The sequence below is a fragment of the Streptomyces sp. NPDC001348 genome, assembly GCF_053597535.1.
On sequence record NZ_JBSFIK010000002.1, the window covers coordinates 1 to 56818 of the forward strand.

General features: G+C 72.3%; 53 protein-coding genes and 2 pseudogenes (1 of these 55 cut by a window edge). 30 read left to right on the plus strand and 25 right to left on the minus strand.

Going from position 1 to position 56818, the window contains the following annotated elements; genetic code table 11:
* On the plus strand, window positions 1-735 hold a 735-nt coding region (locus tag ACWC21_RS01775), incomplete at its 5' end, for a glycoside hydrolase family 15 protein (protein WP_450877034.1).
* A 13-nt stretch (window positions 736-748) separates the two neighbouring features.
* On the opposite strand, the gene ACWC21_RS01780 is transcribed toward ACWC21_RS01775, so the two are convergent.
* From ACWC21_RS01780 to ACWC21_RS01820, 9 genes are all read right to left on the minus strand, one after another.
* The gene (locus ACWC21_RS01780) at window positions 749-2524 is read right to left on the minus strand and encodes a cation:proton antiporter (protein WP_450877036.1); all 1776 of its coding nucleotides are present in this window, start codon (window positions 2522-2524) and stop codon (window positions 749-751) included.
* Entirely contained in the window at window positions 2521-3567 is a 1047-nt protein-coding gene (locus ACWC21_RS01785; protein WP_450877038.1) for a cytochrome d ubiquinol oxidase subunit II, read from the minus strand. Before ACWC21_RS01785 ends, ACWC21_RS01780 begins: the two co-directional genes overlap by 4 nt.
* Complete coding sequence (locus ACWC21_RS01790; RefSeq protein WP_450877040.1) at window positions 3564-4991, minus strand: cytochrome ubiquinol oxidase subunit I; 1428 nt, start codon at window positions 4989-4991, stop codon at window positions 3564-3566. The genes ACWC21_RS01785 and ACWC21_RS01790 overlap by 4 nt, the downstream gene beginning before the upstream one ends.
* Before the next feature lie 33 nt (window positions 4992-5024).
* Entirely contained in the window at window positions 5025-5864 is an 840-nt protein-coding gene (locus ACWC21_RS01795) for an SDR family oxidoreductase (RefSeq protein WP_450877042.1), read from the minus strand.
* Window positions 5865-6030: 166 nt separating this feature from the next.
* The gene (locus tag ACWC21_RS01800) at window positions 6031-7611 is read right to left on the minus strand and encodes a GMC oxidoreductase (protein WP_450877044.1); all 1581 of its coding nucleotides are present in this window, start codon (window positions 7609-7611) and stop codon (window positions 6031-6033) included.
* A gap of 126 nt (window positions 7612-7737) precedes the next feature.
* A complete protein-coding gene (locus ACWC21_RS01805; RefSeq protein WP_450877046.1) occupies window positions 7738-8652 on the minus strand; it encodes a cyclase family protein in 915 nt (304 codons plus the stop codon).
* A gap of 243 nt (window positions 8653-8895) precedes the next feature.
* Window positions 8896-9300, minus strand: coding sequence for a DUF3618 domain-containing protein (locus tag ACWC21_RS01810; RefSeq protein ID WP_450877048.1), 405 nt, complete (start codon window positions 9298-9300; stop codon window positions 8896-8898).
* On the minus strand, window positions 9297-9716 hold the full coding sequence (locus tag ACWC21_RS01815) for a phage holin family protein (protein WP_450877050.1): 420 nt from the start codon (window positions 9714-9716) through the stop codon (window positions 9297-9299). The genes ACWC21_RS01810 and ACWC21_RS01815 overlap by 4 nt, the downstream gene beginning before the upstream one ends.
* A 191-nt stretch (window positions 9717-9907) precedes the next feature.
* Entirely contained in the window at window positions 9908-11602 is a 1695-nt protein-coding gene (locus ACWC21_RS01820) for a multicopper oxidase family protein (protein WP_450877052.1), read from the minus strand.
* Window positions 11603-11701: 99 nt separating this feature from the next.
* Here ACWC21_RS01820 and ACWC21_RS01825 point away from each other — a divergent pair, with 99 nt between their 5' ends.
* The 3 genes from ACWC21_RS01825 (at window position 11702) to ACWC21_RS01835 (ending at window position 16028) form a co-directional block, all read left to right on the plus strand.
* Window positions 11702-13231 (plus strand): M1 family metallopeptidase, encoded by a 1530-nt coding sequence (locus ACWC21_RS01825; RefSeq protein WP_450877054.1) that lies wholly within the window; start codon window positions 11702-11704, stop codon window positions 13229-13231.
* A gap of 182 nt (window positions 13232-13413) precedes the next feature.
* Window positions 13414-15366: an N-acetylmuramoyl-L-alanine amidase gene (locus tag ACWC21_RS01830; RefSeq protein ID WP_450877056.1), complete on the plus strand. Its 1953-nt coding sequence runs from the start codon at window positions 13414-13416 to the stop codon at window positions 15364-15366.
* Between the two features lie 17 nt (window positions 15367-15383).
* Complete coding sequence (locus tag ACWC21_RS01835) at window positions 15384-16028, plus strand: hypothetical protein (RefSeq protein WP_450877058.1); 645 nt, start codon at window positions 15384-15386, stop codon at window positions 16026-16028.
* A gap of 21 nt (window positions 16029-16049) precedes the next feature.
* On the opposite strand, the gene ACWC21_RS01840 is transcribed toward ACWC21_RS01835, so the two are convergent.
* From ACWC21_RS01840 to ACWC21_RS01850, 3 genes are all read right to left on the minus strand, one after another.
* Window positions 16050-18188, minus strand: a complete 2139-nt coding sequence (locus ACWC21_RS01840) for an FUSC family protein (protein ID WP_450877060.1) — start codon at window positions 18186-18188, stop codon at window positions 16050-16052.
* Window positions 18185-19783 carry an alpha/beta hydrolase gene (locus ACWC21_RS01845; protein ID WP_450877062.1) on the minus strand — a complete coding sequence of 533 codons (1599 nt, stop codon included), beginning with the start codon at window positions 19781-19783 and terminating at the stop codon, window positions 18185-18187. The genes ACWC21_RS01840 and ACWC21_RS01845 overlap by 4 nt, the downstream gene beginning before the upstream one ends.
* 154 nt (window positions 19784-19937) lie before the next feature.
* Entirely contained in the window at window positions 19938-20183 is a 246-nt protein-coding gene (locus ACWC21_RS01850; RefSeq protein WP_450877064.1) for a WhiB family transcriptional regulator, read from the minus strand.
* A 232-nt stretch (window positions 20184-20415) separates the two neighbouring features.
* Between ACWC21_RS01850 and ACWC21_RS01855 the strand changes: the two genes are divergently transcribed.
* Window positions 20416-21651, plus strand: coding sequence for an acyltransferase family protein (locus ACWC21_RS01855; RefSeq protein WP_450877066.1), 1236 nt, complete (start codon window positions 20416-20418; stop codon window positions 21649-21651).
* Entirely contained in the window at window positions 21575-21991 is a 417-nt protein-coding gene (locus tag ACWC21_RS01860; protein ID WP_450877068.1) for an ATP-binding protein, read from the plus strand. The genes ACWC21_RS01855 and ACWC21_RS01860 overlap by 77 nt, the downstream gene beginning before the upstream one ends.
* A gap of 99 nt (window positions 21992-22090) precedes the next feature.
* On the opposite strand, the gene ACWC21_RS01865 is transcribed toward ACWC21_RS01860, so the two are convergent.
* The 3 genes from ACWC21_RS01865 to ACWC21_RS01875 all read right to left on the minus strand — a co-directional run bounded on the left by ACWC21_RS01865 (window position 22091) and on the right by ACWC21_RS01875 (window position 23946).
* Window positions 22091-22663, minus strand: a complete 573-nt coding sequence (locus ACWC21_RS01865; RefSeq protein WP_450877070.1) for an AMIN-like domain-containing (lipo)protein — start codon at window positions 22661-22663, stop codon at window positions 22091-22093.
* A gap of 77 nt (window positions 22664-22740) precedes the next feature.
* Window positions 22741-22917 carry a hypothetical protein gene (locus ACWC21_RS01870; RefSeq protein ID WP_450877072.1) on the minus strand — a complete coding sequence of 59 codons (177 nt, stop codon included), beginning with the start codon at window positions 22915-22917 and terminating at the stop codon, window positions 22741-22743.
* A 141-nt stretch (window positions 22918-23058) separates the two neighbouring features.
* Window positions 23059-23946 carry a LysR family transcriptional regulator gene (locus ACWC21_RS01875; protein ID WP_450877074.1) on the minus strand — a complete coding sequence of 296 codons (888 nt, stop codon included), beginning with the start codon at window positions 23944-23946 and terminating at the stop codon, window positions 23059-23061.
* A gap of 83 nt (window positions 23947-24029) precedes the next feature.
* Here ACWC21_RS01875 and ACWC21_RS01880 point away from each other — a divergent pair, with 83 nt between their 5' ends.
* The gene (locus ACWC21_RS01880; protein WP_450877076.1) at window positions 24030-24938 is read left to right on the plus strand and encodes a PhzF family phenazine biosynthesis isomerase; all 909 of its coding nucleotides are present in this window, start codon (window positions 24030-24032) and stop codon (window positions 24936-24938) included.
* Here ACWC21_RS01880 and ACWC21_RS01885 read toward each other — a convergent pair.
* From ACWC21_RS01885 to ACWC21_RS01895, 3 genes are read right to left on the minus strand one after another with little or no spacing between them, the layout of a single operon-like run.
* Window positions 24919-25134, minus strand: coding sequence for a hypothetical protein (locus tag ACWC21_RS01885; RefSeq protein ID WP_450877078.1), 216 nt, complete (start codon window positions 25132-25134; stop codon window positions 24919-24921). The genes ACWC21_RS01880 and ACWC21_RS01885 overlap by 20 nt on opposite strands.
* Before the next feature lie 48 nt (window positions 25135-25182).
* Window positions 25183-26265 carry a sugar ABC transporter substrate-binding protein gene (locus ACWC21_RS01890; RefSeq protein WP_450877080.1) on the minus strand — a complete coding sequence of 361 codons (1083 nt, stop codon included), beginning with the start codon at window positions 26263-26265 and terminating at the stop codon, window positions 25183-25185.
* Window positions 26262-28784: a SpoIIE family protein phosphatase gene (locus ACWC21_RS01895; RefSeq protein ID WP_450877082.1), complete on the minus strand. Its 2523-nt coding sequence runs from the start codon at window positions 28782-28784 to the stop codon at window positions 26262-26264. The genes ACWC21_RS01890 and ACWC21_RS01895 overlap by 4 nt, the downstream gene beginning before the upstream one ends.
* 263 nt (window positions 28785-29047) lie before the next feature.
* On the opposite strand from ACWC21_RS01895, the gene ACWC21_RS01900 reads away from it, so the two are divergent.
* The 3 genes from ACWC21_RS01900 to ACWC21_RS01910 are packed head-to-tail and all read left to right on the plus strand — an operon-like array spanning window position 29048 to window position 32199.
* Window positions 29048-30103, plus strand: a complete 1056-nt coding sequence (locus ACWC21_RS01900) for a substrate-binding domain-containing protein (RefSeq protein WP_450877682.1) — start codon at window positions 29048-29050, stop codon at window positions 30101-30103.
* A 48-nt stretch (window positions 30104-30151) separates the two neighbouring features.
* On the plus strand, window positions 30152-30925 hold the full coding sequence (locus ACWC21_RS01905; RefSeq protein WP_450877084.1) for an ATP-binding cassette domain-containing protein: 774 nt from the start codon (window positions 30152-30154) through the stop codon (window positions 30923-30925).
* A gap of 14 nt (window positions 30926-30939) precedes the next feature.
* Window positions 30940-32199: a sugar ABC transporter permease gene (locus tag ACWC21_RS01910; protein WP_450877086.1), complete on the plus strand. Its 1260-nt coding sequence runs from the start codon at window positions 30940-30942 to the stop codon at window positions 32197-32199.
* A gap of 48 nt (window positions 32200-32247) precedes the next feature.
* On the opposite strand, the gene ACWC21_RS01915 is transcribed toward ACWC21_RS01910, so the two are convergent.
* Window positions 32248-32700: an ATP-binding protein gene (locus tag ACWC21_RS01915; protein ID WP_450877091.1), complete on the minus strand. Its 453-nt coding sequence runs from the start codon at window positions 32698-32700 to the stop codon at window positions 32248-32250.
* Window positions 32701-32866: 166 nt separating this feature from the next.
* Here ACWC21_RS01915 and ACWC21_RS01920 point away from each other — a divergent pair, with 166 nt between their 5' ends.
* The 8 genes from ACWC21_RS01920 to grpE all read left to right on the plus strand — a co-directional run bounded on the left by ACWC21_RS01920 (window position 32867) and on the right by grpE (window position 38724).
* Window positions 32867-33232: an STAS domain-containing protein gene (locus ACWC21_RS01920; protein WP_450877092.1), complete on the plus strand. Its 366-nt coding sequence runs from the start codon at window positions 32867-32869 to the stop codon at window positions 33230-33232.
* A 75-nt stretch (window positions 33233-33307) separates the two neighbouring features.
* On the plus strand, window positions 33308-33598 hold the full coding sequence (locus ACWC21_RS01925; RefSeq protein WP_450877094.1) for a zinc-ribbon domain-containing protein: 291 nt from the start codon (window positions 33308-33310) through the stop codon (window positions 33596-33598).
* A 115-nt stretch (window positions 33599-33713) separates the two neighbouring features.
* The gene (locus tag ACWC21_RS01930; protein WP_450877096.1) at window positions 33714-34631 is read left to right on the plus strand and encodes a UTP--glucose-1-phosphate uridylyltransferase; all 918 of its coding nucleotides are present in this window, start codon (window positions 33714-33716) and stop codon (window positions 34629-34631) included.
* Between the two features lie 48 nt (window positions 34632-34679).
* Window positions 34680-35315: a DUF2071 domain-containing protein gene (locus ACWC21_RS01935; RefSeq protein WP_450877098.1), complete on the plus strand. Its 636-nt coding sequence runs from the start codon at window positions 34680-34682 to the stop codon at window positions 35313-35315.
* Complete coding sequence (locus tag ACWC21_RS01940) at window positions 35248-35391, plus strand: hypothetical protein (protein WP_450877100.1); 144 nt, start codon at window positions 35248-35250, stop codon at window positions 35389-35391. The genes ACWC21_RS01935 and ACWC21_RS01940 overlap by 68 nt, the downstream gene beginning before the upstream one ends.
* Complete coding sequence (locus ACWC21_RS01945; RefSeq protein ID WP_450877102.1) at window positions 35354-36043, plus strand: hypothetical protein; 690 nt, start codon at window positions 35354-35356, stop codon at window positions 36041-36043. The genes ACWC21_RS01940 and ACWC21_RS01945 overlap by 38 nt, the downstream gene beginning before the upstream one ends.
* Window positions 36044-36278: 235 nt before the next feature.
* Window positions 36279-38183 carry a molecular chaperone DnaK gene (gene dnaK, locus ACWC21_RS01950; protein WP_450877104.1) on the plus strand — a complete coding sequence of 635 codons (1905 nt, stop codon included), beginning with the start codon at window positions 36279-36281 and terminating at the stop codon, window positions 38181-38183.
* A 1-nt stretch (window position 38184) separates the two neighbouring features.
* Window positions 38185-38724, plus strand: coding sequence for a nucleotide exchange factor GrpE (grpE, locus tag ACWC21_RS01955; RefSeq protein ID WP_450877106.1), 540 nt, complete (start codon window positions 38185-38187; stop codon window positions 38722-38724).
* Between the two features lie 12 nt (window positions 38725-38736).
* On the opposite strand, the gene ACWC21_RS01960 is transcribed toward grpE, so the two are convergent.
* Together ACWC21_RS01960 and ACWC21_RS01965 are read right to left on the minus strand one after the other, a co-directional pair.
* On the minus strand, window positions 38737-39441 hold the full coding sequence (locus ACWC21_RS01960; RefSeq protein ID WP_450877108.1) for a TIGR03943 family putative permease subunit: 705 nt from the start codon (window positions 39439-39441) through the stop codon (window positions 38737-38739).
* Window positions 39438-40472 (minus strand): permease, encoded by a 1035-nt coding sequence (locus tag ACWC21_RS01965; protein ID WP_450877110.1) that lies wholly within the window; start codon window positions 40470-40472, stop codon window positions 39438-39440. The genes ACWC21_RS01960 and ACWC21_RS01965 overlap by 4 nt, the downstream gene beginning before the upstream one ends.
* A gap of 120 nt (window positions 40473-40592) precedes the next feature.
* Between ACWC21_RS01965 and ACWC21_RS01970 the strand changes: the two genes are divergently transcribed.
* Window positions 40593-42959: a helix-turn-helix domain-containing protein gene (locus ACWC21_RS01970; RefSeq protein ID WP_450877112.1), complete on the plus strand. Its 2367-nt coding sequence runs from the start codon at window positions 40593-40595 to the stop codon at window positions 42957-42959.
* Here ACWC21_RS01970 and ACWC21_RS01975 read toward each other — a convergent pair.
* Entirely contained in the window at window positions 42847-43845 is a 999-nt protein-coding gene (locus ACWC21_RS01975; RefSeq protein WP_450877114.1) for an AraC-like ligand-binding domain-containing protein, read from the minus strand. The genes ACWC21_RS01970 and ACWC21_RS01975 overlap by 113 nt on opposite strands.
* A 219-nt stretch (window positions 43846-44064) precedes the next feature.
* Window positions 44065-44378: pseudogene (locus ACWC21_RS01980) on the minus strand (hypothetical protein); the annotation flags it as partial.
* Between the two features lie 142 nt (window positions 44379-44520).
* On the opposite strand from ACWC21_RS01980, the gene ACWC21_RS01985 reads away from it, so the two are divergent.
* From ACWC21_RS01985 to katG, 4 genes are all read left to right on the plus strand, one after another.
* A complete protein-coding gene (locus tag ACWC21_RS01985) occupies window positions 44521-44874 on the plus strand; it encodes a DUF1330 domain-containing protein (protein WP_450877116.1) in 354 nt (117 codons plus the stop codon).
* Window positions 44871-46511, plus strand: coding sequence for a N,N-dimethylformamidase beta subunit family domain-containing protein (locus tag ACWC21_RS01990; protein WP_450877118.1), 1641 nt, complete (start codon window positions 44871-44873; stop codon window positions 46509-46511). Before ACWC21_RS01985 ends, ACWC21_RS01990 begins: the two co-directional genes overlap by 4 nt.
* Window positions 46512-46625: 114 nt before the next feature.
* Window positions 46626-47063: a Fur family transcriptional regulator gene (locus ACWC21_RS01995; RefSeq protein WP_450877120.1), complete on the plus strand. Its 438-nt coding sequence runs from the start codon at window positions 46626-46628 to the stop codon at window positions 47061-47063.
* 54 nt (window positions 47064-47117) lie between these two features.
* Window positions 47118-49337 carry a catalase/peroxidase HPI gene (katG, locus tag ACWC21_RS02000; RefSeq protein ID WP_450877122.1) on the plus strand — a complete coding sequence of 740 codons (2220 nt, stop codon included), beginning with the start codon at window positions 47118-47120 and terminating at the stop codon, window positions 49335-49337.
* A 110-nt stretch (window positions 49338-49447) separates the two neighbouring features.
* Here katG and ACWC21_RS02005 read toward each other — a convergent pair whose 3' ends face one another.
* Entirely contained in the window at window positions 49448-50305 is an 858-nt protein-coding gene (locus ACWC21_RS02005; protein WP_450877124.1) for a DMT family transporter, read from the minus strand.
* Between the two features lie 168 nt (window positions 50306-50473).
* Here ACWC21_RS02005 and ACWC21_RS02010 point away from each other — a divergent pair, with 168 nt between their 5' ends.
* The 4 genes and pseudogenes from ACWC21_RS02010 to ACWC21_RS02025 all read left to right on the plus strand — a co-directional run bounded on the left by ACWC21_RS02010 (window position 50474) and on the right by ACWC21_RS02025 (window position 53755).
* Entirely contained in the window at window positions 50474-51196 is a 723-nt protein-coding gene (locus ACWC21_RS02010; protein ID WP_450877126.1) for an FAD binding domain-containing protein, read from the plus strand.
* Window positions 51197-51256: 60 nt separating this feature from the next.
* Window positions 51257-52057 (plus strand): MerR family transcriptional regulator, encoded by an 801-nt coding sequence (locus ACWC21_RS02015; protein ID WP_450877128.1) that lies wholly within the window; start codon window positions 51257-51259, stop codon window positions 52055-52057.
* Window positions 52054-53299: pseudogene (locus ACWC21_RS02020) on the plus strand (glycosyltransferase). Before ACWC21_RS02015 ends, ACWC21_RS02020 begins: the two are co-directional and overlap by 4 nt.
* 33 nt (window positions 53300-53332) lie before the next feature.
* The gene (locus ACWC21_RS02025) at window positions 53333-53755 is read left to right on the plus strand and encodes a DUF6003 family protein (protein WP_450877130.1); all 423 of its coding nucleotides are present in this window, start codon (window positions 53333-53335) and stop codon (window positions 53753-53755) included.
* Between the two features lie 193 nt (window positions 53756-53948).
* Here the strand turns inward: ACWC21_RS02025 and ACWC21_RS02030 are convergent, their stop codons facing one another.
* On the minus strand, window positions 53949-54308 hold the full coding sequence (locus ACWC21_RS02030) for an ANTAR domain-containing protein (protein ID WP_450877132.1): 360 nt from the start codon (window positions 54306-54308) through the stop codon (window positions 53949-53951).
* A 151-nt stretch (window positions 54309-54459) separates the two neighbouring features.
* On the opposite strand from ACWC21_RS02030, the gene ACWC21_RS02035 reads away from it, so the two are divergent.
* The 3 genes from ACWC21_RS02035 to ACWC21_RS02045 all read left to right on the plus strand — a co-directional run.
* A complete protein-coding gene (locus ACWC21_RS02035) occupies window positions 54460-55422 on the plus strand; it encodes a helix-turn-helix transcriptional regulator (protein WP_450877134.1) in 963 nt (320 codons plus the stop codon).
* Between the two features lie 72 nt (window positions 55423-55494).
* Window positions 55495-55680 (plus strand): hypothetical protein, encoded by a 186-nt coding sequence (locus ACWC21_RS02040; RefSeq protein ID WP_450877136.1) that lies wholly within the window; start codon window positions 55495-55497, stop codon window positions 55678-55680.
* A gap of 107 nt (window positions 55681-55787) precedes the next feature.
* On the plus strand, window positions 55788-56818 hold the 5' portion of the coding sequence (locus tag ACWC21_RS02045) for a purine-cytosine permease family protein (protein WP_450877138.1). It continues 664 nt past the right edge of the window; only the first 1031 of its 1695 coding nucleotides appear in the window; it begins with the start codon at window positions 55788-55790; the stop codon falls past the right edge of the window.

A 56818-nucleotide genomic window follows, 5' to 3' on the forward strand; every position in this document is an offset into this window, starting at 1 on the left:
GAGGCGATGGACAGCATCTACTTCGCGCAGCAGCACGGCTTCCACGTCGGGCACCGGGGGTGGACCTCGCTGCTGACGGACCTGGAGTGGCTGGCCGACCACTGGGACCAGGCGGAGGAGGGGCTGTGGGAGACCCGCGGCGGGCGCCAGGACTTCACCTACGGCCGGGTGATGTCGTGGGTGGCGTTCGACCGCGCGGTGCGACTCGCCGAGTCGAACGGCTGGCCGTCCGGGGCCGCCCGCTGGCAGACCGAGCGGGACGCCGCCTACGAGCAGGTGATGGCCCGGGGATGGAACGAGAAGCGCGAGGCCTTCGTCCAGCACTACGGAAGTGAGGTGCTGGACTCCTCCCTGCTGCGCATGGCGACGGTCGGGTTCCTCACCCCCGGCGATCCGATGTGGGCGTCGACCCTCGACGCCATGGAACAGGAACTGGTCAGCGACAGCCTGGTCTACCGCTACAACCCCGAGGCCTCGCCCGACGGCCTGCGCGGCTCGGAGGGCACCTTCTCGCTGTGCACGTTCATGTACGTCGACGCCCTGGCGCGGGCGGGACGGACCGAGCAGGCACGGCTGGTGTTCGAGAAGATGATGGGGTACGCCAACCATCTGGGCCTGTACTCGGAGGAGATCGACCCGACGGGCCGTCAACTGGGCAATTTCCCGCAGGCCTTCACACATCTCGCCCTCATCGACTCGGCCATCACCCTGGACGCCGCTCTCGACGGGCGGTAGTAGCCGGCGTCGGTCAGCCGTCCGGACCCCGGTCCGCCGCCGGCGGGCCGAGGAGCACGAGCGTGTCACCCTCCGCCGGGGTGGCCACCAGGGAGCCGGTGACCGGTTCCAGCCGGCCGCCGGCCCGCACCAGGAACACGGGTTCGTGCCCCGGCGGGCGTGGCGCCGACGCGGGCCGCACATGGAAGCGGGCCCCCCGCTGGTGGCGGGACGCCAGGGTGTGCCGGACCAGCCCGGGGCCGAAGAGGGTGGTCCCGGCGGTGTAGGGGGCGACGACACCCCGGCTGTCGGGCGGCGGGCCGACGCGGTGGACCGGGCCGTCGACACTGTCCTTCAGCAGGGCCGAGGCGAGCGCGTTGAAGTCGTCGTCGTCCGTGAACAGGAAGACCGAGGTGACCCCTTCCAACCGGGCCGACGGATCGGTGGCGACGGCCATGAGCTCGCCGGCGGCGAGCTCGATCCCGGCCTCGTCGATCCGGTGGCGCTCCTGCGCGGAGCCGGCCCACATCAGAACGTCCACCCCGGCGGTGCGCAAGGACAGGGCGAGGTCCACGACCCAGGGTGCGCCGCCCACCAGGAGCGGGCGGGAGCGGGCGGGCCGCGTGACACCGAGGCGGGTGGCGACCGGCTTCGCCGTCAGCCCGTAGAGCACGACCGTCGCGACGATCACCAGGAAGGTGATGGGAAGGATCTTGTCGGCGCCGCGCAGTCCCGCGGCGGTGAGTGAGCCGGCGAAGGTGGTGGCGGTGGACGCCGCGACGATGCCGCGCGGGGCCATCCAGCCGGTGAAGGCGCGTTCGGCGGCGCGGAGGTCCGTCCCGAGGCCCGCCAGCAGCGCGGCCAGGGGCCGGGTCACCAGGACGAGCACGACGACGAGCAGCAGGGCCGGCAGGAGTACCGGGGTGACGGACTTCGGCGTCACCGTGGCCGAGATCGAGACGAAGAGCAGGCCGATGATCAGTTGGACCAGTGTCTCGAAGAACGGCCGCCTGGCAGGCATGTCGAAGCCGGGCAGGTTCGCGACGGTCAGCCCGGTGACGATCGCGGCGATGAGTCCGGTGTCGTCGTACACCATGTCGCAGCCCGCCGCCACCACGACCACGGTGGCCAGTTGGGCGAGCGTGCCGAGCGTCTCGCCGAGGCGGAGCCGGCGGAGCGTGAACCACAGCAGTGCGACGCCTGCCACGCCGCCCAGGAGCCCGACGGCGAGGCCCCCGAAGAAGGCGCCGAAGCGGAAATGACCGGTCTGGAGCCCGCCGGAGACGATGGAGTGGAAGACCACTGCGCCGAGGATGCCGCCGACCGGATCGACCAGCGACCCTTCCCACACCAGGACACGTCGCACTCGGTCGGTCGGCCCCACGTGTTCGAGCAGGGGACCGACGACGGTCGGCCCGGACACCACCAGGATCGCGCCGATCATGCTGGCCGTGGCCGCCGGCACGCCGAACAGCGCCGGGCCGAGGACCATGACGGTGCCCCAGGAGAGCAGCACGCCGAGCACGATGAGCCGCAGTACGACGGTGCGCGTGGCGCCCTTGAGGCGGCGCATGTCCAGGCCCAGTCCGGCGTCGTACAGGATCAGGGCGACCGACAGCGACACCAGGGCGGAGAAGTCCGGCCCCACCAGCTGCCCGGGGTGGACGACTTCGGTGAGGGCCCCGGCGGCGAATCCGGCGGGCAGCAGCACGATCAGGGAGGGGATCCGCAGCCGGCCGGCGAGGATCTGTGAACCGACGGCGAGGGCGACGGTCAGGCCGAGACCCAGCAGGATCTCGTCCTCGGTCACCGCCGGCCTTCGTCGCCGATGCCGCCGGCGCGCAGGTCGCTGTCGGTGAGACCCTCCAGCTCGCCGTGGGTGTCCAGCCAGTAGAGCAGGGCGACCGCGGGGACCACCAGCACCACGGCGACGAGGATGACCAGCCCGAGCCAGCGCAGTGTGGTGTGGGCGCCCGCTCCGTCGGCGACGGTCAGTGTGGTGGGGACGAGGTACGGGCGCTGTGCCGTGCCCCAGGCGATGACCGCCGACGCGACCACACCGACGGCGGTGACCCTGGACCAGTCGCCGGAGGGCCTGTTCAGCAGCCACGCGGTGGCGAGCGTGCACAGGGCCGCCAGGACGACGAAGACGAGTCCCACGCCGTGCGTGAGGCCGTGCCACACGTAGGGCGCGTCCCCGTGGGTGACCACGAGCGTGATCACGGCGAGGGCGGCGACCGCCGCCAGCGCGCCCAGAGCCCGCCGCCGGAAGTAGGTGTCCAGGTCCGGCGCCCCGAAGCGCCGGGCGTCCGCGGCGAGGAAGACGGCGCCGAGCAGAGCCGTGGTCGCCACGGCGAGCAGACCGAACAGGACGGAGGTGGGGTTGGACCAGGCATCGGCCGACGCCTGGGTGCCCGCCGTGACCCTTCCGGAGGCCACTCCCCCGGCCGCGGCGCCGAGGAAGAACGGCGTCAGGAGCGAGGAGACGGCGAACACGGCGCCGTACAGGCGCCGGCCGGCCAACCGCCGGGTGGGCTTGCGCAGGGCGAAGCCGGCGCCGCGCAGCACGATGCCGACGGCGGCCAGGGCCAGCGGCAGCCACATCGCGGTGAACACCCGCTGGAAGAGGACGGGGAAGCCCGTCCACATGATGACCAGCACGAAGATCAGCCAGACGTTGTTGACCTCCCAGACCGGGGCCATGGCGTGGTCGATCAGCCATCGGGGGCGTTTGCCGCGTTCCGCGCCGCCCGCGGTCAGGTCCCAGAAGCCGGCTCCGTAGTCGGTGCCGCCGGCGCAGGCGTACGCGGCGACCGCGAGCAGCAGCACGACGGCGATGACCGCGGCGATCACGGCCGGCTCCCGGTGGAGCGCGGCCCGTACGGGGTGTCCGCCTCCGGGGTCCGGCCGGGTGTCTCCCGGTCGTCCTCGCCGTCGGCGAGCCGCCAGCGGGCGCGCATCCTCAGCAGCACCAGCAGGAAGGACGCGAAGACGACGGCGTACACCACGACGATCAGACCGAACATGGTCCACAGGGCGGCGGAACGCGTCGACGTGACCGCTTCGGCGACCCGCATGTTCTGGTAGACGATCCACGGCTGGCGGCCCACTTCGGTGGTGATCCAGCCGCATTCGACGGCGACGACGGAGGCGACGCCGGCCAGTGCGGCGCCGCGGTAGAACCACGGTGAGCGGGGCAGCCTGCGGCGGCGCAGCCAGACCAGGGCGTACCACAGGGCGAGCAGCACCAGCAGGGAGCCGATACCGACCATGGTGTCGAAGGTCCAGTGCACGATGGTGGCCTGGGCGGGCGTCGGCCGGTCGCTCGCCGGGACGGTGGTCAGCCCGGTGACCTGGGTGTCCGGGCGGAAGCCGGCCAGGATGGAGTCGAGCTGCGGGATCTTGATGCCGCCGGAGACCGTGCCGTTCGGGTGCAGCCTGCCGTAGAGGTACTCCGGTACGTGGGTGTCGGTCTTCCAGACGATCTCCATGGCGGCGAACTTCACCGGCTGTTTGTGGAAGACCTGCCGGGCGATGGAGTCGCCCAGCACGAACTGCACCGGTGTGCACACGGCGGCGAGCGTGAAGGGGATCGTGAAGCCGAGCCGGTGGTAACGGTCGCGGCGGCCGCGCAGCCACCCCACGGCATAGACGCCGGCCGTGACGTAGCCGGCCGTCACGAACATGGCGAAGACGAAGTGCCAGTACTCCGGTCCGAACATGGGCGTGAAGATCGCCTTGCGGATGTCCACGTTCACGGGGTTGCCCGCGGAGTCGAGGGTGAAGCCGCGCGGGGTGTTCATCCACGAGTTGGCGGCCAGGATCCCGAAGGCGCCGAGCAGGGCGGCGAACGGCAGCGGGAGCCCGAGCAGGAAATGGGCGCGGGACGGCAGCCTGCGCCAGCCGTACAGGTAGACGGCGATCAGGACGGCCTCCAGGAAGAAGGCCCAGGCCTCGACCCCGAACCCGATGCCGAAGACATCGCCCCACCTGCCCATCATGCCCGGCCACAACAGCCCGAACTCGAAGGACAGCACGGTGCCGGTGACGACACCGATGGCGAACTGGACGGCCATGACCGCCGACCACCGCCGTGCCAGCAGCAGGGCGGTGGCATCGCCGCGGCGCAGACCGTAGCCGTGCATGACGAGTGTGATCAGCGGCAGCGCGACGCCGAGGGGCACCAGGACGATGTGGGAGGCGAGGGTGAAGGCCATCATCGATCTGGCCGGGAGCGTTTGCGCCGGCACGCCCGCCAGCTGCAGGACCGTATGCATATGAGCCTCTCCTGGGCCGGCGGACGAGGTGGATCAGCCGCCGGTGGCGAAGCCAGGGAAGAGGGTCATCCCGCCGTCCACGTAGAGGGTGGTGCCCACGACGTAGTCCATCAGGTCGGAGGCGAGGCCCACGGCCGCGTTGGCGATGTCGTCGGGGTCGCCGACGCGGTCGTAGGGGATCAGCCGCAGAAGGTCCTTCTCGGCCGCGGCCGTCTCCCAGGCGCTGCGGTTGATGGGCGTCTTGATGGCCCCGGGGGCGATCGCGTTGACACGGATCTTCTTCGGGGCGAGCTCCTGGGCCAGGGTCTCCATCATCATCTGCACGCCGCCCTTGGAAGCGGCGTAGTTGACGTGCCCCGTCCACGGGATGATCTGGTGCACCGAGCTCATACAGATGATCTTCCCGGCGGCACGGGACACCTCGGGTACCACTCCGCGCCGCAGGAACTCCTTGGTCGCCTCACGGGCACAGAGGAACTGCCCGGTGAGGTTGACGTCCAGGACCTTCTGCCACTGGGCGAGGGTCATGTCGACGAACGAGGCGTCGCGCTGCATCCCGGCGTTCGCGACCAGGATGTCGATCGTGCCGAACTCCTGGACCATCCGGTCGATCATGGCGACGACCTGGTCCTCCTTGGACACGTCCGCCTCGTGGGCCACGGCCCGCACTCCGAAGGAGGTGATCTCGTCGACGACCTTCTCCGCCTCCTCGGCGCCGGCCACATAGTTGACGACCACGTCGGCCCCGGCCCGGCCGAGGGCGATGGCCGTCGCCCTGCCGATTCCGGAGTTCGCGCCGGTCACCAGCGCCTTCTGTCCCCTGAGCAGATGTGCGGGGATCACGCCCTGGGGTGCGCCCTCGATGGAACTCACGATGACCTGCTCCTGACGTCGCGTGGCCCGGGTCCGCCGGGCCACGGCCCGGGGTCTCGAGTGCCACCCCATCACCATGGCCGGGCGGCGGCACTCCGGGAGGTCCCGCGTTGCGCCGACAGGCTGAGCGGCTTCGCCCGGTCGGTGGTTCCGGCCGCCGGCCGCGTCAGCTCAGCCGTTCCAGGAGGTGGTCCCCCACGCGCAGGGCGTTCGCGATGGCCGTCAGGGAGGGGTTGACCGCCCCGATGCTCGGGAAGAAGCTCGTGTCGACGACGTACAGGTTGTCCAGGTCGTGGGCCTTGCAGTTGACGTCCAGCGCGGAGGAGGCCGGATCGGTGCCGAACCGGACCGTGCCCGCCTGGTGCGCGGTGGCACCGATCGGCATTCCCTTGTGCAGGTAGATGCTGTGGGACAGCAGGTGGTGCTCGTGCATCCCCAAGTGCCCGAGCATGTGCTGGAGTTTGTGCCTGAGGCGGCCCAGCCCCGCGATGTTGTTGTCCTCGTCGAGGGTCAGCCGGACACGTCCGTCGCCGTCCAGGGTGACCCGGTTGCCGGGCAACGGCAGGTCCTCGCCGCACAGCCAGAAGTCGACGGCGTGATGGGCGAGCACCTCGAAGGGCATGTCGGGGGTGACCGCGCCGGCCCAGCGCGGGGCCTCTCCGTGGATCTGCTCGGCGTCCGACTTGCCGAGCATCTGGATGCCTCCGAGGGGATAGTCCCAGTCGTCGGCGCCCAGGTACCAGTCGTGCAGGGCGAGGGTCTTCTGGAACTGGGTGTCGTTGGGCTGCTTCGAAACGGCCATCAGGGCGAGGTTGTTGTGCCGCATGTAGTGCCGGCCGACCACGTCCGAGCTGTTCGCCAGCCCGTGGGGGTGCCGGTCGTTCGCCGAGGCGAGCAGCAGCGCGGCGGAGTTCACCGCCCCGCAGGCCACCACCACGATGTCAGCGGTGAACCGGGCCTCCTGCTCTCCCTGGAGCCGGGCGACGACCGTGCTGACACTGCGTCCTGACGGGTCGGTCTCCAGCCGCGTCACATGGGCGCCGGTGACCATGTCGACGCCTTTGTGCCGCAGCGCCGGTTCGACGCAGACGACCTGGGCGTCGGACTTGGCGCGGACCAGGCAGGGGAAGCCGTCGACCCGGTTGCAGCGGATGCAGGCGCTGGAGTGGGTGGCCTGCCCGTTCTCGTCCTGGACGAGGTTGACCCCGATGGGCAGGTGGAAGGGGTGCAGTCCCTGTTTCTCCAGGTCGTCGCTCAACTGCTGGATACGGGGCTCGTGTTCGACCGGCGGGTAGGCGTACTGCGCGCTGCACGGCCCCTCCCAGGGGTCCTCGCCGTGCCGGCCGTGCACCAGGTAGAGGTGTTCGGCCTCGGTGTAGTACGGCTCCAGGTCCTCGTAGCGGATCGGCCAGGCGGGAGAGACACCGTCATGATGGCGCAGTGCCCCGAAGTCCTCCGGGCGCAACCGGAACAGCGCCGCGCCGTAGAACTTCGTGTTGCCGCCGACGTAGTAGTTGACCTCGGGCGGGAACTCGTTGCCGTGCTTGTCCAGCCAGAACTCCGGGGCACGGTACTTGCCCTTGACGAACACGGCCGTCGAGTCCCAGTTGTCGCGTTCGCGCCGCAGGTAGTCGCCGCGCTCGAGGAGGAGCACCCGTCTGCCCGAGGGGGCGAGCCGGTGGGCGAGCGTCCCGCCGCCGGCGCCGGTGCCGATGATGATGATGTCGTAATGGGGGGAGTCGCCCATGGCGACCACCGTCCTTGTCTCAGCGGCCCCGGCCGCGGCCGGGTTCTGACACAGCTTCCTCCCCACTTCGAACGTATCGGTCCCCGGGTGATGCGGCACCTGGAGGGGTCGGCGTCCGGGGCGCGGTCACAGGACGGCGATCGGGTTCACCGGGCTGCCGGTGGCCGCCGGGAGCCGCAGCGGGGCGACCACGCACAGGAAGTGCCAGCGGCCCAGTTGTTCGCACGCGGGCGCCAGTTGCTCGAGGTCCAGCCAGTCCATGAGGTGCAACCCCATGGCGTTGACGGCGAGTACGTGTACGGGGAACGGGACCTCGGTCACCGCGCTGGGGGCCGTGTCGCTGTTGCCGTCCGAACCGAGGACCGCCACCCGCCGCTGGGCCGGGAAGCGCATCGCCGTCGGGTGCAGGCCCGCCCGTGCCCGGGTCGAGTCCCAGGCGCCGCGGCTCAGCCGGCGACGGCGGTGCCCGACCCGTACGAACAGCAGATCACCCGGGCCGACCGTGACGTCCTGAGCCGCCTCGGCAGCCATCAGGTCCTCGGCGGTCACCTGGTCGCCGGGTTCGAGCCAGGGCACGCCCCGCAGACGCGGGATGTCCAGGAGGACCCCCCGGCCGACGATGCCGTCCTGCACCAGGTCCAGCGTGAGTGCGCGGGCGCCGTCCGGCGTGACGCTGCTCGCCGGGACGCCGCCGTAGAGTTCGCCGTCGAACATGACGTGGCACAGCGCGTCGAGGTGGCTGTCGGCGTCCGAGTGCACGTTCATGGCGAACCGGTCGCGGGCGAAGTGCAGTCCGGGGGCATCGGCCTCCCCGGACGCCGACGCGGTCATCCGGTGGGACGCGGGCTGCGGGTTGTCGGGGCCCGGCTCGGTCTCGATGGGGGCGGCCAGCGACAGGGAGCGTCCGCGCCGGACCTCCGCGGCGGCGGCCACCACGCGTTCGGGGGTGAGGTGGCCCAGCGCCCCACGCGGCTGGTCGGCGCCGGACCGTGCCTGGTCGCGCAGCCGGCGGTACAGGGAACGGAAGTCCGCCTCGGACATGCGCTGCGACGTCGCGGGGCGTGGTTGCGCACTCATACGAGCCGCCGCCGGTGTCCCGCGGTCCGGTCGCGGCCGTCGAGCCGTCGGCGTCCCTCGAGGTTCTCGGTCATGGCCACTCCTCGGCGGCGGACGATCCCTCCAGCCATTGCAGCACCCGGTCCGGGGGGCCGCACGTCAAGCGCCGGGGACGGGGCCGCCGTCCGGCTCGCCCCGTCCCCGGCGGACCGCCGCCTCCTCCCGCGGCTACTTCCTCCTGCGGCGCAGCAGCAGACAGGCGACCAGCAGCCCCGCTCCGGCGGCGATCAGCACGGTGCGGTTGTTCCGCACCGGCTCCGGTGCCTTGTCCTGCCACATCCGGTCGGCCTGCTCGGCCCTGGCCCTGACCTGTTCCGCGGCTTGGGCTGTCTTGTCCTGCAGCGCATGGGCGGCCTCGGCGGCCTTCGCCTTCGCCTGGCCGGTGAGCTCCGCGGCCGTCGCGGCCGTCTGTTCCTTCACGGCCGCGGCCTTCTGCCGGGCCTGGTCCTTGAGGTCCGTCTTCCCGGCCAGTGCCTCGACCGTTGTCCCCAGTTCATGACGGGTCTGCTCGACCTGCGCGCGCAGTTCCTCGGGGCCGGAGGCGGTGGGTTCGTCGTGGGGCGGCTGGGTCATCGCCTGGCACTCTCCTTGATCTCGGCCACGTCGGCCTTCACGTTGTCGACGGTCTGCTCGGGTGCCGGCGGGGCGGCCCGGCCGACCTCCTTCTTCCCGGTCAGGGCCAGTACCGCGGTGATCGCGCCGAGGACGGCGGTGACGATCAGCGCGGCGGCCCACACCGGCAGCGGCACCGCCAGTGCGGCGATCGCCGTCACGACCAGCGCTTCGAGGGTCAGGAAGCCGGTCAGGCCGGCGCCGCCGAAGAGGCCCGTGCCCTTCCCGTAGCGCCTGCCCTTCTCCTTCATCTCCGCCTGCGCCAGTCGCATCTCGCCCCGCACCAGCTCCGTCAGCTGCTGCGAGGCCCGCTGGACCAGTTCGCTCACCGGCTCCGAGGAGGCAGTGCTCGGGCCTCGGCTGTCCGGGGTCGTCATGACGGATCACCTCCCTGAATCGGCTGCCACTCGCCGTGCCGGGTGCCCGGACGCGGGCATGCCATCCCACCTCACCTGTGGTGTCGGGCGGTGGCCGGTACCTCAGGCCCGCGCGCGTCCCTTCGCCGGGGGCCGACGGCCCACCCGGCCCTCTGCCTGGCGCCCTGGGCCTGACAGCTCGTCAGTCACGGTCATTTGCGGTAGCCGAGGATGGTCATCATGCCGGACTCGGAGTGGTACTGGTTGTGGCAGTGCAGCATCCACAGGCCCGGGTTGTCGGCGTTGAAGTCGAGGACGAGTTTGCGGTGCGGCAGCACGATGGTCGTGTCCTTGCGGGCCCCGACCCCGTCGAGTCCCCTGACGGCGAACGTGTGGCCGTGCAGGTGCACGGGATGCCACATGTCGGTGGCGTTGACGACGGTCAGCCGGACCCGCTCACCCTGCCGGACCGGGTGGCGCTCCTCGACGGAGTACGGCCGGTGGTCGAAGCCCCAGTTGAAGGCCCGCATGTTGCCGGTCAGGCGGAGCCGCATCTCGCGGTCCGGCTCACGGTGGCACAGGGCGACGGACTCGTCCGGCACGAGCCGTCTGGCCGGCACGACCTTCCCCTCGAGTTCCTGTGGACGCACGGTGGACCGGGGCGAGCCTCCGCCGCCGGTCCGCAGCAGCGCCATCGCCCGGCCCTCCTTGCCTTCCGCCAGCGCGACCAGCGGGAACACGCCGTCCTGGGCGGTGATCAGCACGTCGTAGCGTTCGGCCATCCCGAGCAGCAGCGCGTCCGTCCGTTTGTGCTCGACCGGGTAGCCGTCCGTGTGCGTCACCGTCATCTCGTGGCCGCCCAGCGCGACCCGGAAGGCCGTCTCGGCAGCGGCGTTGATGATGCGCAGCCGGATGCGGTCCCCCGGGCGGGCCCGGAAGACCGAAGGCTCGTGCGCGAGGCGCCCGTTGACCAGGTAGAGCGGGTAGTCGACGCTACCGCCCTCGCTGTGCAGCATGCGGCTGTGGGAACCGTGGAGCAGGCGGGAGGGGCTCTTGGACCTTCCGGGGCTCCAGGCACGTGCCTCGTCCCACGTGTCGTGACCGGAACCGTCGTGCTCCCCGTCCTCGCCCATGTCCATGCCCATCGGAGCACGCTTGCCGTGGTGCAGCTCCGCGAGCACCCCGTCCGGGGTGGAGCCCTGCACGCCGTCCAGCCAGTCGTCCAGGACCACCACCCACTCCTTGTCGTACGACAGGGGCTCCCTGGGGTCCTCCACGATGAGCGGCGCGTACAGGCCGCGGTCGAGTTGCATCCCCGAGTGGGAGTGCAGCCAGTAGGTGCCCGGGTGGGTCACGGCGAAGCGGTAGTTGAAGTCCGCGCCGGGCTCGATGGAGTACTGGGTCAGGCCCGGCACTCCGTCCATGTCGTTGCGCATGCGCACGCCGTGCGAGTGCAGCGTGGTCGACTGCGGCAGGCGGTTGGCGAGGGTGAGATCGAGGATGTCGCCCGCGTGGATCCGTACCTCCCGGCCGGGCAGTCTCTCCCCGTACGCCCATGACCTCACCATCAGCCCGCCCAGGTCGAGGTACGTCTCGTGGGCGGTGAACCGGAACCTGCGCACCGGCCCCGACCCGCGTTCCCGTTCGGCCTCGAGGACCTCCGGGTCGGACGGGTTCACATACCCCTCGGGCCCTCTGGGGACGAAGACCTCGCCGTGGTGGCCTCCCGTCCCGGTTCCGGGGCGGGAACCCGGCGCCGGGTGGGGGGCCGGGCGGGCGTGGGGGCTGCCCGCCGGGTGGGAGCCGGACTCCGAGCGGGGTGCGGACCCGGAGCATGCGGTCAGGATCCCCGAGCCGGCGGCCACGATCGAGGCACCGAGCACTGTGCGCCGCGTGTGTGTCTGCATGACAGAATAAGACACGTTTTATGACCATATGTGTGAGAACTGGCGCGGCGCGTCTCATGAATCGCGGCCACCGACGACGGCGCGGCCGATAGTGCGGCTATGCGGATCACGATCGCCGGCACCTCCAGCACCAAGCGCCGGGTCCTCGCCCTGGCCGTCGCCGGCGCGGTCGGGATCGCCGGTGCCGCCCTCCTCGGCCCTCGCCCGGACGGGAGCCGCCACTCCCCCGCCGCCGGGCCCGCGGCCACCTCGTCCGGCTCGGTCCCCTCCCCCGGCGCCCCCGGCATCGGCGATCCGCTGCTGCCGCTCGCCGGCAACGGCGGCTACGACGTGCGCCGCTACGACCTCGCATTCGACTGGCGGGCGCCGCGGACGCCCTTCGACGCCGGCGCCACCATCAGCGCCACCGCCACACAGGCCCTGTCCCGCTTCGACCTCGACTTCGCCGGCAACACGCTGCACACGGTCACCGTCGACGGCCTGCCGGCGACCGCGGTACGCGACGGCGACGAACTCGTCGTCACCCCCTCGAAACCGATCCTCCGGGGCGCCGCCTTCACCGTACGGGTCTCCTACACCGCCGACCCGACGCGGCAACGGCACCGCGACGACGCGATCGCGGACTACGGCTGGGTGCCCACACCCGACGGCACCGTGCTCTGCCCCCAGCCCGACGGCGCCAGAATGATCTTTCCGGCCGACGACCATCCGAGCCTGCGCGCGCCGGTCACCTTCCGCATCACCACCCCGCCGGGTGTCAGCGCCGTCGCGGGCGGCAGGCTCGTCGAGCGCGTCCGGCGGCCCGACGGGCGCACCCGGTGGACGTACGACTCCGAACAGCCGGTCGCGGCCCAGCTGGTCCAGCTGGCGATCGGGAGGTTCACGGTCGTCGACGGCACCGGCCCGCGCGGGCTGCCCCTGCGCGACGTGGTCCCGGACGGACTGGTCGACGGCACCGAGGCGTACCGCTCGCTGGTCCCCGGGCACCTGGCCTGGCTGGAGCGGCGGCTGGGCCCGTACCCCTTCAGCCGCTACGGGGTGCTGGTCGGGGACACCGACCTGCCGGTGGCGCTGGAGACGCAGTCGCTGTCCGTGCTGCCGAGCACCGATCTGCTGGGCGACCGGGTCCACGCCGAACGCAACCTCGTGCACGAGCTGACCCACCACTGGACCGGGGACAGTGTCGCCGTCCGGCGCTGGTCCGACCTGTGGCTCAGCGAGGGCCACGCCCAGTTCTACGAACGCCTGTACTCCGACTCGCACGGCGGCGACAGCATGGAGGACGCGATGCGGGCGGCGTACGAGCGGCACGACCAGTGGCGGCACGACGACGGGGCGCCCGCCGAACCCACCTGGCCGACGCTGTTCCGGCAGATCAGGTACGACGGCTCGGCGCTGGTGCTGTACGCGCTGCGGGAGGAGGTCGGCGAGGACACCTTCGACAGGATCGAGCGGACCTGGGTCACGAGGTACCGGGGCCGGGCCGCGGGCACCGGGGACTTCGTCGCGCTCGCGTCCGAGGTGGCGGGCAGGGACCTGACGCCGTTCCTGAGGCCGTGGCTGTACGGGAAACACACCCCGCCGATGCCGGGGCACCCCGACTGGCAGGTGGACCCGGTCGTCACATGATCCGACACGCCCGCCCGCTGCCGCCGACCGAGTGGCGTGCGCGGGGTGGCTGGTCCACGCGGTTGACGCTCGGCGCGACGTGGCGCCCGGGGCACGGAAACGTACGAGGGGTGGCGTGAAGGGCAACTCCTTTGTCCTGCTTGCGCTTGTCCTGCCGCGACGAGCCCGTTGGAGACATCTGCATGAGAAGACGCGTTGCCCCCCGTGTCCTCATCGCCGTACGCGAGCACCGCCTGACGGCGTGCGTGGCGGCGTCGGCGGCGCTCCTGATCCCGGTGCTGGCCTTCCCACCGACCGACCCCGAGGAGGCGGCCGACCAGCGCCTGCAGCATGACTTCGCGTCCGCCGCGGACGAGTTCCACGTACCGCGGAGCGTCCTCATGGGCGTGTCCTACCTGCAGTCGCGCTGGGACGCCCATCCGGGTGTGCCGAGCGTCAGCGGCGGCTACGGGCCCATGCACCTGGTGGACGCCGACGCGTTCCGCGCTCCGGGACCACCCGCCAAACCGCACGACGCGGGCGCCGCCCAGCCGGGCCGCGCCCAGCCGCCGGCCGAACTGCGCCGGGCCGCCGACCTGATCGGGGTTCCGGCGAAGCAGCTGCGGACGGACACCACCGCCAACGTGCGCGGCGGAGCCGCCCTGCTCGCGACGACCCAACGACAGCTCGGCAAGCCGCTCAGCGACAACCCGGCGGACTGGTGGGAGGCGGTGGCGCACTTCGCGGGCACCAGCGACGCCGACTCGGCGGCGGCCTACGCCAACGACGTGTTCGCGGTGATCCACAAGGGTGCGCACCGCACGACCGACGCCGCGCAGGACGTCACACTGCCCGCCGACCCCAAGGTGCGGCCCCACACGGCCCGCCCGGCCGGCACCCGGCCGAAGGAGGTCGAGTGCCCGCCGGAGCTGTCCTGCTCCTGGCTCAGCGCGCCGTACGAGCAGATCGACGACGACGACTACGGAAACCACGACCTGGCCGACCGGCCCTGGGACGAGAAGATCGAGTACATCGTCATCCACGACACGGAGGCGTCCCTGAAGTCGATGTTCCAGACCGTGCAGGATCCCACGGAGGCCTCGTGGCACTACTCGGTGCGCTCCAGCGACGGCCACGTCACCCAGCACGTCAGGACCAAGGACACGGCCTGGCACTCCGGCAGCCAGTATGTGAACGCGCACTCGATCGGCGTCGAGCACGAGGGTTTCCTCACCCAGCCCGACGCCTGGTACACGGAACGGATGTACCGGTCCTCGGCCCGTCTGGTCCGCTACCTGGCGAAGAAGTACGGCGTCCCGCTCGACCGCCAGCACGTCTTCGGCCACGACAACGTGCCGTCCCCGACCGCGTCGAGCATCCCCGACATGCACGAGGACCCCGGCCCCTACTGGGACTGGCGGCACTACTTCGACCTGCTGGGCGCGCCCCTGCGGGCCACGGCCGGGCCGGACAGCGCGATGGTGATGGTGCTGCCGGACTACGCCACCTACAAGCCGCGGTACACGGGGTGCAAGGGTGACGGCCTGCCGTGCGCGCCGCACGGCTCCAGCGCCGTGCGTCTGCACACCGAGCCGCGCGAGGACGCCCCGCTGATCCAGGACCCCGGCCGCCGCCCCGACGGCGAGGCCTCCACGGAGGACGTCAGCGACCTGGGATCGCGGGTCTCCACCGGCCAGACCTACGCGGTCGCCGGGCGCAGCGGTGACTGGACGGCCATCTGGTACCTGGGCCACAAGGCGTGGTTCAAGAACCCGAAGAAGCACCCGACGGCCGTCGGCGCGAGCGGCCGGATGGTCACCCCGAAGGAAGGCCTGAGCGAGATCCCGGTGTTCGGGCGTGCCCTCCCGGAGGAGGACGCCTACCCGGACGGGTTCCCGGAGCAGACCGAGTCACCGCTTCCGTACAGCCTCCTCGCGGGCCAGCGGTACGTGACCCAGTCGCTGGTCAACGGCACCGACGTCGACAGGTCGTCCTTCGTGGAGACACCCGGCCCGGTGGTGACCGGCCGGGAGCAGTACTACGAGATCCAGTTCGGTCACCGGCTCGCCTACGTCCGGGCGAGCGACGTGGACGTGGTGAGCGCGCCCGCCTCGGCGGGATCGCCGGGGCACGCCGCGGGCACCCCCCGGCGGTGACGGGGACGAGGCCTCAGGTGTCGCCGCACCCGCAGGAGGCACTCAGCACACCGCGGGCCGCCGGACTGGCGGGGATCGTCTTCGGCCTGCTGCTCGGGACCGCCATCGTCCTGGTGAGGGTCGCGGTGCCGGAGCATCCGGCGTCCGCCGGGACCTGGCTGACCGACTCCTCGCGCCGGACCGCCGTCCGGGTCGCGCTGGCCCTGGTGCCGTTCGCGGGGATCTCCTTCCTGTGGTTCCTCGCCGCGGTGCGGGACCGGATGGGGGAACGCGAGGACCGGTTCTTCGCCACCGTGTTCATCGGCAGCGGGCTGGTGTTCGTGGCCGTTCTGCTGTGCGCCGCCGCGGCCGCCAGCGGGATGCAGGCCACGGTGGGAAGCGCGGACCAGCAGCTGTGGGGGTTCGGCCACAGTTTCGCCTACACCCTGCTGACCGAGTACTCGATGCGCATGGCGGCGGTGTTCGCGTTCTGCACCTCCACCATCGGCCGGCGGCTGCGCGTGCTGCCGCGTCCCCTGGTGTGGTTCGGCTGGCTGGTCGGGCTGGCGCTGATCGCGGCCGCCGGGGACGTGGCCTGGCTGGAGCTGGTGTTCCCGGCGTGGGCCCTCGTCATCGGCGGGTACGTGCTCGGCGCGGGTTCCGGTCGTACCGCGCCGGGCTGAAGAACCGCCGGCCTTTGTGGCCTACGGACTCCCGGCCTGTCCGGCGGACCCGTTCGGTGCCGAGAGCGAGCGTTCGATGCGCGTGAGCTGTCTGCCGAGGCCCAGGAGCCACATCTCCAGGTCCACGACCGCGGGCGGGGCCGGCCCGTGCCCCGGTGGCGGGGTGCGCGGTGCACGGCCGGGAGCGGAGCTCCGGGCCGTGCCGAGGAGCGCGGCGATCCGGCCGGCGTCCGCCGCGAGCACCGCCGCCGTCCCGCGGGTCCAGGCACTCGCCTCCCGGGGCACGTCGGCCGGTGTGGTCTCGAAGCGGGCCAGCCGCTGCGCCCCGAGCACGGTCGAGTAGGCCAGGACGAGCACCGCGTGCCAGTCGGCCCGGACGCCCTCCCGGTTCGCGGGCGGCTCGCTGCAGAACTGTGCGAAGGCGGTCTCCGCCAGGCGCAGGCGGTTCAGGGCCGGCAGCGTCTCGGGCGGGACGGGGCGGCGGCCCGGTGCCGGCAACAGCGTGTCGACCGTGCCGGGTATCAGCGCCCCGCACGAGCGGAGCAGGCTCGCCATGGTCCGGTGGACCTCCCGGCGTGCCCCCGCCGGCCAGGCCAGCAGTCCGCACAGCAGGCCGATGGCACTGCCGGTGACGACGTCGACGAGGCGCGCCTCGGACAGCTGCCACGTGGTGGGGGCGATCTGCGCGAAGACGAGGGAGACCACCAGCGTGAACAGCCCCTGGGCGTAGGCGACCCCGAGCAGCGGTCCCAGCGTGAAGGCGGTGAGCATGCCCGGCACGAGCAGGGCGGCGTAGGCGTCCTGGTGCCGGCCGAGCGCGATGATCAGCGCGCCCGCCGCCACGGCTCCGGCCAGGGTCCCGGCCATGGCCTGGCGTACGGCGCGCCAGGTGGCTCCGGCCGTGGTGCGACCCAGCGTGAGGACCGCGAGGAGGACCCAGAATCCGTGGGTGAGGTCGAGGGTCCCCGCGACCAGACGGGCCACCGCGAGACCGCAGGCGCTCCGCACGGCGTTCTGGAACTGCACCGAGCGAGGTGTCAGGTTTCCGGTGATCCGGCGGGCCCAGAGCCGGGGTGCGGGCAGGTCCGCGTACCAGAAGAACTCGCGCGGCGGGGGCGTCGGCGTGCGGCGTCCGCCGGCGGCGACGCCCACGGCGACGACCGCGATCCAGGTCGACTCGGCCAGTGCCAGCACGGTCGCCTGCCGGCGCTGACGTCCTGTGGCCGGGCCGTCGCCGGCCGGGCCGGCGGTGCCCCGGACCCGCTCCTCCTGGAACCGCCGGATCGCCTCTTCCAGGGGGCCGGCCGCGGGTGGCCGGCCCCCGGTGCGCAAGGAGGTACTCGTGACGGCGCACGTCCGGGCGACCCGGTCGAGGAGGTCCGCCGACACCCGGTCCGGCGCGGCGGACGGGCCGGACGGCCCGGACCGCGCGGTCGAGGACGCCAGCTGGTCCAGGATGCGGCGGGCCGCGGCACCTGCGTGCGACAGCGCCCGGTCCCGGCGGCCCGGCCCGGCGGGTCGTTCACCGGGTGCGACCCGTGATGGCCGCAGTGCCTCGCTCGCGTCGCGCAGGTGCGCCGCGGAGGTGTGCGCCGGGTCGGCCGCCGCGGCCGCCGCCGCGGCCAGCGCGTCGGCGAGACGCTCCCGGTAGCTCTCGTCGGACGGGCCGGGCAGGAGGCGGGCCTGGCACAGTGCGATGAGCACGACGCCCACGGCCAGTCCGGTCAGCCGGGCCCCCAGGGCCCCGGGGGCGTAGGGCGGGAAGCAGGCCAGGATGTAGAAGAGCTGCAGGGCCGGGGCGGCTCCCGCCGGGCGGGGGCCCGCCACGGCCGCGAAGCCCAGCAGGAAGCCGGTGACGAGCATGCCGGCGACCGCCGCCGGGGTGCTCACGGCGAGTGCCGTGCCCAGGGCGACCAGGAGTGCCCCGAGCGGCAGGGTCCTCAGCGTGACGGAGGCCTGTTTCCGGCCGGTGCCGGGGATGCTGGACAGCAGGCCGAGCGCGATGGGGGCGAAGAGTGCGTAGAGGGCCGCGACGGGCTGCCCGAAGCCGTGGAGGAGCACGAAGAAGCCGGTGCTCGCCGCACAGGTGACCTGGACCGACCGGCGTACGATCGCCGGGCGGTCCGGCCGGTCCCACAAGGTCCTGCGGCCGGTGCTCAACGCCGCCGTCCGCCTCCTCCGGTGGCGATGCCGCCGACCGGCTTGGGCGCGGAGAAGGGGAGGGCGTCCTGCGCGCACCTGGCTCCGGCCGGCGGGAGGACGCCGTCGATGAGGTACCGGCTCTCGTGTGCGCCGACGCAACCGCTGGGGTTGAGCAGGGCGGTGTGCCCGTATCCGTCGAGGGTGAGCAGACGGGCTCCGGCCAGGGCCCCGGCCAGTGTCTCGGCGGCCCGGTACGAAGTGGCGGGGTCGTAGGTGGGGTTCACCACCAGGAGCGGGTGTGCCGTGCGGTGGTTCCACGGACCGGTGTACCGGTCGGCGGCCGTGGCCGGCCAGGTCGCGCACGGCTCGGTGGCCCAGGTCCAGAAGCGTCCGGCGTCGCCCGCCCGCCGGGCGGCGTTCTCCTCGATCGTGGGGTAGGCGCCGAGGTCGCGCGGGTTGGGGCTGTCCGAGCAGAGCACCGCGGCCGCCTGCTCCAGTCCCAGGTACGGGAGCGGGACGGGCGGGGGTGGGGGCGCGGGCTTCTGCGGCACCTGCCCCTGCCAGAGTTCCTGCAGCCGTCCGGCGAGGAGCGTCCAGCCGGGCCGGGCCGAGTAGAGGGAGCCGATCACGTCGGCGACGGTCCTGGCGTAGGTCCACGTGCCCTGCGGATGCTCCCGCAGGCGCCGTGTCAGCTGGTGGTACTTGTCCCTGGTCGCTTGCGGGCTGCCGGCGGAGAAGGCGCAGTCCGCGGTGGTGGCGCCGCACAGGGCGAGGAAGCGGTCGAGGGTGGCCGCCGCGCCGCGGTCCGACCCGGTGCGCAGGAACGTCGGGAGGCGGGGTCTGCCGTGGGAGCCCGGGTCCGCCGACGCCGACGGGTCGATGGCGCCGTCGAGGGTCATGGCGCGGACCCGGCCGGGGAACAGACTGGCGTAGGTGGCGCCCAGGTAGGAGCCGTAGGAGATGCCGAGGTAGGTGAGTTGCGGGTCGCCGACCGCGCGGCGCAGCTGGTCGAGGTCGCGGGCGGTGTCGGCGGTCGACACATGGCGCAGCAGCTCGGGATCACGCCGCTCGCAGCGCCGGCCCAGTTCCTCGTACGCGGCGTTCCAGGCGGCCCGCTGCCGTTCGCCGACGGGGAAGCCGGCCGGAAGGCGGGCCTGCCAGGCGGCGGCTTCCTCCGCGGTGTCGAAGCAGCGCACGGCGGTGCTGTTGCCGATGCCGCGAGGGTCCCAGCTGACGATGTCGAACCGCTCCCGTACCTGCCGCGGGAAGAAGGCGTAGGACTGCGGCATCTGCACCGTCCCGGGACCGCCGGGGCCGCCGGGGTTGAAGAAGAGGGTGCCGATGCGCCTTCCGGGGCCGGTGGCCCTTCGTCTGACCACGGCCAGTTCCAGGGTGCGGCGCCCGGGGTCGCGGTAGTCCAGCGGCACCTTCGCGGTGGCGCAGTCGAACCGTTCCGCGTGCGGACAGGGGTGCCAGTCGAGCCGTGGGGCCGGGGGCGAGGACGCGGCGGCCGGGGCGAGGACCGGCCCGGTGACCCCCGTCGAGCAGACGAGCGCCGAGGCGACGGCAACGGCACACCGCCGACGGCCCGCGGTCGATCCGGGTATCGGCATGTTCCGTCCTTCCGCCGGGTGTCCGCATCCACAGCACCGCGGCGCGCCGAGGCATGCCATCCGGACGCGGCCGAACGGACCAGGTGTTCACTCCCGTCCCGACATCGTTGTCCGAAGACGCCGCGGGGGCACACAGCCGTGCCCCCGGGGCACGTCAGCGGTCCGGACCGCTGGTCCTCGCCGGGGACAGCGCGCGCCGCTGTCCTGCGGTCAGCCCGCCCCATACGCCCTCGTACTCCCCGTTGCGCAGGGCCCAGGCCCGGCACTCATGGAGTACCGGGCAGCGGCGGCATATGCTTCTGGCCTGTTCTATCTGGATCAATGACGCACCTCCCTCACTGACCGGAAAGAACAGCTCGGGATCCTCGAAGCGACAGGCGGCCCACTTACGCCAATTCACGGTGCCTCCACCTGGGTGGAAGGTTGGACGGTTGCGGCAGAGGTGCCGCCTAAAATATTCCTTTCTCAACCATTTATCCAGACTCGTCACGATTCGCCCCTGAGATCGCCGGGTTTACGCAGCCGGGAAGCGGTGAGACGGCTGGAATGCCGAGCCGCCCCACCACAGCCGTCACCCCGGCAGGACGTGTGACCACCCGTTCGCGACGCGTACCCTCCGGGCGGGTGGCCCGGTGAGCGGCACCGCACGGGCCTCGTCCGTCCATGACGACGGTCCCGTGCGCGAGGCGGGGCCCGCGCCGCAGGCCGCGCCCGTTCGCGCACAGCAGCGCGATCCGTTCTTCGACAACGCCAAGTACCTGGCGATCGTGCTGGTGGCGATGGGACACGCCTGGGAGCCGCTGCGCTCCGACAGCCGCACGGTCACCGCGCTCTACACGGTCGTCTACGCGTTCCACATGCCGGCGTTCATCATCGTCTCCGGCTTCTTCTCCCGCGGCTTCGACGCGAGTCCGGCGAAGATCAAACGCCTCGTCAGCGGGGTCGCCGTGCCCTACGTCGTCTTCGAGACGGCGTACACCCTCTTCACCCGGTGGAGCGACGGCGTCCCGGACCGGCCGATCAGCCTGCTGGACCCGCTGTACCTGACCTGGTTCCTGGCCGCGTTGTTCATCTGGCGGCTGACCACACCGCTGTGGCAGCGGGTGCGCCATCCGCTGCCACTGGCGCTCGTCCTCGCCATGCTGGCGACGCTCTCGCCCGCCATCGGCAAGGACCTCGACCTGCAGCGGACCCTGCAGTTCCTGCCCTATTTCGTGCTGGGGCTGAACCTGCGGCCGGAGCACTTCCGGCTGGTGCGCCGGCGGGCCGTGCGTCTCGTCTCGGTCGTGGTCTTCGCGGGTGCGTCGGCCGCCGCCTACTGGGCGGCCCCGCGCAACGACTACGTCTGGCTCTTCCACCGCGACAGCGCCGAGGAACTGGGCGCGCCCTCCTGGTACGGGCCCGTCATGACGCCGGCCGTCTTCGGGGTCTCCCTGACCCTCGTGGCCTGCTTCCTCGCCTGGGTGCCGGGCCGTCGCACGTGGTTCACCACGCTGGGCGCGGGCACGCTCTACGGCTATCTGCTGCACGGGTTCGTCGTTCAGGCCGCGAACCACTGGAACTGGTCAGACCTCGACCAGGCCCGTCAGCCCCTCGGCGAGATCACGGCCACCCTTGCCGCCGGCCTGGTCGTGACCGTGCTGTGCACGGCTCCGGTACGCCGGGTGTTCCGCTTCGCCGTGGAGCCGAAGCTGGACTGGGCGTTCCGCCGGGATCCGGTCCGGGCGGGCGGCGTCAAAGCCCGGCGGGCGGGTACCAGCGCTGACACGGGCACGGGAGAGAGGTACAGGCGTGAGCGAATCATCACTGAGGGCGGTGGGTTGGGCGCGCTCACTGCCGCTCGACAGCAGCGTGAAGACCGCGCGTGACTGGGCGCGCGACCACCTGCGTTCACTGGGCTGGACGGAGTCCGCACCCGACACGGTGGACGCCGTCCTGCTGACCATCTCGGAACTGGTCACCAACGCCCACGTGCACGCGCACAGCCCCGCCCATCTCGTACTGACCTGGGACAGCCGGTGCCTGCACGTGAGCGTCCACGACACCTCTCCTCGTCTGCCCGCACCGCGGCCGCCCGACGACGAGCGGACGAGCGGGCGGGGCATGATCCTCGTCGACGCGCTGGCCGACACCTGGCAGGCCCGACCCTGCCCCGACGGGAAGATCGTCCACGCCTGCTTCCAGCCGCCCGCCTCCGCGGGAGGGTAGGGCCTGTCCGGCGGACCAGGCCGCAGGAAACGGACGGTGCCTCGTCCACCCCGGTGAGCCCCGCGTCTGCGGCATGATCCGCCGGACAGGCCCCCGCGCTCACCAGGTGTGGGCGACGTCCACCACGAGCCGGTCCGACAACCGCAGCACCCGGAACGGCAGTCGGGCCCGCACTCCGAGTCCGACCTGGGTGACGCCCTCGAAGCTGGAGCCGAACTTGGTGTCACGGAAGGTGCGGTAGCCCGTGAGATCGACGCCGGGCAGCGCCTTGCCGGGGCGTCCGGGGTATGTCGGCTTGCCGGTCTCCGGGTCGTAGGCCGCGGCGCCGACGTGGATGTCGAGGATCGCTCCGCCGGAGACCGGTATCACCGTGCCGGACGGGTCCTGGCGGAAGGTGTCGACGTACTCGACGGAGTAGTTCACCGGGTCGGTGCCCCCGCCGACGTCGAAGACCATGCGGTCGTAGCAGTCGTGCCGCCCGGTCCGGATGCCGGTCAGGGTGTGCGGCTTCGCGGTCCGGTCCGTCCTCTGCTTGGGCAGGCTGCCCCACCCCGTCGGGCACGTGGTCGCGGCCGCGCCGCCGGCGGCTGACGCCGCCGGGGCCGCCATGCCCAGAGAACCCACTGCCACCAGCACGGCCGCCGCGGCAGCCGCCCGTCTCCCCTTGTGCATGATTTTCCCCTTGCTGTGGCGCTTTCCGACGATGTCACCCCTATGACATCCGGCGCGCCCGATTGGTTGCACGGGTGTCATCGTCTCGGGCCGCGCACGGACCACCCGCTGCCGATGCCGGCCAGGTGCAGCGCCAGCAGGGTGAGGCCCAGCAGCATGACGTTGGTCGAGGTGAACGTGTCGTTGGTCGCGATGTCGGCCGCGTTGATCAGAAAGGCGATGAAGAACAGGACCGCCGAGATGATCGCCAGCATGATGTACCCTCCGCAGGGTCGAAGCCGGTGGTGGAGCCGGTCGCGGCACGTGCCGCGCCTGGAGTCCGGTTTCCCCCAACTCCCCCGCCCACACGGGCCGTTCACCCTCACGAGCACCGCAGCGGGACCGGCACCCGCTCCTCATCCGGACAGATGGCGCACCAGTTCCCGCGCGAGGGCCTGCGCGGCCGGTGCCGCCCAGCGTCTGCGGTGCCGGGCCAGCAGCACCGGGACATCGGCGAACCGGGGTCCGCGGACCCGCGCCAGCCGTCCCTGCCGGACCTGTTCGTCGACGGTCGTCAGCGGCAGCAGGGCGAGCCCCAGCCCGGCGGCGACGCAGGAACGCGCCGCGTCCACGCTGCCGAACCGGGTCAGCCGGGGGCCGGGGCCGGGCGCGGCGAGCAGCCTGCGCTCCAGTTCGTCGCTGTAGCAGCAGCCCTGCTCGAGCAGGAAGAAGCTCTCCGTCGCCAGGTCCGTCCAGGTCGCCGGCCGCCCACGCGTGGCGAGCGGATGGTGGGGAGCGCAGACCAGGGTGAGCGGCTCGTGCGCGACCGGCTCGGTCGTCACATCGGGGAAGCCGGCCTCCCTCTCCAGCAGCAGCGCCAGGTCCAGGCGTCCCGACCGCAGTCCCTCGACGCACTCCGCGGTGCCCGCCGCGTACAGCCCGACGTCCACCTCGGGATGACTGGTGCGCAGGGCGGCCACCACGCCCGGCAGCCTCGTGGAGCACAGTGACTCCGGAGTGCCCAGGAGCACCTGCCCCCGTACGGCACCCGCGTCGGCGCAGCGAGCTCTCAGCCGCGCCACCGAGTCGAGGACCTCCTCGGCCTCCGCGAGCAGTTGTCTGCCGGACTCGGTGAGCGTCGTGCCGGTGGGCAGGCGGTCGAAGAGCCGCGTCCCCAGATCCCGCTCGAGGGTACGGACATGGACGGTGACCGTGGACTGGGCGAGGTGCAACTCGGCGGCAGCGGCGGTGAAGCTGCCCGTCCGGGCCAGGGTGGTGAAGGTGTGCAGGAGTCTGGTGTCCACCCCGCCAGCCTATGCGTGAAGTCGATGGCATCGATCGGAATCCATCGTTGGACTCGATCGGAAGCGCGTGACAGCGTGGAGCCATGACCACCGACGCGACCGGGGCGAGCCCCGTGAACCAGCCCGCACCGCTGACCGAGCCGCTGCGCTACGCGGCCTTCACCGACGATCCCGCGGGCGGCAACCCCGCCGGGGTGGTGCTCGACGCCTCGGGGCTCGACGCATCGGCGATGCTCGCGATCGCCGCCGACGTGGGCTACTCCGAGACGGCCTTCGTCACCGGACACGACGAAGCGGCACGGCGGTTCCGCGTCCGCTACTTCAGCCCGCTCGCCGAGGTGGCCTTCTGCGGGCATGCGACCGTCGCCCTCGCCGTGGCGCTCGCCGGGCGGCTGGGCCCGGGCGACATCGTCCTCGACACTCCGGCCGGCGAGATCCCGGTGGCCACCGCGGTGGACGCCGAAGGCACCGTACGGGCCACGCTCACGAGCGTTCCGACCCGCTCGCGCCCCGCCGCGGACGCCGAACTCGAGGCGGCGCTCAAGGCGCTGGGCTGGGTCGTCGGCGATCTCGACCCGGCGCTGCCGCCGCACGTGGCGTTCGGCGGCAACGACCATCTGGTGCTCGCCGCCGCCTCCCGCGGGCGTCTGGCGGATCTGGACTACGACTTCGACGCGCTGGCCGGCCTGATGCGCCGACAGGGCTGGACGACCGTGCACCTGGTGTGGCGCGAGTCGCCCGGGCGCTTCCACGCCAGGGACCCCTTCCCCGTCGGCGGGGTGGTGGAGGACCCGGCGACCGGAGCGGCGGCGGCCGCCTTCGGGGGGTATCTGCGTGCCCTGGGCCTGGTCTCCGGGCCGGCCACCCTCACCGTCCGTCAGGGGGAGGACATGGGGCGCCCCAGCGACCTGCTGATCGACGTGCGCCCGGACGACGCCCGTGTCCGGGTCACCGGCCAGGCCGTGCCGATGACTACTCGAAGCGGTCTCTGACGACCCGCGACGCCGCCTCGCTCTCGGCGGCGGCGGGCGACAGCTCGCTCAGGGTGTCCAGGTCGGTGTCCACCTGCAGCTCGGTCTCCCAGGCCGCGGCGAGGCTCTCCTGCTCCTCGCGCGGCCGCTGCCGGACCTGTTCCCGGCGGTGCGGGCTCAGGGCGGCCAAGAATCGCTCTACGGTATCGATCGGCATCCTTTTCTCCTCGCTGACGGAAGGTCACCCCGCCCGCGGTGACGGCCCTCACCCCGTGAGTCCGGCCCTGTCGCAGGCAGGCCGCAACTGCGGGGTGCAGATCTGGCGGACGGTGTACACCCCGCTCTTGACCAGCGTTCGGTCGATGTTGCCGACCGTCACGGCCCGCGGGGTGAGCAGAACGGCCGGGATGTCCCTGGTGGTGGGACTGTCGACGGTCGTCGTGGCGACGTCGCGCGGCTTCCCGCCCCGCCCCAGGGTGACGGCCATCTCGGCGGCCGCGTCCGCTTCCGTCCTGAAGGGCTTGTACACCGTCATGTACTGCTCACCGCTGACGATGCGCCGCACGGCGTCGAGGTCGGCGTCCTGGCCGGTGACGGGAGGCAGGTCGCCGACCCCGGCGCTCTTGAGGGCGGAGATGACACCCGCGGCCATGGCGTCGTTGGCGGACAGGACGCCGCCGATCCGGTCGGGCCCGAGGGCGGCGATGGCGGCGGCCATGTTGGCGTGGGCGTTGTCCGAGGTCCAGCCCGGGGTGTCGTACGACCTGCCGATCCTGACCCTGCCGGTGAGGACGGACAGCGCGCCGTCCCTGTACCACGCCGCGTTCGGACTGACCGGGTCACCGTTCATCATGACGACGCTGCCGCGGTCCGCCCGGTCACCCATGGCCTTCAGAAGTGCCTCGCCCTGGAGCCTGCCGACCTGCGCACCGTCGAAACTGACGAAGCCCGACACGGGACCCTCGGCGAGCCGGTCGTAGGCGACGACGGGGACACCTGCCTTGCGCGCCCCCTCGACGGAGGAACGGACCGCCCTGGTGTCGGCGGCGTCGACGATCAGGACCCTGACCCCCTTGGTGATCATGGAGACCATTTGCTGGCTCTGCCGCGTCGCGTCGTTCTCGGCGTTGGCGTAGGCGAGCGAGCAGTGGGGGCAGAGCTGCTTCACACGCTTCTCGATCAGCGGCTTGTCGGAATGCTCCCAGCGGGGCAGTGCCCGGCTCGGCAGCAGCAGGCCGACGGTGAACCGGCCCGCGCCCGCCTCGTCGTCCCCGGCGCAGGCGGCCAGCGGAATCGTCATGAGCCCGGCGACGAGCGCCGCGACGACCTGCCGGGTGCGGATCCTCATGGCAGACCGCCCTCGTCCCCCGGGGCCGCGCCGGCCGGCTCGCACGCCGGCACGACGATCTCGCTCCAGACCTGTTTGCCGCTCGCCACCGGCATCGAGCCGAAGGAGTCCGACATCGCCTCGACCAGCATCAGCCCCCGGCCGCCGGTCGACTCCCAGTCCACGATCACCGGTTTGGCGGGCGCGCGCGGAGACGAGTCGCTGACGCAGACCCGCACCCGGTCCCCACGGAGCATGAGGTCGACGTGGACCGGTCCCTGTGTGTGCACCAGGGCGTTGGTGACCAGTTCGGAGACGACCAGCAGCACCGCGTCGGCGATCTCCCCCACCTCCCACCGGCGCAGGGTGCGCGCGGTGAAACGACGGGCGTGCATGACCGCGTCGGGCAGCCGCCACACCGCCCATCCGGCCCGTATCGGCCGGGTCTTCATGCCGTCGTAGCGCAGCAGCAGCAGCGCCACGTCGTCCTCGCGACGGCCCGCGTCCCCCAGCAGCAGGTCGGCGACCCGCCCGGGATCCGAAGGATCGGCCGCGGCGAGCGCGTCGCGCGTACGGCGCATGCCCTCGTCCAGGGGCAGGTCGGGGGCCTCGACCAGGCCGTCGGTAACCAGGGCCAGCATCGTGCCGGGGGCCAGTGCCACCGAGGTCATGGGGAACTCGGCGTCCGCGGAGATGCCCAGCGGGAGCGAGCCCTCTACCTCCACCTCCTCGGTGCTGCCGTCGGGATGGCGGAGCAGCGGTGACAGGTGCCCGGCACGGACGAACAGGATGTTGCCCTCCTCCATGTCCAGTTCGGCGTAGAGGCAGGTGGCGAAGAGGTCGGTCTCCATGCCGACGAGGAGCCGGTTGGCGTGCGAGACGACCACGTCGGGCGGGTGGCCCTCCACCGCGTAGGCCCTGACCGCGGTACGCATCTGGCCCATGATCGTCGCGGCCCCGGCGCTGTGTCCCTGCACGTCACCGATGACCAGCGCCACCCGGTCCTCGGAGAGGGCGATGACGTCGTACCAGTCGCCGCCCACCTGCAGCCCCCGCCGGGCCGGCAGATAGCGGGCGACGGCCGTCCCCCCGGGCAGTTCGGGCAGGCGGCGAGGCAGCAGGCTGCGCTGCAGCATCGTGGCGAGCTCCTGCTCGGCGTCGTACGACTGCGCGCGTTTGAGGGCCTGCCCGACCAGCGCGGCGGTGGCGGTCAGCAGGGAGCGCTCCTCGGGGACGAAGTCGTGCGGCTCGTCCCAGCCGATCAGGCAGATGCCGGCGATCCGGTCCTTGGCGGGCAGCGGCAGGACCACCAGCCCGCCGGGGCCGACGCCCTCCAGTCCGGGTTCCAGAGGTGTGCCGGAGGGCCACAGGTCCATGCGTCCGTCCCGCAGGGCCAGCTGCAGGGTGGGCAGGGCGCCGACCGGTGCGTCGGGCCACTCCGAACGCCACTCGGGGCGCCATGCCTGAGGCCAGGCGGCGGGCTGCGGCGGGTCGAGCACGGTGACCATGAAGCGGCCGTTCTGCAATTCGGCGACCGCCACCCGGTCGGCGCCCAGCGGCTCGCGCAGCGCGGTGACCACCACCCGGCTCACCTCGGAGACCGTGCCGGCGTCGTCGAGCGCCGCGGTCAGCCACTGGATCCGGGAGACGTCGTCGGCGCCGCGGGGCAGGACCGAGGTGGCGGTGACCACGCCCAGCACCTGCTCGGGCCGGCCGTCGGTGCTCGCCCCCGCCCGGCAGCTCATGCTCAGCCAGCGCATCCCGCCGGTGGGGCGGCGGACCCGGAACTCCAGCTCCCGGCGGCCGGGCGCCTGCGCGGAGGGTTCCAGGACCGACATCAGGGCGTGCATGTCCTCCGGGAGGGCGTGCGCGAGCAAGGTGTCGACCTTGCCGTCGAAGCCTTCCGGCGAGATGCCGACCAGTTCGAGGAGGGTCTCGTCCGCCTCGATCAGGCCGGTGTCCGGTACGAGGACGAAGGAGCCGACGCGCAGCCTGCGCAGGGCGGGACCCAGCAGCGGCGCCGGCGCCGATTCCCCGGGCCCGGTCCCGAACAGGCCGGTGACAGCGTCGGCGTACCGTTCCAGAAAGCGCTGCTGCTCGGGCTCGAACCCGGCCGCGTCGGCGCCGACGACGACCAGGCAGCCCAGCCGGCTGCCCTCCCGCACCAGGGGCAGCGCGCCCAGCGACGCCTCCGTCGGCGGTGCGGGACAGCCCTCGAAGAAGGAGCCGATAGTCGTGGGCGTCAGCCACACCGGCCGGCCGGTGCGGAAGGCACGCGCCGCGGGTGAGCCACCGGGTACGGCCAGCCGTTCCGGCAGCGTGTACTCGGGGCCGGCGCATCCGGCGGTCTCCACCAGCGCGAGCTCCCGGCTCCCGGGGCCCGGAACGTAGACCCCGGCCAGTGCCGCTCCGGCGAACGTCAGGGCGCGCACACTCGCGGCGGTCCCTTCCGCCGGATGCGGTGAGCCGGTGCCGGCGGGTTCGGTCCCGGACGCCCACGGGTGCGAGACCGTGGCCCGCGCACTGCCGTCATGAGGCATGTCCGCAACCCACCTCTCGTGCAGGCCGGGGTGCCGGCGGGTCGGGTTCCGGTCACCCCGTACCAGAATCGCATACATGAGCTAAACGGACAGATCTGATCATATGCCATGAATTCGCAGATGGGTGCGGCCGGTGACAGACTGACGATGTGGTCGTCCTGCCCCACCCACGTGATCGCCTCGCCGGGGTGGACAACGCCGCCCCGCGACCGCGGCAGTCGCGGTTGCCCCTGAGGACCTTCCTGTGGGCCGCGGCCAGGACGATGGCCGCGGCCTCGGCGGCCGTCGCTCTCGCGTCCTGTGGGTCGGGCTCGGGCAACGGCGCCGACGGGGGCGGCCCGCCGAGGATCGGCGTTCTGCTGCCGGACGCCACGACGGCCCGCTGGGAGACGCAGGACAGGCCACTGCTGGAGAAGAGGATCAGGGAACTGTGCGGCGACTGCACCGTGGAGCACGCCAACGCCAAGGGGGACGTCGCACTCCAGCAGGAACAGATGGACTCGCTGATCACCAAGGGGGTCGATGCCATCGTGCTCGTGGCCGTGGACGCCAGATCGCTCGGCGCCAGTGTGAGCAAGGCGCACAACGCCGACATCCCCGTCATCGCCTACGACCGCCTCGCCCAGGGACCGATCTCGGGATACGTCTCGTTCGACGGCAGGGAGATCGGCAGGCTCCAGGGCGAGGCCCTGCTGAAGGCCATGGGCGACAAGGTGCCCGGCGGCGAGATCGTCATGATGAACGGCGACCCCGGCGACCCCAACGCGGTGTCGTTCAAGCAGGGCGCGCTGTCCGTGCTCAAGGGGAAGGTGCGGATCGCCAAGTCGTACGACACTCTGCAGTGGAAGGCGGACACGGCCAACACGAACATGTCCGGCGCCGTCTCGGCGCTCGGCGTCGGCAACATCGACGGGGTCTACGCCGCCAACGACGGCCTCGCCGCCGGCAGCATCGCCGCCCTGAAGGCCGAAAAGGTCGATCCGCTGCCCCCGGTGACCGGGCAGGACGCCGAACTCGCGGCCGTGCGGCGTATCGTCGGCGGCGAGCAGTACGAGACGGTCTACAAGCCCTTCGGGCCCGAGGCTTCCGCCGGCGGCGCCATGGCCGTGGCCGCGGCCCGCGGTGACGACCTCCGCCGGGTCGCCACCGGCACGGTGCGGACCCTGGACGGGAAGACAATCCCGGCCGTCATGCTGACCCCTGTCTCGGTGACCGCGGACAGCATCAGGAGCACCCTGGTCAAGGACGGTGCGTACACGGTCCGGCAGATCTGCACCCCCCAGCTCCGAGCCGCCTGCCAGAAGGCCGGACTGACCTGACGGGCCGGTTCCCGGCCCGCCACGGCCCCGGGAAGGAGATGGTTTTCCGTGCCGGCTCCCCCGTTGCTCGCCCTGCACGGCGTGTGCAAGCGCTACGGCGTCGTCGACGTCCTCACCGACATCGAACTGGAGATCCGCGCCGGCCAGGTCGTCGCCCTGCTGGGCGACAACGGCGCCGGCAAGTCCACGCTGGTGAAGGTGATCTCCGGCGTCGCCCCGGCGGACCGGGGCGCCATCGAGTGGGAGGGCCGGCCCGTCCACATCAGGCGCCCGCACGACGCCCGCGACCTCGGTATCGCCACCGTCTACCAGGACCTCGCGCTGTGCGGGAACCTCGACGTCGTCGGCAATCTCTTCCTCGGCCGGGAACTGCGCAGGTTCGGCTTCCTCGACGAGGTCGAGATGGAACGCCGCACCAGAGTGCTGCTGGAACGCCTCACCCGCCGGGTCCCCGACCTCCGCGGCCCCCTGGTCTCCCTGTCCAGCGGCCAGCGGCAGACCGTCGCCATCGCCCGCTCGCTCCTCGCCGACCCACGGGTCCTGCTGCTGGACGAACCGACCGCCGCCCTGGGCTTCGAGCAGACCACCGAGGTCCTGGACCTGGTCGACCGGTTGCGCGACCGCGGCCTGGGAGTCCTGCTCATCAGCCACAACATGGGCGATGTGAAGGCGCTCGCGGACCGGGCCGCCGTGCTGCGGCTCGGCCGCAACAACGGCTTCTTCGACGTCAACACCGCGTCCCAGGAGCAGATCATCTCTTCCATCACGGGCGCCACCGAGAACGTGCCCCGCCGGACGGCGGGCCGGGAAGCGGGGTGGTGAGAGGGATGCACGACATGGCGCACAACATGCGGGAACCGGCCGCGCCCGCCACCGGGCACCGGGGGCCGCACAGCAGTCGTGCCGTCGCCCGCACGGTGCGGGGCTGGACCACCGCGTTCCGCAACAAGCTGGACGCCGGTGAACTGGTCCGGCTCCCCGTCGTCCTGGTCCTGGCCACGGTCTGGATCATCTTCCAGAGCCTCAACGACAACTTCCTCTCCCCGCGCAACCTGTCCAATCTCAGCGTGGACATCGTGGGGACGGGCCTGATCGCGGTCGGCATCGTCTTCGTACTGCTGCTGGGCGAGCTGGACCTGTCGGTCGGCTCCGTCAGCGGTCTGGCCGCGGCGGTCTTCGCCGTGCTGAACGTCAACATCGGCATGCCCGAATGGCTCGCCCTGGTCGTCGCGGTGCTCACGGGCACCGTGGCGGGGACCGTCCAGGGTTTCTCCTTCGCCAAGACGCGGGTACCGGCCTTCGTCGTGACCCTCGCCGGGCTGCTCACCTGGAACGGCCTCATGCTCGCCATCCTGGGCACGAGCGGCACCGTCAACCTCGACGAGGACGGGCTGGTCGCCAGCTTGACCAGCTACTACTTCACCAACGACGCAGCGGCCTACGGCCTGGCGGCAGTCGGCACAGGCGCGGTCTTCCTCGCGTCCTACCTGGACCGGCGGCGCCGCCAGGCGGTCGGCATGCCGCACCGCTCCCTCGGGGCGATCGGGACCCGCACGGCCGGGCTCGCCGTGATCGCGTTCGCCGCCGCCTACGTGCTCAACCGGTTCCAGGGGCTGCCGCTCGCTCTGCTGGTCTTCATCGTGGTGGTGGCCGGCCTCGACGTCGTCCTCAGGCGCACGCACTACGGGCGGCAGGTCTACGCGCTCGGCGGCAGTGTCGAGGCGGCCCGTCGCGCCAGTCTCAGCGTCATCCGGGTGCAGACCGCGGTGCTCGCGGTCTCGGGCACGATGGCCGCCGTCGGCGGACTGTTCCTGGCCTCGCGCATCACCTCGGTGAGTCAGAACTCAGGCGGCGGCGTCCTGCTGCTCAACGCGGTCGCGGCGGCCGTCATCGGCGGCGCCAGCCTGTTCGGCGGCCGCGGTACGACCTGGTCCGCGGTGCTCGGCATACTGGTCATCCAGTCGATCGCCTCGGGAATGGCGCTCACGGACACTCCCACCGCCGTCCAACTGGTGATCACCGGCGGGGTCCTGTTCGCCGCGGTGGTCATCGACTCGCTGGCTCGACGCTCGCAGGAGGCACACGGACGGGCCTGACCTCGCGGCCCGTCCGGCGCGCGCTTCGACGTCCGCGCGATCGCGGTGTCAGACGAGGTCGTCGGGCAGGGCGATGCGGGCGGTGATGCGCTTGCCGACCGGCTCCCGCTGCACCTCGAAGCCCTGGGCGACGGCCATGACGATCTCCAGCCCGTGCTGGCCGACCCGGCCCGGATCGGCGGCCCGCGCCACCGGCAGGACCGGGTCGCTGTCCCACACCCGCACTTCCACCAGGTCCCCGGTGATGCGCAGTTCCATCAGCAGCGGGCCGGGAGCGTACTTGCGGGCGTTGGTGACCAGTTCGCTGACCACCAGCTGGGTCGCGTCCACGGCACGGGCGGACACCGGCAGCCCGTACTCGGCCTGGACGCGGGCGAGGAAACCCGCCGCGCGATGACGGGCCTGAGCGATACAACTGCCGTCCTCCTCAAGGGCGATGATGTCCTCCAGATCGGCGTCTCGCACGCCTTCACCGCCAGGGGCCGACTCCACTGGGTCCATAGCTGTTCCCCCGTTCACGCGGCTGCGTATACCCGGAGGACCACTCGGTATGCCCTCGCGCGACACGTCGTGGCGGGACGGATGTGTGTCCGTGTGGCTTCGGGGCAGGCTACCGACGCACGTACTGGACCGATTCGATGTCAGCGGGCGGGTTGGTGAGGAGACGGTGAAAGGCATCCACGAAGCGGCGCAGTCCGGCCGGCCGGCGATCGGCCACTCCACCGTGGACGGCATCCACGTGGTCACTCTCAGCGGCGAGTTCGACCACACGGTCCGCGAGCACCTCGGCCGGGCCCTGCTGCCTCCGGGCGACGCCACGCGGCCGCGCACCGTCATCGACCTCAGCGGCGTGACCTTCATGGACTCCAGCGGCATCAACGCCCTGATCGGCGCCCATCACGCCAGCACGGAGGCCGAGGGCTGGCTGCGCCTGGCCGGACCGCGGGAACCCGTCGCACGCATCATGCGCATGGTCGGGATCGACGTCCTGATCCCCTGCTATCCCGACGTGAGGCAGGCACTGGAGAGCTGACGCGCCGCCACCCGTGATCGCGTCGCGCCCCCGCCGGTACTGTACCGACAGCACCGACCCGGGAAGGACGACAACATGATCATCTTCGGTACCAGGGGATACCTGTACCAGCTCGCGATACTGACGCTGGTGTGCGGCCGCTGCGGCAATCCGGCCGCACACACCCTCCGCAAGCGCGTCACGAAGTTCACCCTGTTCTTCGTGCCGCTCTTCCCGATCGCGACGAGGTACGCCACCCAGTGCACCTTCTGCGGTGCGGAGCAGAAGCTGACCAAGGAGCAGGCGGAGCAGCTGCAGGCACAGGCCGCGGGTGGCCACGCCGGTCAGCCCTACGGCCAGCCTCAGCAGCAGCCCTACCAGTCCTGACCAGGTCACCGGTCGTGCCCGGACCGGAAGGACCGGGTGCGGCGGCTCGCGTTGGTAGCGTCGGTGGTGTGCCGTGCCGGCCGGCACGGCGTGCCGCTCGACCGAGGAAGACCTGATGTCACCGACGATCCGCAGGGCCGTGATCCCCGCCGCCGGACTCGGCTCCCGGCTGCTGCCCCTGACCAAGGCCACCCCCAAGGAGATGCTGCCGGTCGGCGACAAGCCGGTCATCGAGCACACGGTGCGCGAGCTCGTGGACTCCGGCATCACCGACGTCACCATCGTCGTCTCGGGCGGCAAGTCCCTGATCCAGGACCACTTCCGGCCGAACCCGGAGCTCGTCGCGCAACTGCGGGCCGCCGGCAAGACGGCGTACGCGGACGCCGTCGAGGAGGTCGCCGAGCTGGCCCATCGGGGCCACATCACCTACCTCGACCAGCACGGTCCGTACGGCAACGGCACCCCGGTGCTGAACGCCGCCCGCAACATCGGCGACGAACCCGTGCTGGTGCTCTGGCCGGACGACGTGTTCGTGGCCGAGGTTCCCCGGGCCCAGCAGTTGATCCGCGCCTACGAGCAGACCGGCTGCCCGGTGCTGGCCCTGATGCCGATGGACCCGGCCGAGTCCCAGCGGTACGGCGTACCCGTCGTCAAGGAGGATCTCGGCGGGGGCACGCTGCGCATCACCGGCCTGGTGGAGAAGCCGGAGCCCGCCGACGCGCCGTCCTCGTACGCGGCCATCGGGGGCTACGTCGTCACCCCCGGCATCATCGACGAGCTGCGCGAGCAGACGCGCCGCTGGTACGAGCACCAGAGCGGCGAGGTCTACCTGACCGACGCCATCAACGCCTACGCCTCCACCCGCGCCGTGTACGGCCAGGTGATCCAGGGCCGCTGGTACGACACCGGGAACCCGGCCGACTACCTCATCGCCCAGATGGCCTTCGGTCTGGCCCACCCGGAGTACGGGCCCGTCCTGCGCGGACTGGTCGGCGAACTCGGGGCCGAGCCGGGCACCGAGCGCGGGCTCTGACGCCCGCCCGTCACGTTTCCGCAGGCGGCGGACGGGGACTCGCCGGCTGTGGCGGCGTACGGAGCGGAGCAGCGGATACGGGGGCCGGCGCTGCGGGCCGGGTGGCTGACGCAGACGTTCGTCCACTGGGACTTCCCGCCCGAGGCGGTGCAGGCCCTGCTGCCCGACGAGCTGGGCGTGGACGAGTACGAGGACGCCGCCTGGGTCGGTTTCACGCCGTTCGTCATGGCCGATGTGCGTCCTTCCTTCGTTCCCGCCTCGGTGCCGGGACTCCCCACGTTCGCGGAGACCAACCTGCGCACCTACGTCCGCCACCGGGGCGGGCGGGACGGGCTGTGGTTCCTGTCCCTCGAGGTGGCGTGTCCGCCGATGCTCGGGGCCCGCGCCATCGGCGCGCCGTACCACGCCGGCACGCTGCGCGTCTCCCGGGACGCCGACGCCGTCGTCTACGAGGGGTCACGGTGGGGCCGCGCGGCCTCCTGCCGTCTGGTGGTCCGCCCCGGCGCCCCGGTCCGGCCGACGGAACGGGACGTATGGCTGACCTCGCGCCGGCGGGCGTACCCCCGCCCGGCTCGGCCGGTTGTGGCAGACACCCGTGGAGCACGAGCCGTGGCCGATGGCCCGCGCCACCCTCGACGTACTCGACGAGACGCTCACCGCCGCGGCGGGCCTTCCGGCGCCTGAGGCGCCGCCCGTCGTGCACTTCTCGGAAGGAGTCCGCCATGTGCGGCTCGGCGTGTCCCGGCCCTGCCTCCCGTGACCGGGCGCGGCCCGGCCGCGGGCGGCGCCCCCTGCTCCGTTTCACCGGCTGGATCGCCGGAATGGGCACGTCCTCGGGGACGCGGATCGTGCTGGGGCACTGGCAGCGGTCGCCGTTCGGGCCGTTCAGCGACGTGATGGTCGAGCGGGCCGACGGGGAGCGGCTGCTGCTGGCTCCCACCCGCCGCACGGCCGACTTCGTCAGCGGCGTCTACGTCTTCGACACGGTGCGGGTCGTGCCGGTCGATGTCAGCGTGGCGGACGGCGTCTGGACGGTGACCGCCGGGCCGCTCCTGCTGCGCTTCACCACGGGACGGCGGGGCTGTCTCGGGCACCTGCTGCGTGCCGTCCCCGGCGTGCTCGCCCGTCGGCCCGTGTGGAGCGCGCTCACGGACCGGCCGGCCCGGATGCTGCTGCCCGGGGTGCGGACCCGGGGCAGCGCCGGCGGGGGCCACCGGGAGTGGTACGGGGCCCGGGACCTGCGTCCCGTCCGGGCGGTGCGGGCGCTCTTCGCGGGCCGGGACCTCGGCGCCTTGGCTCCGGTGGACCCACCGGTGCGCTTCGGTTTCGGTTCCGTTCCCCGCGCACCCTCCCTCACCCGGGTGACCACGACGATCGCTCTGTCGGCCGGCGGAGCGCCCGCCGCGGGTTGACGAGTGCTCCGCCGGACCGGGTCGGGCCTACGGACGCCCGCCGCGACGCAAGGGTGGTACGCGGCGCGTCCCCACGGCTCGCAGCAGGTGCGGAGGTGGCGGGACAATGGTGGCGGGCCCGGGCGGTTGCGGTCGGCCCACGAGAACCTCCGTGGCCCCGGGGGAACGCCGACGCTGAACAGGACCCCGTGAGCGGCGAGCGGTGCGGGGCCGAGCGGCTGGAGGAGGAACCCAGATGGCGCGTCCGGTCGGCATCGACCTCGGTACGACGAACTCGGTGGTCTCGGTCCTCGAGGGCGGCGAGCCCACCGTCATCACCAACACGGAAGGCGCGCGGACCACCCCGTCGGTCGTGGCCTTCGCCAAGAACGGCGAGGTGCTGGTCGGGGAGGTCGCCAAGCGGCAGGCCGTGACGAACGTGGAGCGCACGGCCCGTTCCGTGAAGCGACACGTGGGGGACCACGGCTGGCGGTTCCCGGAGCACGGTGACGGCATCGACGGCAAGCGGTACACCGCGCAGGAGATCTCCGCGCGCGTGCTGCAGAAGCTGAAACGGGACGCGGAGGCGTACCTGGGCGAGGACGTCACCGACGCGGTGATCACCGTACCGGCGTACTTCGACGACGCCCAGCGGCAGGCCACCAAGGAGGCCGGTGAGATCGCCGGGCTGAACGTCCTCAGGATCATCAACGAACCGACGGCGGCGGCACTGGCGTACGGGCTGGACAAGGAGAACGACCAGACCGTGCTCGTCTTCGACCTCGGCGGCGGGACCTTCGACGTGTCCCTCCTCGAGATGGGCGAGGGCGTCATCGAGGTGAAGGCCACCAACGGCGACACGCACCTGGGCGGTGACGACTGGGACCAGCGGATCGTCGATCACCTGGTCAAGCAGTTCAAGAACAAGTACGGCGTGGACCTGGGCAAGGACAAGATGGCCGTGCAGCGGCTGCGGGAGGCCGCCGAGAAGGCCAAGATCGAGCTGTCCAGCTCCTCGGAGACCGGCGTCAACCTGCCGTACGTCACGGCATCCGCCGAGGGCCCGCTGCATCTGGACGAGAAACTCACCCGCGCCCAGTTCCAGCAGCTGACCAACGAGCTGCTCGAGCGGTGCAAGGGGCCGTTCCAGAACGCGGTCAGGGACGCCGGCATCGAGGTGTCGGACATCGACCACGTCGTCATGGTGGGCGGTTCGACACGGATGCCCGCCGTGACGGAACTGGTCAAAGAGCTGACCGGTAAGGACCCGCACAAGGGCGTCAACCCGGACGAGGTGGTGGCCGTGGGTGCGTCGCTGCAGGCCGGTGTGCTCAAGGGCGAGGTCAAGGACGTCCTGCTGCTCGACGTCACCCCGCTGTCCCTGGGCATCGAGACCAAGGGCGGCATCATGACCAGGCTCATCGAGCGGAACACCACCATTCCGACCCGGCGTTCGGAGGTCTTCACCACCGCCGAGGACAACCAGCCCTCGGTGACCGTGCAGGTCTACCAGGGCGAGCGGGAGATCGCCGCGTACAACAAGAAACTGGGCATGTTCGAGCTCACCGGTCTGCCCCCGGCGCCGCGCGGCGTGCCGCAGATCGAGGTCGCCTTCGACATCGACGCCAACGGCATCATGCACGTCTCGGCGAAGGACCTCGGCACCGGCCGGGAACAGAAGATGACCGTCACCGGCGGCTCCGCCCTCCCCCGGGACGACATCGACCGCATGGTCCGCGAGGCAGAGCAGCACGCCGAGGAGGACCGCGGGCGGCGCGCGGCGGCCGAGATCCGCAACCAGGCCGAGCAGCTCGTCTACCAGACGGAGGGACTCCTCAGGGACAACCCCGGCAAGGTGCCGGGCGACGTGCGCGGCGAGGTCGAGGGCGCCCTCGCCGACCTGAAGGAGAAGCTCAAGGGCGAGGACGCGCGGGCGATCCGGGAGTCCCTGGACCGCGCGGCACAGGCCGCGCAGAAGATCGGCACGGCTCTGTACGAGCAGTCGCGCGCCGAGCAGGCGGCATCCGGGGGTTCCGGGGCTTCCCAGCCTTCCGGGGGTTCCAGGGGTTCCAGGGGTTCCGGGCCGGAGGAAGAGGAGGAAGAGGTGGTGGACGCCGAGATCGTCGACGACCAGGACGAGAAGGACGACAGGGCAGGCTGAGATGAACCGGATCCGCCCGCGGAGCACGGCGGAACTCGAACGCCAGCTCAAGGAGCGCACCGCCGATCTGCAGCGGGTCAAGGCCGAGTACGACAACTACCGCAAGCGGGTGCGTCGGGACCGGCTGGCCGTGCGCCGGATCGCGACGGCCAACGTGCTCACCGCCCTGCTGCCGGCACTGGACGCCGTCGACCGCGCCCGTGCCCACGAGCCGGGGACACCGGGACTGCGGGCGGTCGCCGACACGCTGGAGAGCCAGGCCGGCGCTCTGGGGCTGGTGGCGTTCGGGGAGGTGGGTGACGCATTCGACCCGACGCGTCACGAGGCGCTGGCCCACCATGTCCGGGAGGGCGACGACCGCCTGGTGTGCACGGCGATCCTCCGCCCCGGCTACCTCCTCGGGGACCAGCTGCTGCGCCCCGCCCACGTCGAGGTGACCGGCCCGCCGCCGGGCGCCGCCGACCCGGCCGGCCCCGCCGTCCTGCCGTCCCGCGGCGATCTCACCGCGCGCCGTCTGCGGAGCTGCCCGTGCGAGGGGTGAGGCTCCCGTACGTCACGAGGGCGTGAGCGGGAGGTCGTCCGTGTAGGCGTTGACCGGCTGGGGGACGCGCCGGATGCCGTGCACGTCGAGCGCCGCGAGCGCCGCCCGGGGGTGCCAGGCGCCGGTGACGGCCACCCAGGTGTCGGCGGGCGGGGCGGGGGTCCCGTACATCCGTACCCTGACCGACCGCGAATCGGCCGCGCAGCAGGTGAAGACGATGCGGGTCAGGTACCAGCCGCCGTCCTGTCCGGCGGGCGTGACGAAACCGGTCATGCGGACGCTGCGGCCCCGCATCTCCTGCCGGCTCTCCTGCCGCACCCGGGCGGTGAAGTCCGTCAGGGTCATCGGCACGGGGGACGAGGTGTCCGGCAGCGGATCGAACCGCCTCCCCTGCTGCGGCGGCTGGTCGTTCGCCCGCGACGCCGTGTACGCGCCCAGGGCGGGAGGCGGGAAGAGCAGGAGGCTGAGGGCGGGCAGGCACAGCAGCCAGGCGATCCGGGGAGCGGTGGAGTGGTCGTGGCCGTGCCCCTGGCCCGAGGTCTCGTCGCGGGCTGCCGCCGCGGCCAGGCCCAGCAGCAGGAGCAGGACGCCCGACGCGATCAGCAGGGGGCGCAGGCCCTCCTTGACGTAGCGCAGGCAGAGGTCGGTGAAGAGGGCGGTGTGCAGCAGGCCGAGACCGGTCAGGGCGAGCAGGAGTGCCTGGGCGATGCGCTTCACAGCAACGCTCCCCCGATCAGGACGCTCGCCACCACGGCCACCAGCGTCGTCGCCGTGGAGAAGCGCAGCGCGAAGGCACGGCCGAAGGTACCGGACTGCAGGGCGATCAGTTTCAGGTCGACCATCGGGCCGACCACCAGGAAGGCGAGCCGGGCGACGGGCGAGAAGCCGGTGAGCGACGCCGCGACGAAGGCGTCGGCCTCCGAGCAGACGGCGAGCAGCACGGCGAGCAGGGTGAGGAACGGCACCGACAGCCAGGGTGAGCCGGTGAAGGCGTCGAGGACGGAGCGCGGCACCGCGACGTTGAAGGTGGCCGCGGCCATGGCCCCGAGCACCAGATAGCCGCCCGCGTGCAGGAAGTCGTGCTGGAAGCCCTGGCGGAACTCCCGCCACCGGCTGCGACCGTGGTGGTGGCCGGTGTGCCGGACAGCGGGCCGCAGCCATTCCTGCCGCCCCAGCCGGAGCCACAGCCAGCCCATCGCGGCGGCGGTGCCCAGCGAGGCGAGCAGCCGGGCCAGGACCATGGCCGGATTGCCGGGGAAGGCGACCGCGGTGGCCGTCAGCACGACGGGGTTGACCGCGGGCGCCGAGAGGAGGAAGGCGAAGGCCGCGGCCGGGGTGACGCCACGTCGGATCAGGCTGCCGGCGACCGGTACGGAGGCGCACTCGCAGCCCGGCAGGAGCGCTCCGGCGACCGAGGCCACCGGGACGGCGAGCGCGGGACGCCGGGGCAGCACCCTGGTGAACAGGTCGGCCGGTACGAAGGCGTTGATGGCGCCCGACAGGGCCGTGCCCAGCAGGAGGAAGGGCAACGCCTGGACGGTGATGGCCAGGCAGACCGTGCGCCAGGCCGCCACGGCCGGGTGGCCGGCCCAGTGGACGCCCGTGCGCGCCAGCACCGCGCCGAGGCCGACGGCGGTCACGAGGCCGACGGCGTACGGCCGTGGTGCGATGGCACGGCCGGTGGCAGGGGCGGGGGGCGCGGACGGCGGCCCACCCCTCAGCTCAACCAGTTCATCCGCTTCTGCCATTTTTACTCCGGATGTCGGATGTTCTGGCGAAGATAAGCCCGCGTCAGGGCGCGCGCCGACCGCACACGCCGCCACTCACGAATGGCCGCACGAATACGCCGCACGCATACACTGAGCGCCGTGAGTGGGGAGCAAGGGGGACGGGCCGGCCGCGGAACGCCGTTCGGACGGTTGTTGCGGGAGCTGCGGCACAGCCGCCGGCTGACGATCGAGGAACTGGCCGAGGCGTCGGGCATCTCCGGACGGGCCATCGGGGACATGGAGCGGGGCAGGAGCCTGCGGCCGCATCCCGGAACCGTCACCGCGCTCGCTCAGGGCCTGCGGCTGGACGAGGCGGCCCGTGCCGAGCTGCTCACCGCCGTCCGCGCCGCCCGTCCCGCCCCGAAGCCCGACCCCGCCGTCAAGGCGTCGCCGTACACGCTGCCGAGAGGTGTCCCGGACTTCGTCGGCAGGCACACGGAACTGTCCGTCCTGCGCGCCCTCGCGGAGCGGGCCGCCGGTGACGCCGGCCCGGCACAGCGGGTAGGGGATCCGGCGGCGGTGCCGGTGGCGGTGGTGTTCGGCCCGCCGGGCAGCGGCAAGACCACGCTGGCGGTCCGGCTGGCCAAGGAGTCGGCGCCGTCCTTCCCGGACGGAACGTTCCTGCTGGACATGCGGGGCCTCGACGCCGAGCCGCTCACGCCGGAACAGGCCGTGCTGCGTCTCCTGGGCGCGTGGGGTGTGGGCGACGGCGAGCTGGCGCAGCTCGGCGCCGAGCAGAGGCTGGCGCGTTACTACGCCATCACGGCCGGCCTGCGCGCCGTACTGGTTCTGGACAACGCCGGCAACGAGGCCCAGATCAGGCCCCTGCTGCCGCGCGAGGGACGGCTGCTCGTCGTGGTGACCAGTCGCCGCACGCTCACCGGCCTGGAGGGGGTGCGGCGACTGGAGCTCGGGGCCCTGAGTCCCGAGGAGTCCGCCGCCCTGCTGCGCGCGGTGGTGGGCGCCGGCCGCGTGGACGCCGAGCCGGCCGCCGCGCACTCCGTCACCGAGCTGTGCGGGCATCTCCCCCTGGCGCTCCGGGTGGCCGCCAACTGGGCGGCCACCCGCACGAACTGGAACCTGCAGCGGCTCGCCGACCGGCTGGCCGACGAGGACCGCCGGCTGGACGCGCTCAGCGCCGGTGACCTGCGGGTCAACTCCGCGTTCGCGCTCTCCTACTCCCGCCTCGCGCCCTCGGCCGCACGGATGTTCCGGCTGCTGTCGCTGGTTCCGGGAGGGGATTTCGGCGTGCCGCTGGCGTCCGCGCTCACGGCCGCACCGCTGTTCGCCACCGAGGATCTCCTGGAGGAGCTGCTGGAGGCGGGGCTCCTGCTGACCTCCCGCGGCGACCGTTACCGCTTCCACGATCTGCTGCGACTGTACGCCGCGGCCCGCCACCGCGCCGAGGACGGCCCGGACCAGACCGCGGCGGCCCGTTCCCGCCTGCGTTCCTGGCTGCTGGACACCGCCGTCCTCGCCGGCCGCTGGTACGAGCCCGGCTACGGCGCTCCGCCGCCGGACCCCGACCGCCTGGTCGCCCTCGACGACCGTGACGTGGCGCTGCGCTGGATCAAGACGGAGAGCGACAACTGGCTCGCGGCGTTCCGGGAGGCCGCCGACGCCGGCGAGCACCTCAAGGTCACCGAGGTCGCCGAGGCCATGCACTGGCTGTCGGAGCACTGGGTGTCCTGGGGGCAGTGGACCGAGATCTACGGCCGCGCCGCCGAGGCCGGGGCATCCCTGGGCGACGCCGTGCTGGAGGCCACCCACCGCAACTATCTCGCGTGGGCCTACTGGGCCTGCGAACACCGCCATCCGGAAGCGGTCGCACAGGCCACCCGCGCGCTCGAACTCGCCACGGACTGCTCGGACGTCGGCCAGCAGGCGGAGGCGCACACCTACCTGGCCTGGCTGCAGAACGCGGTCGGCGACCTGTCGTCCGCCACCCGCAACTGTCACCGTGCACAGGAGCTCTTCGACCGGGCCGGCAACGTCAACGGATACCTGCAGACCTGCAATCTGACCATCCTGCTGCTGCAGAAGGCCGGACGCGCGCAGGAGGCCGTCGCGGCCTACCACAAGGTCCAGGACGCTCTCGTCGATCCCCGCAACCGCGACCGCGTTCCGCCCAACATCAGGCACCTCACCGACCTGATCGCCCGGTACCACGTGTCGTTCGTGCATCTCGACCAAGGGCGATGGCGGGAGGCCGTCGAGCTGCTGCGGTCCATCCACGGGAAGTTCGACCCCCTCGGCCGTCACCGGCAGGCGGGCAGGGTTCGCCTCAACCTGGCCCGCGCGCTCGACCACCTCGGCGAAAGTGCCGAGGCCGCCGCCGAGTACCGCGCCGTGCTCACGATGGAGCGCGGCGTTCCGGACACGTTGCTGGAAGAGGCCCGCGCGGGCCTGGAGACGCTTGCCACTCGCGAGGGCTCATCCCGTACGCCGCGCGAAAGGCCCGGCTGAAGTGGCTGGCGCTGACGAAACCCCAGCGCCGGGCGATGCCCGCCACCCCGATCTCGTGGGCCGTCGGCCTCAGCAGGTCGCGGCGGCAGCGTTCCAGACGCTGCGTCCGGATCCAGCCGGCCACGGTGGCCCCGTCCTCTTCGAACAGCTTGTGCAGCCGGCGCACGGACATGAAGTGCGCCGCGGCGATCGTTGCGGGTGACAGGCCGGGGTCGGCCAGGTTGCGCATGATGTGGTCCTTCACCCGCACGAGTGCGGCCGCGGGGGGTTCCGCGGCCGGGGAAGCGGCGCGGCCGCGGTACTCGTCGACCATCAGGGTCAGCAGGTCCAGCGCCGTGGCGGCGACCCGACGGCGGGCGGCGTCGTCGAAGGTCGCCGCTTCGCGCGCCATGGTCGTGAAGTAGGCCGAGACCAGTGCGGCGGTTCCCGTTCCACCGTTGAAGGCGGTCGCCGTGAAACGGCGCAGATCCTCGTCGCCGACATGGAGTTCCTGGCGCGGGAAATGGAACGAGACGAAGGAGAACCCGCCTTCGAGTCGCTTCCGGAACGGGCGGGACGAGTCGGAGAGGGAGAAGTCGCCCGGCTGCAGGAGGGATTCCCGCCCGTCCTGCTCCTTCGTAGCGGTCCCCCGCCGCTGAATGCTGAGGGTGAGGTACTCGCGGCCGTCGCGGGCGATGAGACGCCTGCTCCGCGTCACCGCCTGTGGACCGGCCCGCACATGGGCGATCTGCAGGGGGCCGACCCGCTCGGTGACGATCGTGCCGGGCGACGGCTCCTTCTCGAGGAGGGCGACGTCGAGCGGTATGAAGGTGCGGGACACGACGTCGTGCCAGCATTCCTCGCGTTCGGAGGATGCCAGCGGCGCCGTGGACAGCGTCTTGGACACGTCCCCATGTCATCACCGCGGCGCCCGACGGTCCAGGAAGTATCGGAGGAAGAATCGCAACTGGCGGGCGTCGGGCGACTGTTACGGCACCCCCGCTTCGAAGAGCAGGTACCCCGCGTACGAACCCGAGGCCACCGCGGCGATGCCGAGCACCGCGCTCAGCAGGAGTGGAGGCAGACGGCGCAGCGCCATCGCGGGCGGGAGGAACAGTGGGAAGGCCAGGGAGAGCAGCGCGGCGACGCCGAGGCCCGCGACGAGCGCGGCCGCCGTGGGGCGGTTGAGGCCGGCCAGGAAGGTGAGGATCCCGCGGCGAGCCAACGGCGGGTCATGACGGCATGGCAGGACCAGACGGCGAGTGCCACGTACAGGGATTCCGAGCAGCCCGCCCGCTCCAGGCCCGAGCCGGGCCACACGACCCACAGCCCGGCCGCGGCCAGCCCGGCCCTTCTGCCGCCGAACCGGGCTGCCACGGCGTGGATGCCGAGAGCGGCGACGAACGAGGCGAGGACCGAGACCAGCAGGCCGGCGCCGTACAGTGCACTCCACGACCGTGATCCGCGTCACGCATACGGGAGGGCGCGCCGGCGCCGCCGCTTACCTGTCAGGTCATCGACCCCGCCGTGCCCGCGTGCCACGATCACCGGCGTACGGAGCACGACCGGACGGAGGGACACCATGACCGCCTACGCCATCGCCCATCTCCGCGACGCCACCCCGCACCCGGAGATCCCCGAGTACATCGAGCGCATCAGCGCGACCTTCGAGCCGTACGGCGGCCGCTTCCTCGTGCACGCCGCCCAGCACGAGGTGAAGGAGGGCAGCTGGCCCGGGTTCGTCGTGGTGATCGGCTTCCCCGGCATCGCCGAGGCCCGGGCCTGGTGGGACTCACCCGCCTACCAGGAGATCGCTCCGCTGCGCTCCCGGCACATCGAGGGCGACATCATCCTGGTCGAGGGCGTGCCCGAGGGCTACGACGCCGCCACGACCGCGAAGGCCATGCGGGAGGCCATGGAGCCCGGCCTGGGATGACGCGGGTTGCGAGGCCGCGGGCGTACCCGGACGCTGGGACCGGACCCGGAGGGGGTGAGGAGGCGGGGGGGCGAGGAGGCAGTGTGGCTCCACCACAGCACCCCGCGCACCACGGCGGCTCCGAGGTGTCACGGCGCCGGTTCCTGTGCCTGTGCGCGGGCGCGGGCCTGGGCGCGGCGGCCTGCGACCACGCGCGGGCCGGCCACCCGGCCCGCACCCGCGACGGCGGCCACCGGCCGGAAGCCGAGCGTGACGCCCCGGGATCCCCCGACTGGCGGATCACGTCCCAGGGACCGCCGGAGGCGATCACCGGCTACGCCGACCGGGTGAGCGTGATGCCCGGCGAGGAACTGGGGCTGTTCGTGTCGACGACGGCGCCCTCGTTCCGGGTGTCGGCGTTCCGCACGGGCTGGTACGACGGCGCCATGGCCCGGCGGGTGTGGACCTCCCCCCAAGTGCCCGGCCGCGTCCAGCGCGCCCCGCGGCTCGAATCCGGGACCCGCACCGTCCGCGCGGGCTGGCGTCGCACCCTGACCCTGGACACCGCGGGCTGGCCGGAGGGCGCCTACCTGCTGCGGCTGGACGCGGAAACCGGCCATCAGCGCTGCGTGCCCCTGATCGTGCGCTCGGTCCGGGGAGCGGGACGCACGGTGCTGCTGCACGCCCCGGCCACCTGGCAGGCCTACAACCGGTGGGGCGGCGCCAGTCTGTACGCCGGCCCGTCGGGGGCCTACGCCACGCGGTCCCTCGCGGTCGGCTTCGACCGCCCCTACGACGCCGACGGCGCCGAGAAGTTCCGGGTGTACGAATGGCCCGCGGTGGTGCTGGCGGAACGGCTGCGGATACCGCTCGCCTACAGCACCGGCGTCGACGTCCACGACGACCCCGCGGTGCTGGACGGCGCCGCGGCCGTCGTCTGCCTGGGACACGACGAGTACTGGACGCCCGAGCAGCGCGCCCACGTCACACGGGCCCGTGACGCCGGCTCCAACATCGCGTTCCTCGGCGCGAACACCTGCTTCCGGCGGATCCGCCTGGAGGCCGGTCCGGCCCCGGACGGCCGCACCGTGGTGTGCTACAAGTCCGCCTACCGCGCGGACCCCTGCTACGCCTCCCGGCCGGACCTGGTGACCACCGACTTCCGCGCCGGCCCCGCGCCGGACCCCGAGTCGTCCCTGACCGGCGTGTTCTACGAGGGTTATCCGGTGGACGCGCCCCATGTCGTCCACTCGGCCGGGCACTGGCTGTACGAGGGCACCGGTGTACGCCCCGGCGACGCGTTCCCGCACCTGGTGGGCGTCGAGTACGACCGTGTCACGCCCTCCGCCCCCACCCCGCGCACGCTGGAGGTCACCGCTCATTCGCCGCTGGTCTGCGCGGGCCGGCCCAGCCACAGCGACACCGCGTACTACACCGTCCCCGGCGGTGCGGGCGTGTTCGCCTCCGGCACCATGCGCTGGGTGGAGGCCCTCATGGCCGGCACCGGCGAACTGGGCCGCGACCACGGCATGGACGCCCGCACCCGTGCCTTCGTGACCCGCACCACGGAGAACCTGCTGCGCGCCTTCGCCGAGGGCCCGGCCGCCCGGAACCGGCCATTGCCGCACCCCAACGCACATGACCTGTATGCCACTTGACCGGCGCCCCGGCGAGTCCGGAGCATCCCCGGGTGGGTGTGACGATCAAGGTCCACAAACTTGAATCGTTCGCCTTACTGTACAGCTCGTGTTTTACGGGATAGGTTGGCCGCCATGACCGCATCCCAGACTCCGACCCCAGCCGAGGAGCTGCGCGGTGTCGGCCTACGGGTGACGGCCGCCCGCGTCGCGCTGCTCGAGACCGTCCGGCACGGCGACCACCTCGGCGTCGAGGCGATCGCCTCCGGGGTCCGTGACCGCGTAGGCCACATTTCGCTGCAAGCCGTCTACGAGGCTCTCCACGCGCTCACCTCGGCAGGACTCATACGCCGTATCGAACCGGCGGGCAGCCCCGCCCGGTTCGAGGGACGCGTCGGGGACAACCACCACCACGTCGTGTGCAGGTCGTGCGGCGCCGTCGCCGACGTCGACTGCGCGGTCGGCGACGCCCCCTGCCTGACCGCTTCCCACGACCACGGCTTCTCGATCGACGAGGCCGAGGTCACCTACTGGGGCCTGTGCCCCGACTGTTCCACCGCCCGCAGTACCTGAGCACAGTGATCCATCCAGTGAGCACCGCGATCCACCCAGTTCGGAAGGATTTCCATGACTGAGAACCACGACGCGATCGTCACCGACTCGAAGCCGGAGGAGACGAGCGGCGGCTGCCCGGTCGCGCACGGGCGCGCCCCGCACCCGACTCAGGGCGGCGGCAACCGTCAGTGGTGGCCGGAGCGACTGAACCTGAAGATCCTCGCCAAGGACCCTGTCGTCGCGAATCCGCTCGGCGAGGAGTTCGACTACGCCGAGGCGTTCCAGGCCCTCGACCTGGCAGCCGTGAAACGGGACATCGCCGAGGTACTGACCAACTCGCAGGACTGGTGGCCCGCCGACTTCGGCAACTACGGCCCGCTGATGGTCCGTATGGCCTGGCACAGCGCCGGCACCTACCGCATCAGTGACGGCCGCGGCGGTGGCGGTCGCGGGCAGCAGCGCTTCGCGCCGCTGAACAGCTGGCCGGACAACGGCAACCTGGACAAGGCCCGCCGTCTGCTGTGGCCCGTCAAGAAGAAGTACGGCCAGTCCATCTCCTGGGCCGACCTCATGATCCTCACGGGCAACGTGGCCCTGGAGACGATGGGCTTCAAGACCTTCGGCTTCGGCGGCGGCCGCGCCGACGTCTGGGAGGCCGACGAGGACGTGTACTGGGGTCCCGAGACCACCTGGCTCGACGACCAGCGTTACACGGGTGACCGTGAGCTGGAGAACCCGCTCGGCGCAGTCCAGATGGGCCTCATCTACGTCAACCCGGAGGGCCCCAACGGCAACCCGGACCCGCTGGCCGCGGCCCGCGACATCCGCGAGACGTTCCGTCGCATGGCGATGGACGACGAGGAGACCGTCGCTCTGATCGCCGGTGGCCACACCTTCGGCAAGACCCACGGCGCCGGCCCGGCCGACGCGGTCGGCGACGACCCCGAGGCCGCCTCCATGGAGGAGCAGGGCCTGGGCTGGAAGTCCACTTACGGCACCGGCAAGGGCGGCGACGCCATCACCTCCGGTCTCGAGGTCACCTGGACCACCAAGCCCACCCAGTGGAGCAACGACTTCTTCGACATCCTCTTCGGCTACGAGTGGGAGCTCACGCAGAGCCCCGCCGGCGCCAACCAGTGGGTGGCCAAGGACGCCGAGGCGATCATCCCCGACGCCCACGACCCGTCGAAGAAGCGTCTGCCCACGATGCTCACCACCGACCTCTCGCTGCGCTTCGACCCGATCTACGGTGAGATCTCGAAGCGCTTCCACGAGAACCCCGACCAGTTCGCGGACGCCTTCGCCCGCGCCTGGTACAAGCTGACCCACCGTGACCTGGGCCCGAAGTCGCTGTACCTCGGCCCGGAGGTCCCGGCGGAGACGCTGCTGTGGCAGGACCCGCTGCCGGAGGCCACGGGCGAGGTCATCGACGCCGGTGACATCGCGGCCCTGAAGGCCAAGCTCCTCGAGTCGGGCCTCACGGTCTCGCAGCTCGTGTCCACCGCGTGGGCGTCGGCCTCGACGTTCCGCGGCAGCGACAAGCGCGGCGGCGCCAACGGCGCCCGCATCCGCCTGGAGCCGCAGCGCGGCTGGGAGGTCAACGACCCGGACGAGCTCGCCCAGGTCCTGCGCGTCCTCGAGGGCGTCCAGGCCGACTTCAACGCCGGTTCCGCCAAGAAGGTCTCCCTGTCCGACCTGATCGTCCTCGGTGGTACCGCCGCGGTCGAGAAGGCCGCCAAGGACTCCGGTGTCGACGTGGAGGCCCCCTTCACGCCGGGCCGTGTGGACGCGACCGACGAGCACACCGACGCGGAGTCCTTCGCCGCGCTGGAGCCGACCTCGGACGGCTTCCGCAACTACCTCGGCAAGGGCAACCGTCTGCCGGCCGAGTACCTGCTGCTCGACCGCGCCAACCTGCTCACCCTGAGCGCCCCCGAGATGACTGTCCTCGTCGGTGGCCTGCGCGTCCTCGGCGCCAACCAGGGCGGCTCGTCGCACGGCGTCTTCACCGACACTCCGGGCAGGCTGACCAACGACTTCTTCGTCAACCTGCTCGACCTGGGCACGACGTGGAAGTCCACCTCGGAGGACCAGACCACCTTCGAGGGCCGCGACGCCTCGGGCCAGGTCAAGTGGACCGGCACCCGCGCCGACCTGGTCTTCGGCTCCAACTCCGAACTGCGGGCGCTCGCGGAGGTCTACGCGAGCGACGACGCGAAGGAGAAGTTCGTGCGCGACTTCGTCGCGGCGTGGACCAAGGTCATGGACCTCGACCGGTTCGACCTCGTCTGATCGGTTCGACCACGCCCTGATCGGTTCGACCTCGTCCGATCAGGGCGTGGTCCCGCGTCGGCGTCCAGGCCGGCCCGCCCGGCCTGGATGCCGACGCGTAGGCACCCGCGCTATCGCGCGGGAGCGGCGAACCCCGGCGCCACGCGGGTCAGCCCGAGGACGCCCCACAGGATGAGCAGGGCACCGAACAGCTCGGGCAGCAGCCACCAGCCCGTGCGGATCTCCTCGCCGTACAGCGCCACTCCCAGGCAGAGACTCACCGTCGCGTCGCCGACGGTCAGCGCGGGCTGCGAGGCGACCAGCGGACCGGCCTGCAGGGCGTTCTCCAGCAACAGGACCGCGCCGACGCCGACGAGCGCGAACCCGTAGGTCTGCCAGGTGGTCAGAAAGGCGGGCAGACCGGCGTCCGCGAGCCGGTCCGCGGCCGACTTCATCAGGGCGGTGGTCGGCGCGTTGCCGATCGCGGCGCCCGAGACCAGTGCGGCCGCCCGGAACAGGGCGGAGCGCGACGGGACGGCGAGGGCGACGGCCCCGGCCATCGCCCCCAGGCACAGCGCGAGCACCGGCACCCAGCGCTCCATGGCCGCCTGGTTGCGGGTGCCGGAGGGATCGGCCGAGAACAGGACCAGCGCCAGTCCCGCGACCACTGACCCGACCACCCGCCAGCCAGCGCCGGGCAGCCGCCGGTGCAGCAGCGGTGCGGCGAGCAGCAGGGCGAACGGCAGTTCCAGGATGAACAGCGGCTGGACCAGGGCCATCGGACCGTTGACCAGGGCCACGGCCTGGAACATCGCGGCGCCCGCCAGGCCGGCGACCCCGACCGCCCAGGCGGGGCGGCGCACCAGCGAGAGCAGCAGACGCAGACCACCGCCCCGGGACACCGTGGCGGCCGCCTTGCGCTGGAACGCCGTACCCATGGCGTTGCCGGCGGCACCCATGACGGCGAAGAGCACGGCGAGCACGATCACGTCTTGCCTCGCCCCGGGCTGTACGGCCGGTCGGCGAGGGCGCACGGCGAGCACTGGTGAGCCCTGCACGCGCCCCCGGGCACCCGGGGAGAATGCGCGAGGACGGCGGCCGGACGGCCGGGACGTCCTACTGCGCGGCCCACTGGGGCAGGAAGGCAGGTCGGCCCGGTGCTGTTGCGTCTGCCCAGGTCCGTGACCGAAACGCAGGAGTGCCTGGCCGAGGGGGCGGTGCCGGTCGGTGGCGCGACGCTCGTGTGGGCCACCTGGCTGCGGGACGGCTTCCCGGAGCAGGCCCTGTCACTGCGCGACCTCCCCGAGGCCAACGTGGTCGGGCGTGAGGAGCTGGGCGCGGCCGTCGTCCTGAACCGGGTGGGTGACCCGACGCCGGAGGTGCTGCGCCGGGCGGCCGCCTCGGTGGGGACGGGAGCCGTGCGCCGCACGGCGACGGTCGGCGGCAATCTCGTCGGCAGCACGTTGCGCTGCCTGCTGCCTCCGGCACTGGTGCTGGACGCCCGGTGCACGGTGCTCGAACCGCACGGCCGCTACGAGACGGACCTCTCCGAGGTCCTGGCCAAACGCCCGCTGCTGCTGGGCCTGCACTGGCGTGAACCGCTGGTCAGCGGATACCGCAAGCTGCCCGGTGACCCGGGCGGGGCGCCGCCCCTGGTGGTCGCCGCCGCCGTGCACGCCGAGGGCGGCGGGCAGCACCGCCTCCGGGTCGCCGTCCGTGACGGTCACGAGGTGCTGAGCGGGAGCACCGGGTGCGGCGACGGCACCGAGGAGACCCTCGCCGAGCTGGGGCGCACGGACGTCGGAGCACTTCCCGCCGCCGCCCGGGACGTCGTCCGCGAAGAGGTCACCGGTCTCCTGGCCCGCCTGGCCGGCCGCTGAGCGGGTTGACCCTCCCCTTACGTCAGGCTGCAGGCTGACGCCCGACGAAAGGGAAGGTGCATGGGGTATTCCGTCGGCCAGGTCTCGTCCTTCGCCGGGGTGACCGTACGTACGCTGCATCACTACGACAGGGCCGGGTTGCTGTCCCCCAGCGAGCGCGGCCACGCCGGCTACCGACGCTACAGCGACGCCGACCTGGCCCGGCTTCGACAGATCCTCTTCTACCGCGAACTGGGCTTCCCGCTCGACGAGATCGCCGCGATCCTCGAGGATCCGCAGACGAGCGCCGTGGAGCGGCTGCGGGCCCGGCAGCGGCGGCTGCGCGAGGAGATCGCCAGGCTGCAGCGGCTGGCCGAGATGACGGAGCGAGCCATCGAGGTGCAGCAGACCGGCGTGGCGCTGACCCCGCAGGAACGTTCCGACGTCTTCGGTGAGATCACCTTCGACCTCAGCTACGCCACCGAGGCCGAGCTCAAGTGGCGGGAGTCGCGGACGCACCGGGAGGCGATGGCGCGGGCCGGCGCCCACAGCAAGGAGGACTGGCGACGGCTCATGACCGAGGCCGGCGTCTGGCGCACGCGGCTGCTCGCCGCCTTCGACGACGGGGAGCCCGGTGACGGTCAGCGGGCGATGGACCTCGCCGAGGAGCACCGCCTGCACCTGGCGCGCTGGTTCACCCCGTGTCCGCCGGAGACGCACCGGCGCATCGCGGACGACTTCGTGGCCGACCCGCGTGCCTTCGCCCTCGTCGTACCGCCGTCCCGGCAGCGGCCCGGGCTGGCCGCCTATCTGCGCGCGGCGGTCCACGCCAACGCCTCCCGCCACGAGCGGACCCGCGCCTACTCCGGAGAAGACAGTTGAGAATCCTGATCCCCACAGCCGGTTCGCGCGGCGACGTCGCGCCGTACACGGGCCTGGGCGCCGCTCTGCGCCGTGCCGGACACGACGTGACCGTGGCCGCGTCGGATGCCTTCGCACCACTGGTACGGGACGCCGGACTCGCCTTCCGGGCCCTGCCCGCCGACCCGCGTGCCCGTGGCACGGTCACGAACGGTCGCGAACTGGTGCGCAGTGCGAGCGCGTTCGTCGCCGAACTGGGCCAGGGGTTCGCCGAAGCGGTGGCCGGGGGTACGGATCTGCTGCTGCTGTCGGCCACCACGGCTCCGCTCGGCTGGCATGTCACGGAGGCCACGGGCGAGCCTGGGCGTCTATCTGCAGCCCACCGCACCGACCGGTGACTTCCCGCCCGTGGTCACCGGATCCCGTTCGCTGGGCCGACCGGGCAACCGGCTGGCCGGGCGTTTCGCGCTCCGCATGGCCGACCGGATCTACGAGCGTGCGGTCGTGGACCTGCGCCGCCGTCTGGAATTGCCCCCGCTGTCCGCGGCCGCCATGCGCCGACGGCAGGACCGGGCGGACTGGCCCGTGCTGCACGGCTTCAGCACGGCACTCGTGCCACGTCCCGCCGACTGGCGTTCCCGCCTGGAGGCCGTGGGCAACTGGTGGCCCCACCACGACACCCCCGGACGGCTGCCCGCCCGGCTGGAGGACTTCCTCCGGTCCGGGACCCGGCCGGTGGTGATCGGGTTCGGGAGCATGGCGGCGGGAGAGGGCGAGCGGCTGAGCGAGATCTGTGTAAGGGCCCTGCGGCGGGCCGGGCTACGGGGCATCCTCCAGTCGGGCAGCGCCGGGCTCGCGGCCGACGCGGACGACGTCCTGACCGTGGGGGACGTGCCGCACGCCCTGCTCTTCCCGCGGGTGGCCGCGGTGGTCCACCACGCCGGGGCGGGAACCTCCGCGGCCGTGCTGCGGGCCGGGGTGCCGGGCGTCGCGGTGCCGGTGACCGCGGACCAACCCTTCTGGGCCGGCCGGGTCGCCGCGATCGGCGCCGCCCCGAGCCCCGTACCCTTCCGCTCCCTCACGGCCGAACGGCTCGCCGACGCGCTCGGCCGGGCCGTGGGACAGCGGGCCCATGCGGAGGCCGCCGCGGCGGCGGCGCGGCACATGGCGGCCGAGGACGGGCCGGGCCGGGTCGTCGCGGCGGTCCAGCGGCTGGTACGTCCCGACGATGATCCGGCCGGTACGGGGTACCGGAAGCATTGATCACGCTGTCAACTGCTCTCGGAGAGCCCTGAGATGACCGACGACGCCTATCTGTTCCTACTCGACGACACGGCCGCACCGCTCGGTGTCCCGCCCGCCGCCGTCGGCGAGCTCGCCTGCATGGAGACCCCCGCCGTGCGCGCGTGGCTCGACGCGCACGGAGTGACGGCGACGACCCCGAGGCTGCGGGTGGTGCCGCCCGAGGACACGGCAGCCGTTCCGGAGGACGCCGAGCGGCTGCCGGTCCCGCTCGGGGACGAGGAGTTGAGCCGGTTGCGGCAGCACACCGCACCGGAGAACATAGCCAGGGTCGAGCAGGAACTCCTGGCCTACCGGGACTGCACCGACGGCCGGGACGCCCTGCTCGGGCGGGCCCTGGCAGCCGGTGTCCCGCTGAACCGCGTCGTGGAGCTGACGGGCGAGGACCCCGCCGCCGTGGCAGCCGCCGCGAGATGAGTGCCGGGCGTCGGCATGCGGCCGGCGGTTTGTCCCGGCGAGGCGGGGGGACCCGTCGCCCGGAGGTGGGCGTGGTGGGGCGAGCGCTCTGAGGACGCGGGCCGGCCACGCGAGGGGTGTTCCGGTGGTGAGCGGGGCCGTGCGGGACACGGCCCCGCTCGTCGTGCGCCGCCGCGGACCGGTCCGCTCCTCGTCACCCTGTGCCGCAGCGCTCCGTGTTCCTGCCCTGCCGCCGCAGCGGCGGACGGCCGTCCCGGGCCCGGCGCGCGTCGACCAGTACGGCCCGCAGCGCGTGGTCGATGGCCTGTGGCGGCCCGCCCTCGTGGGCCGACCGCAGCACGTGCCGCGCGACGTCCCGCAGCTTGGTGTTGGTGTGCTGGGAGACGTTCCGCAGCACCTCCCAGCCCTGCTCGGGACCGAGGCGGCTCATGGCCACGACGACTCCGATCGCCTGGTCGACGACCGCGTGCGAGACCACCGCCTGGCGGAGTTGCTCGACCTCCTTCTGGAGGGCGGCAACCTTCTCGGCCAGTTCGTCGTGCTGATCAGTCATCTCGGGCCGTCTTCCTCCCCTCGGCGCAGGGTTCTTCCTCCTCCACCCTCGGTGCCGAAGGCCGCCCCCGCGATCCGCGAAACGAACGGCATCGGGGGGACGGTCCGGAGAACGAAAAGATCCTCGTCACAGCAAAGGAGCCGCGGTGTCCGTGCAGACGCTCACATTCGACAGCGACGACCTGGAACGGACCGAGGAGTTCCTCAGCCGGGCCTACGCCAGGATGCGTATCGGCAGCAGCACTCCGGACACCAGCAGGGCACGGATCACCCGCAGTGCGACGGACTACCTCAGCATCGACGAGCTCGACCTGGACTTCGACATGAGCTACGCGGTGACACCGCTGGGCCGGATCTGCCTCTGCCTGGTCCACGAGGGCACGATCCAGGACCATGTGTACCAGGGGGTCGAGGACTCCTTCGGCCCCGGCGACGTGGTCTCCTTCGCCCCGCCGGAACTGTCCTACGCCGGGCGGATCTGCTCCGCCCGCTACAACATCACCATGCTGGATCCGGCGCTGCTCACCCAGGTCGCCGGGGCGGCGGAAGGACGCGGCTCGCGGCCGGTCGGCCTGACCGGGCACCGGCCGCACTCCGAAGCCGCGGCGCGGCGGCTGCGGGACACCATCGGCTACGTGCGCGATCACGTCCTGGCCGATCCCGAGCTCACGGACCAGCCCCTCGTGGCCTCGACCGCCGCCCAGCACCTGGCCGCGAGCGTTCTCGCCGCCTTTCCGAACACCGCGCTCACCGAACCCACCGGACCGGACCGCAAGGACGCCGCCCACCCGGCGGTGCTGCGCCGCGCTCTCGCCCATATCGACGACCACGCCGACCAGCCCCTCACGGTCGCCGACATCGCGGCCGCGTCACATGTCACCGTGCGTGCGCTGCAGTACGCCTTCCGCCGCCACCTGGACACCACGCCCCTCGCGCACCTGCGCCGCGTACGCCTCTCGCACGCCCATGACGACCTGGTGGCCGCCGACCCCCAGGCGGGAACCACGGTCACGGAGATCGCGGCCCGCTGGGGTTTCTTCCACCCCGGCCGCTTCGCCGCGCTGCACCGTGACGCCTACGGCCGCTCACCGCAGGAGACCCTGCTCGGTTCCTGACCGGTCGCCGGTCGCCGCCGCTGTTGCAACCCCGCGGCGGGAGAACCCGGAACCCTGACCGACGACCACGGCGTGCTTCCCGCCGTGGCGGCCGGGCCACTGCTCGGCGCCGCGGCCATGGCCTGCAGCGACGTTCCGGCCACGGCGCTCGGGACGATCGACCCCACCTCGTGGAGTCTCACGTCGTGGCTGTCCGACGTGGCGCCGCACCTCGCCTACGGTCTGACCGCCGCCTGGGTGTACCGGGCGCTGCCCTGATCGATCGCTCTTCGGCTTCGACATCCTCGCAAAGGCCGGGAAACGGCGGCGAAACACCGTGACGGGAGCCTTCCCTCGAACTGCTCCCCGCGGAAGAGGGAAGAACCGTGACGGACATCGTCGACGAAGAGACACCTGCCACGACCGGCGGCCGGACCTACAACGGCTGGACGCAGAACGACGCTCTGGAGGACTACTCGCTGCGCTACGCGCCGAAGTCCTTCCGGCGATGGACCCCCTACGTGGTGGCCACCACGGCCCTGGGCGGCATCGCCTACCTCGCGGACTTCGCCATCGGCGGTTCCATCGCGATCTCGAACGGCTTCTCCAGCGCGATGGTGGCGATCGTCGCCGCGGCGGTCGTCATCTTCCTGACCGGCATACCGATCTCCTACTACTCGGCGAAGTACTCCATCGACATGGACCTGCTGACCCGGGGCGCGGGCTTCGGCTACCTGGGGTCCACGCTCACGTCGGTGATCTACGCGAGCTTCACCTTCATCTTCTTCGCCCTCGAGGGCTCGATCATGGCGCAGGCGCTGGAGTTGGGCCTGCACATACCGCTCCCCGTCGGGTATCTCCTGTGCTCGCTGGTCATCCTGCCGCTGGTGATCCACGGCATGACCGCACTGTCGAAGATGCAGGTGTGGACCCAGCCGGTGTGGCTGGTGCTGATGGTCGCCCCTTTCGTGTCCATCGCGATCCAGGAGCCGGGAAGGTTCTCGCAGTTCACCCACTTCGCGGGCAACTCGCCCACCGGTTCGAGCATCAGCGTGCTCGGTGTCGGAGCGGGCGCGGGTGTGGCGCTGTCGCTGATCGCGCAGATCGGTGAGCAGGTCGACTACCTGCGCTTCATGCCGGACAAGACCCCCGAGAACTCCCGTGGCTGGTGGGGCGCGGTACTCTCCGCCGGCCCCGGCTGGGTGGTGCTCGGCGCGGCCAAGCAGATCGGCGGGGCGTTCCTGGCGTTCTACATCGCCGGCACCGTGGGCCTGGGCAAGGCCAACGAGCCCATCCAGCAGTACGTGCACGGGTTCAGGACCTTCGCGGCGCCCGTCGCCCTGGGCCTGGCGACGTTCTTCGTCATCCTGTCCCAGGTGAAGATCAACTCGACGAACGCGTACTCCGGCTCGCTGTC

Excerpts from the sequence above, each read along its gene's own strand:
- ACWC21_RS02030 (WP_450877132.1), bottom strand. The coding sequence starts at position 54,308 with ATGACTGATCAGCACGACGAACTGGCCGAGAAGGTTGCCGCCCTCCAG.
- ACWC21_RS01990 (WP_450877118.1), top strand. The coding sequence starts at position 44,871 with ATGACGCGGGTTGCGAGGCCGCGGGCGTACCCGGACGCTGGGACCGGA.
- ACWC21_RS01945 (WP_450877102.1), top strand. The coding sequence starts at position 35,354 with ATGTGCGGCTCGGCGTGTCCCGGCCCTGCCTCCCGTGACCGGGCGCGG.
- ACWC21_RS01790 (WP_450877040.1), bottom strand. The coding sequence starts at position 4,991 with ATGCATACGGTCCTGCAGCTGGCGGGCGTGCCGGCGCAAACGCTCCCG.
- ACWC21_RS01900 (WP_450877682.1), top strand. The coding sequence starts at position 29,048 with ATGGCCGCGGCCTCGGCGGCCGTCGCTCTCGCGTCCTGTGGGTCGGGC.
- ACWC21_RS01830 (WP_450877056.1), top strand. The coding sequence starts at position 13,414 with ATGAGAAGACGCGTTGCCCCCCGTGTCCTCATCGCCGTACGCGAGCAC.
- ACWC21_RS01865 (WP_450877070.1), bottom strand. The coding sequence starts at position 22,663 with ATGCACAAGGGGAGACGGGCGGCTGCCGCGGCGGCCGTGCTGGTGGCA.
- ACWC21_RS01805 (WP_450877046.1), bottom strand. The coding sequence starts at position 8,652 with ATGTCCGAGGCGGACTTCCGTTCCCTGTACCGCCGGCTGCGCGACCAG.
- ACWC21_RS01890 (WP_450877080.1), bottom strand. The coding sequence starts at position 26,265 with ATGAGGATCCGCACCCGGCAGGTCGTCGCGGCGCTCGTCGCCGGGCTC.
- dnaK (WP_450877104.1), top strand. The coding sequence starts at position 36,279 with ATGGCGCGTCCGGTCGGCATCGACCTCGGTACGACGAACTCGGTGGTC.
- ACWC21_RS01940 (WP_450877100.1), top strand. The coding sequence starts at position 35,248 with ATGGCCCGCGCCACCCTCGACGTACTCGACGAGACGCTCACCGCCGCG.
- ACWC21_RS01820 (WP_450877052.1), bottom strand. The coding sequence starts at position 11,602 with ATGCAGACACACACGCGGCGCACAGTGCTCGGTGCCTCGATCGTGGCC.
- ACWC21_RS01800 (WP_450877044.1), bottom strand. The coding sequence starts at position 7,611 with ATGGGCGACTCCCCCCATTACGACATCATCATCATCGGCACCGGCGCC.
- ACWC21_RS01965 (WP_450877110.1), bottom strand. The coding sequence starts at position 40,472 with ATGGCAGAAGCGGATGAACTGGTTGAGCTGAGGGGTGGGCCGCCGTCC.
- ACWC21_RS01895 (WP_450877082.1), bottom strand. The coding sequence starts at position 28,784 with ATGCCTCATGACGGCAGTGCGCGGGCCACGGTCTCGCACCCGTGGGCG.
- ACWC21_RS01915 (WP_450877091.1), bottom strand. The coding sequence starts at position 32,700 with ATGGACCCAGTGGAGTCGGCCCCTGGCGGTGAAGGCGTGCGAGACGCC.
- ACWC21_RS01885 (WP_450877078.1), bottom strand. The coding sequence starts at position 25,134 with ATGCCGATCGATACCGTAGAGCGATTCTTGGCCGCCCTGAGCCCGCAC.
- ACWC21_RS01825 (WP_450877054.1), top strand. The coding sequence starts at position 11,702 with ATGCGGATCACGATCGCCGGCACCTCCAGCACCAAGCGCCGGGTCCTC.
- ACWC21_RS01880 (WP_450877076.1), top strand. The coding sequence starts at position 24,030 with ATGACCACCGACGCGACCGGGGCGAGCCCCGTGAACCAGCCCGCACCG.
- grpE (WP_450877106.1), top strand. The coding sequence starts at position 38,185 with ATGAACCGGATCCGCCCGCGGAGCACGGCGGAACTCGAACGCCAGCTC.
- ACWC21_RS01815 (WP_450877050.1), bottom strand. The coding sequence starts at position 9,716 with ATGACGACCCCGGACAGCCGAGGCCCGAGCACTGCCTCCTCGGAGCCG.
- ACWC21_RS01845 (WP_450877062.1), bottom strand. The coding sequence starts at position 19,783 with ATGCCGATACCCGGATCGACCGCGGGCCGTCGGCGGTGTGCCGTTGCC.
- ACWC21_RS02015 (WP_450877128.1), top strand. The coding sequence starts at position 51,257 with ATGGGGTATTCCGTCGGCCAGGTCTCGTCCTTCGCCGGGGTGACCGTA.
- ACWC21_RS01925 (WP_450877094.1), top strand. The coding sequence starts at position 33,308 with ATGATCATCTTCGGTACCAGGGGATACCTGTACCAGCTCGCGATACTG.
- katG (WP_450877122.1), top strand. The coding sequence starts at position 47,118 with ATGACTGAGAACCACGACGCGATCGTCACCGACTCGAAGCCGGAGGAG.
- ACWC21_RS01985 (WP_450877116.1), top strand. The coding sequence starts at position 44,521 with ATGACCGCCTACGCCATCGCCCATCTCCGCGACGCCACCCCGCACCCG.
- ACWC21_RS01870 (WP_450877072.1), bottom strand. The coding sequence starts at position 22,917 with ATGCTGGCGATCATCTCGGCGGTCCTGTTCTTCATCGCCTTTCTGATC.
- ACWC21_RS01995 (WP_450877120.1), top strand. The coding sequence starts at position 46,626 with ATGACCGCATCCCAGACTCCGACCCCAGCCGAGGAGCTGCGCGGTGTC.
- ACWC21_RS01810 (WP_450877048.1), bottom strand. The coding sequence starts at position 9,300 with ATGACCCAGCCGCCCCACGACGAACCCACCGCCTCCGGCCCCGAGGAA.
- ACWC21_RS01910 (WP_450877086.1), top strand. The coding sequence starts at position 30,940 with ATGGCGCACAACATGCGGGAACCGGCCGCGCCCGCCACCGGGCACCGG.
- ACWC21_RS01930 (WP_450877096.1), top strand. The coding sequence starts at position 33,714 with ATGTCACCGACGATCCGCAGGGCCGTGATCCCCGCCGCCGGACTCGGC.
- ACWC21_RS02025 (WP_450877130.1), top strand. The coding sequence starts at position 53,333 with ATGACCGACGACGCCTATCTGTTCCTACTCGACGACACGGCCGCACCG.